Here is a 57,671-nt window from a genome sequence, read left to right as displayed (position 1 = left end):
CATCGGCGCCTGTCCCGTCAAAATCGATGTCCTCGATCGCCTTACCCTCGAGCACGCGTTTACCGTACATGACCTGCGCCAACGCCGGTGGAATCGCGGCGACATCGGTTTTGATCAGATAGCCGCGAGAGCCCAGTTTAAGCGCCGACACAATGTACTCGTCATCCGAGAATGTCGTCAGAAACACCACGCGCGCCGCAAGGTCGCGCTCAAGGATCTCGCGTGCCGCCGAAAGTCCGTCGCGCCCCGGCATCTGAATGTCGAGCAGCGCGATGTCGGGCGTGTGCTCAGCGTAGAGCGCGACCGCGTCGTCGCCATTGGCGCCGGTACCCACCACCTCGATCTGCGGCTGTGCGCCCAGGATAATCTTGAGCGAATCGACCACCAAACGGTCGTCGTCGACAACTATGAGCCTCATCGGGCCTCATCTCCTTGCTGTTTGGGAACGGTGGCAAACACACGCCAGCCGCCGGCGCCGGCGCGCGGGCCGGCGGTGAAGGTGCCGCCAAGCGCCTCGACGCGCTCGCGCATGGAGACGAGCCCCATGCCTTCTGCGACGTTGCTGCTGCTCGCCGGGGTCGCGTCTGCGCCATCATCGGTAACGATGAGCTGGTAAAACGACGGATGCTCCATGCACCGCACGGTAATGGTTTTGGCATGGGCGTGGCGCATGGTGTTGGAGAGCGCTTCGCGCAGGACCGCCGCAAAGCAGTTGGCGACATTTGCGGGCGCATGCTCGGCCATAACTTCAAGCTCAATCTGCGGGCCGCCGTCCGAGCGCACGCCTTCAACAATGCGTTCGAGCTGCACGGAAAGGTCGACGGCGTTGTCGTTGAGCGCATGGACGCTGGCACGTACGAGCTGGAGCGCCTCGTCAACCGTGCGTTTGACGTCGGCGAAATCGGCGGCGACGCCGGGCTCGTCGGCGTGCACGACGCGCAGGGCCTCGGTCTGCAGCGAGGCACGCGTGAGCTGGTGGCCCACGTTATCGTGGATCTCGCGCGCGATGCGGGCGCGTTCGGCGAGCGTCGCGAGCTCGACTTCGTAGTCCTGGCGGTCGGCAAGGTCGCGGTTGCGCGCCTCGAGCGCGAGGGCTCGTTCCTGCAGCTCGTCTCGGGTACGGCGCATGCGCTGCTGCTCGCGCTCTAACTGGGCGGTACGTAGCGATAGCAAGGTGGCGGCAACCGAAAGGATGGCGGTCAGCAGGAGCGTTCGGGCGGTGAGCGCGTCGGTGCGAAGGTCCGCGACGAGCGCAAAGACAAAGACGACGCCAATGCCCAGCGCGATCCAGGCGTGCTCACGGCGCACGCGCCGCGCGATGTCATAGAGGGCGAGAGGCGCAAACGGCACAAACGGCGGCACGAAGACAGCCGCGATGGCGTAAACGTAGCTCGCGGCCTCGCTCGCACGGCGGGCGCGGTTCCCCCGTGCGACCTCGGCCAGCGAGGTGGCAATAACGCCAAGGCAAAACGCCGCGACCAGGTGAGCGTTCACAGTAAGACCCATGGCGGCCGCAATACAGCACGCCAGCACGATCGATTTGTCGAAAAGCCTGTTCATACGGGTATTGTACGCGAAGCCGCGCATGGTGGAGGGGCCGCCTGCGCAACCGTGACATTCCTCCCGCGCGGCAAAGCGGCGTCGATCGCTCGCGCGAGCGGGGGTTTCGCCTCCGCCCCATTACTCGTGACAAAGCTCACTGGTGCGTGCCGCCCGCTCCTGCGATGATGAAATCGTACCGGGCCACGACCAACAGAAGGGCCGCCTCATGACAGACATCGTCCACGTCGAAAACCTCGTCAAGCGCTATGACGATCTTATTGCGCTCGATCACTTTAATCTGAGCATCGCCCCCGGCGAGATCTTTGGCCTGCTGGGCCCCAACGGCTCGGGCAAGACCACGTCCATCAACTGCATTTTGCAGCTGCTCTCCTACGACAAAGGTACCATCGAGCTGTTCGGCGAGCCCATGACGCCCACGCGTTACGACCTCAAGCGCCGCATCGGCGTGGTACCGCAGCAGGTGGCGGTGTTTGACGAGCTCACGGTGCGCGAGAACATCGACTATTTCTGCAGCCTCTACGTTAACGACCGCAAGCGCCGCCGCGCGCTGGTGGACGAGGCGATCGACTTTGTCGGCCTGGGCGACTTTACCAAGTTCCGTCCCGGCAAGCTCTCGGGCGGCCTGGCGCGTCGTCTCAACATTGCCTGCGGCATCGCGCACAAGCCCGAGCTCATCTTTTTTGACGAACCCACGGTGGCGGTCGACCCGCAAAGCCGCAACGCCATCCTGGAGGGCATCTGCCGCCTGCGCGACGAGGGCGCCACGGTGGTGTATACCAGCCATTACATGGAGGAAGTCGAGCAGATCTGCAGCCGCATCATGATCATGGACGGTGGGCGCGTGCTGGCGCAGGGCACTAACGACGAGCTCAAGCGCATGATTCAGATGGGCGAGAAGATTGTAATCGAGGTCGGCGAGGTTCCGAGTGCGGCGCTCGGTGCCGTCGCAAGCCTGCCGCACGTTCTGGACCTTTCGGCAACGGCGGGACAACTCACGTTTTCGTGCGAAGCGAGCCCGCACAACCTGACGGACATTCTCGATGCGCTGCGCTCGCATGACGTGCCGCTCGGCCGCATCTATTCCGAACCGCCGACCCTCAACGACGTATTCCTCGAGATCACCGGCCGCGAGCTGCGCGACTAGGGGGCGGCCATGTTCAACACCATCATCACCACGGTCAAGACGCTGCTGCGCCGGCCGAGCACGTGGGTCTGGGGCGCTCTCTTTCCTATCGCGCTTTCCACGATGTTCATGTTTATGTTTGCGAACCTCAGCTCCGACGGCACGGTCGACCCGGTGCCGGTTGCCGTCGTGGCGGACGAGGCCTGGGATGCCTCGACCTTTAAGGATGTGGCGGCTTCGCTTGCCAAGGAAGGTGACGACCAGCTGCTCGATGTGAGCGAGTACGAAGACTTGGCAGCCGCGCGCAAAGCACTCAAGGCCGGCGAGGTCGCGGGCATCTATACGGTCGACGATGCGGGCGCACCCAGGCTCACGCTGCTTTCGAGCTATGGCAGCTCGCGTGCGTCGACGGTGCTCACCGACCGCAGCATCCTTGAGACGGTGGCAAGCTCGTATACGCAAAATGCCGAGCTCATGTCCCAGATTGCCCAAGACAACCCGGCGGCGCTCGCCGACCCGGAAGCGGTTGCGCGCGCCCTGTCGCTTAAGGGCGGCACCCGTCGCGTAAGCCTGACACGCACCACGCCCGACGGCACGACCATCTACTATTACGCGCTCTTTGGCCTGGTCGCGATGATGTCTGCCGAGTTTGCCGCTTTGAGCGTCGTCGATTTGCAGCCCAATCTGTCCGGCCTCGGCGCGCGCCGCTGCGTGGGCGGTCTTTCCAAGACGGCGTCGCTGGCCGGCATTTTTGTCGGCTCGTGGCTGGTTTCCTTTGCATCGATGGCGGTTGCGATCGGCTACGTGCGCCTGGTCGTGGGCGTCGACTTTGGCGGGCGCGAGGGGTTGTGCCTGCTGGGCGGGGCTGCATCCGCGCTTGCCGCCACGGGCCTGGGGCTTTTTGTGGGCACGCTTCCCGTTAAGGGCGGCAAGGCATCCAAGTCGGGCATCCTCACGGGCTTTGCCACCACGTGCGCCCTGTTCGCCGGCCTCTACGGCGAGCCGGCGATGGCGCTTGCCGACGACGTCGCCCGCGCTTGTCCGGTCGAGTGCTGGCTCAACCCCGTCAAGCTCATCTGCGACATGTTCAATCGCCTGTATTTCTTTGAGGACCTGGGGCCCTTCGCTGTTCGCGCCGGCGCGCTCGTCCTGATGGCCCTGGTGTTTGTCGCCGCCGCTACGCTGATCTTTGGAAGGAGCCGCTATGAGCACCTTTAAGACCGCGCTTCGCATGGCGCTGGCGCACCCGTTCTACCTGCTCATCTATACGGTGTTCATCTCGCTCATGGGCGTATTCATCGCGGCTTCGGTGAGCTGGAACTCGTCGCAGCTTACCGAGTACAAGCCCTACGACACCAACGTGATCGTGGTCGACCGCGACAATAGCGACCTTTCGCGGGCGCTTACCAAGCACCTGGGCTCACGCTTTGACCTGGTCACGGGCATCGGCGACGACGCGTACGACCTTGCCGATGCGCTCTCCAAGAGCAACAGCGCCAAGGGCAGTGCCGATTGCGTGTTCTTTATCCCGGAGGGGTTTGAGGACGATCTTGTTGCAGCCGCCCGTGCGGGGGAGGCCCTGCCCAAGCTCGACGTGACCTACGGTTCCGGCACCATGGCGGCGGCGCTCTCGTCTGCCGAGGCCTCGCGCTGGATCTCGCTCGCGGGCGCCGCGGCGGCGCTTGAACCCGCTGCCTCCAACGGTGACGTCGCAAGGGCCGCCGAGCACGCGGCCGCAAAGCGCGCGGAGGTCCAGATCGAGCAGGTCAAGGTCGACTCGACTGCTGCTACCACGCTCGAGTCGTACTTCAACTTTGGCGCGTACGCGATCATCTCGTCGGTCATCGTGTCGGTGGGACTGGTGTTCTCGGGCATGAACGAGCCCGAGCGCGTGCGCCGCATGCATGCCAGCCCGGTCTCTGAGCGCCAGCGTTCGCTCGCTGTGTTCGCGGCCGCCGCCGTGCTCACCGTCTGCATCTGGCTCGTGTCGAGCATGATGGGCGTCGTGGGCTTTGCCAGCGCGGTTGCCGAGGTCGGCGTGGGTCGCGTGTGCCTGGCGCTGGCGGCAACGTTTGCCCTGGCGTGCACGCCGCTGGCTGTTGGCTTTACGCTGTCGAGCCTGGGCGCGCGCGAGGAGCTGCTCAACGGTGTGGGCAACTTACTCGGCATGCTCATGACGTTTTTGGGTGGCGCCTGGATGCCGCTGTCGCTGATGGGTTCGGCCGTGCAGACGGTGGCGCACTTTGTGCCGACGTATTGGGTGAACGACGCGATCGGCAAGGCGCTTGCCTCGGACCTGACGTCTGCCGTGCTGGGCGACATCGCCTGCGACCTAGGCGTCACGGTGCTCTTCGCCGCCGCCATCGCCGCCGTAGGCCTAGCCCTCGCCCACAACAAATCCCACGCCTAGCCACCTAGTCATTGGGGACGTTCTTAAATGACCAGTCATTGGGGACAGTCTTTGTCGATTCGCCGGGCCGCTGGTCGGGCTGGCAAGGACTGTCCCAATATGTCGGCACTTGGGGACGTTCCTTTCCTGCCGGCACTCATTGGGGACAGACTTAAATGAGCGATTTCACTCATTTAAGTCTGTCCCCAATGAGTAGGTTGGAAAAAAGCCGTGCACGTCGCTTAAAAATAGTTCGCCCGGGTTTACTATTAGCCTAGAAAAGTAGCAGAAGGCTAACAACGGGGGATAGCATGGCGACAAAGCAAGCGTATGTCCAGGTCAGCGGGCTCAGGAAACACTATGGCGACGGTGATGCGCGCCTGACGGTGCTCGACGGCATCGACACGTCCATCAACCGCGGCGAGATCTGCGTCATGCTGGGACCCTCGGGCTCGGGCAAGTCGACCTTTCTCAACCTCATTGGCGGCCTGGAGGATGCCGACGGCGGCTCCATCATGGTGGACGGCTGCGACCTCACCGCGCTCAAGCCTGCCGATCTGGGCGAGTACCGCCGCCGCGAGCTGGGCTTTGTCTTCCAGTTCTACAACCTGGTGCCCGACCTTACCATCAAGGAAAACATCGAGGTCACGGCGCACCTGTCCAAAAACCCGCTCAATGTCGACGACCTGCTGCGTTCGCTGGGCCTCTACGAGCACCGCAACAAGTTCCCACGCCAGGTCTCGGGCGGCCAGCAGCAGCGCTGCGCCATCGGCCGTGCACTCGTCAAAAACCCGGGCCTGCTGCTGTGCGACGAGCCCACGGGCGCGCTTGACTACAAGACGTCCAAGGAAATCTTGCAGCTCATGGAGGATGTCAACCGCACCTACGACTGCACCATCATCATCGTCACCCACAATGCCGCCATCGCGCGCATGGCAAATCGCGTGCTGCGCCTGCGCGACGGGCGCATCGTCGAGGATGAGCTCAACGAGTCACCCGTCGCGGCCGCCGAGCTCGATTGGTAGGCGGCGCCATGACACCTCTCGCAAAACGTCTCCCGCGCGAGCTGCGCCGCAATATCGGCAAGTACCTGGGCATCTTTTTGCTTATGTGCGGAAGCATCGCCCTTACCTCGGGCTTTTTGCTCGCGGCGCATTCCATCGGCTGCCTCATCGACGACATGCGCGACGAGTACACGATCGAGGACGGCCGCGTGACCACCTCCTTCGAGGCTACCAAAGACCAGCTCAAGGCCGCCGAGGATGCAGCCGGCGACGTCGGCGGCGTTACGTTCTACAAGAACTTCTCTATCGACGCCATCATCAAAAAGGCGGCTGGCGACGACGGCACCAAGCGCACCCTGCGCACCTATGCGCATCGCACCAAGGTTGACATTGCGTCCTACTGCGAAGGCAGGCAGCCCAAGACGGACGATGAGGTGGCAATCGACCGTGTCTTCGCCACCAACAACGACCTCGCCGTGGGCGATAAGGTCGAGCTTGAGGGCCGCACCTACACCATCTGCGGCATCATGACCCAGCCCGATAGTCAGGCGTTGTTCCTCGACAATTCGGACTTTACGGTGAACACCATCACGTACGGCGTGGCCGAGGTCACCGACGCCGGCTTTGCCGCGCTTGAGGACGCCGGCGGCGCGCCTGCCTACACCTACTCCTTTACCTTTACCGATCGCGACCTCCCCACCGCGGATCGCATCGATACGGAGCAGGATATGGTCGAGGCGCTGGCCGATGCCGATGCGCGCGTGGACGATCTGATCGATGCCGATTTCAATCAGGGCATTGGCTATGCGCGCGACGACGTCGACGGCGACTCCATGATGTGGATGACGCTGCTCGACATTATCATCGTGATCATGGCGTTTGTCTTTGTGGTCCTTACCGACGCCACCATCGAGGAGGAGAGCGCCATTATCGGCACGCTGCTCGCCAGCGGCTATCGCCGTCGCGAGATCGTGCTGCATTACCTGGCACTTCCCGCCATCGTGGGCGTGCTCGCGGCACTTTTGGGAACCGCACTCGGCGTTGCGTTCTTTACCGAGCCCATGCGCGGTCTCTACTACGGCTCGTACAGCCTGCCGCCCTTCCAGGTGTACTGGAGCTGGGAGATCTTCGTGAAGTGTGCCGTGGTCCCCGCCGCTGCGCTCATCCTCATCACGCTGGTGGGCCTGCTTCGCAAGATGGGCAAGACGCCGTTGCAGTTCCTTCGTCACGAGGCGAGCGGCAAATCGGGCACCAAGCGCGGCCTGCAGCTGCCGGAGTGCATGGGCTTTGTCTCGCGCTTCCGCCTGCGCGTCTTCCTGCGCAACCTGGGCAACTTCGCCACGCTCTTCGTGGGCATTGCATTCGCCTCGCTGCTGCTGCTCTTTGGCCTGGCGATTTTGCCCACGATGACGCACTACGCCGACAACCTCGAGACGAGCCTGGTCGCCGAGCATCAGTACACACTCAAGGCGCCGCTGGAGCTCGAGGGCACTACCGAGGAGCGCGAGCAGTGGTCGGCACTCGAGCGCTTGCAGTCGGTTGACGGCGCGCTGCTTTCTGCCGCCCAGGATGCCGATGACGAGCTTGACGGCGCGGCCGATGCGGCGCAGACGGCAGCCGATGCCGCGACCGCATTTCCGTCTGCCGAGAGCCTGACCGCAGCGCAGGATGCGCTTGCCAAGGTCCAGGACAAGAAGGATGCGCTCTACGCGCGCCTTGACGATCTTGCCGATGCCCTTGGCTGCGACCGCGACGAGGCTATCGACCTGATCGACAAGGCCTCTAAGATCGACACTGACAACGACGATATCCACCCGGTCAATACGACCGACAACGGCGCGGGCGCAATCGCGCAGGCCGAGAAATATGCCGTTTACCAGCTGCAGTACGACCGTGGCGACGGTAATGGCGAGGAGACGATTTCTGTCTACGGCATCTCGTCCGATTCGCGCTACTGGAAGGGCCTCAACATCGGCGATGGCCGCGTCGTCTTTGGCGGCGGTCTGCTCGATAAGTTTGGCTGGAGCGAGGGCCAGAAGGTCACGCTCAGCGACAAGTACGAGGGTGAGCATTATTCCTTTGAGTACGCGGGCAAGGACTGTGCCTGGGGCTCCAAGTCGGACATGAACATCTATATGAGTATCGACGACTTTAACGAGCTGTTCGACAACGACGCCGCCTACTTTAACGGCTATGTGAGCGACGAGAAGCTCGACCTCGACGCGCGCTACTTTGCCGGCGACACCACGCCCGACGACATGCGCGCCGTGGGTGACCAGTTCATCGGCATGATGAGCAAAATGATCGGCATGATGGTCGGGCTCGCGGTGTTTATCTTCCTGCTGTTTATGTACCTGCTGACCAAAGCGGTGATCGACCACAGCGCCCGTTCGATCAGCTACATGAAAGTCTTTGGCTATCGCGATAGTGAGATCTCGCATCTGTACATCCGCTCGATCACGCTGTGCGTGGCGGCGTCGCTCGTGCTGAGCCTGCCGGTCATTATTGGCTCGCTCACGGCCATCTTCCGCTCGATGCTGCTCGCCTACAACGGCAATATCGAGATCTACGTGCCCGCTTGGTCCATGGCTGCATGCGTCGGCATTGGCTTTGCGACCTACCTGGTCGTGGCGCTGCTGCACACGCGCTCTATCAAGCGCGTCAGCCTAGCCGAGGCCCTCAAGGTGCAAGAGTAGTCATCGGGGACGTTCTTAAATGACTGGTCATCGGGGACAGTCTTTGACGATTCGCCGGCTCGCTGGCCGGGCTGGCAAGGACTGTCCCTGGCGGTACTCATTTAAGTCTGTCCCCAATGAGTGCCTAACGACTCGGCGTTGCGCTTGACTTCGACCCTACTTTAACGGGTACCATCCTCTATGTCTGTAACGCCATATAGACCGAGGGGATAGATCTATGACCGCAACTGCACCCGCAGCACCCGCTAAGGTGTACTTCACCAACCTGCGCACGCATGCTCGCGAGAGCCAGCTCGACAAGCTCAAGCGTCTCATCCGTCGCGCCGGTATTGAGCAGATTGACTTCGAGAACAAGTTCGTCGCTATCAAGATTCACTTTGGCGAGCTGGGCAATCTGAGCTTTTTGCGCCCCAACTACGCCCGCGCCGTCGCGGATGTCGTCAAGGAGCTGGGCGGCAAGCCCTTCCTCACCGACTGCAACACGCTTTATGTCGGCAGCCGCAAAAACGCGCTCGAGCACATCGACACCGCCTACCAGAACGGCTTTACCCCGTATGCCACGGGTTGCCAGATCATCATCGCCGACGGCCTCAAGGGTACCGACGAGGCACTCGTCCCGGTCGAGGGTGGTGAGTATGTGCGCGAGGCAAAGATCGGCCAGGCACTCATGGATGCCGACATCGTGATCAGCCTTACGCACTTTAAGGGTCATGAGCAGGCGGGCTTTGGCGGCGCCATGAAGAACCTGGGTATGGGTGGCGGCAGCCGTGCCGGCAAGATGGAGCAGCATGCCGCCGGCAAGCCGAGCGTCGATACCACCAACTGCGTAGGTTGCCGTGCCTGCGAGAAGATTTGCGCGCACGGCGCCATCACGTTTGACGGTACGCATGAGCGCGAGCTTGCCAACGGCAGCACCCGCACGGTTCACGTGGCTGCCATCGACCACGATCGCTGCGTGGGCTGCGGCCGCTGTATCGGCGTGTGCAACCAGGACGCCATCAAGCCCGGCTATGACGCCGCGGCCGACGTGCTCAACTGTAAGATCGCCGAGTACACCAAGGCCGTTGTCGACGGCCGCCCGAGCTTCCATATCTCGCTTGCCATGGATATCAGCCCCAATTGCGATTGCCATGCCGAGAACGACACGCCCATCGTCAACGACATCGGCATGTTTGCGAGCTTCGACCCGGTCGCCATCGACCAGGCCTGCGCCGACGCCGTCCTGGCGTCCGAGCCGCTGCCTAACACCGAGCTTACCGACAGCGCGGCCAAGATGGAGCATAATCACGAGCATCTGGAGGGCGAGCAGGCCAAGGATCCCTTCTGCATCACGCATCCCGACACCGACTGGCGCGCGTGCATCGCGCATGCCGAGAAGATCGGCCTGGGCACGAGCAAGTACGAGCTCATCGAGGTCAAATAGCGCCTAGCTATTGGACATATCAAGCGCTTTTGTAGCGCAACGTTAGTAAAAACCGCCCGTGAGCACAGCGCCCACGGGCGGCTTTTTGGAAGTGCTAGGGGCCAGATAGACCAGTAAACCGTACTATTTGCTTAAAAATTCTTGTCGAGGAAGTCGTCGACCGTGTTCCAGTAGAGCTCGGGGTCAACTTGCGCGCTCTTGGCGTGGGTGGCGCCGTGGATAGTGAGCTTCTGTTTAACCTTGCTGGCACACGCGTCGTAGTTTTGGTCGAGCATGTCGTACGGCACAAAGGTGTCCTGGTCGCCGTGGATAAACAGCATGGGAACCGTCGCGTGTTCGAGTTGGTCCACACTGCTCGCCTTATGAAAGTCGTAGCCTGCGCGCACGTTGCACACTAAGTTTGCTACATCGAGCAAGGGAAAGCTGGGCAGGCCGAACACGTCCTTGAGCTGCAGGGAAAACTCGTCCCAAACGCTTGTATAGCCGCAGTCCTCGATAATGCATTTCACATTTGCGGGCAGAGATTCCCCCGCTACGTTCATGGCAGTCGCCGCGCCCATCGACTCGCCAAAGACCAGGATGCGCGCCTTGGGATCGGCCGCAACGATCCGCCCGATCCACGCGACGACATCGAGTCGCTCGGGCCAGCCCATGCCAATGTAGTCACCGCCGGAGCGCTCGTGGGCGCGGGCGGCAGGTGCGAGCACGTTCATGCCGCGGTCGTGGAATCGCTTGACGTATCGGGCCATACCGATGGGCTCGTTGGTATATCCATGCAGGCAGACGGCGTAATCGTGGGTGTTCTCCGAGGCGGCAAAATACCAAGCGGAGAGCTCGGTTCCGTCATCTGCGGTGAGGCTGCTGCTCTCGCGATTCTTTTTAAACCATGCCCGTGCCTCGGTGTCCTCGGCATCCGGCTGCTCACTTTCTTTGTCGTCCTTGCCGTCCTGCATCATCTTCATGGTGTATGGCGCGCGGGGATTCAGCGCGAAGTCAAACAGAAAGTTGCCGGCAAATCCGAGCAGCACAATGACAACCACCAGTGCAACGATGCCTGCTATCTTGAGCTTTCGATGGGGGTGTGCGTTTTGAGCCATGCGGTATTCTCCTATAAGATGTTAATACATCAACATTTAATGCAAGCACATTATGGATGTTCGCCGTTGATGCGTCAACAAGCAAAGGATGGGTAAACAAAGGGTCACGTAAGGTGCAAATTTCGCACGTACCCAGACGCTTTGATATAGTGTTGAGAACTCTTTACATTGGAGGATGTAACCGGCATGTCCGATTCGAGCGACAGTTCTAAGCCGCGACCCAAGACCGCGGCCGTTCCACACTACACGGTGGGTGAGGAGATCATGAACTCCGTCACCCATGGTGTCGGCTGCCTGCTGGGTATCGCGGGCCTGGTGCTCCTGATCGTATTCGCCGCCCTGCGCGGCGGAGGCTCGGCCCACATGGCCGCGGCAATTGTCTATGGCGTCAGCATTATTCTCGAATACCTAGCCTCCACGCTCTACCACGCGATTCAGCCCGCGCGCGCCAAGCGCGTGTTTCGCATCATCGACCACAGCTGCATCTACCTGCTCATTGCCGGCAGCTATACCCCGTTTTGCCTCATCACGCTCGCAAACGACGGCGGCCCTGCGCTGTTCTTTGCCGTATGGGCCATCGCCATTATCGGCATCGCCCTCGAGTGCTTTATGCGCGAACGTCAACCGCACTGGGTAAGTGGCCTGGTCTACTTGCTGATGGGCTGGCTCGTTGTCTTTAAGCTGCCCGTACTTGTGGCACTGCTCAACCCCGTGGCACTTGCCCTGCTCGCCGTCGGCGGCGTGTGCTACACCGCAGGCGTGCCGTTCTATATCGCCAAAAACGTGCGCTATCTGCACAGTATTTTCCACTTGTGGGTGCTCGCCGGCAGCATCTTCCAGTTCATGGCGGTGATTCTCTTCGTAATCTAGCGACCGCGCCCACGGCCCCGCTCGCACGGGCGACCGGCGCAATTGCCCTATCCGTCACCTACGCTTACTACCCAACGTCCCGAATCTTGGAGGTTCGAGAAACTCCCGATGGACATAACCATCTCCCTTATCACTACCCTCGTTTTGACCCTCATCAACGGCTACTTCTCTATGTCCGAGATGGCGCTCACCACGGCCAAGCGCGCCGTGCTGGAGCATGAGGCCGAGGAAGGCGACAAGCGCGCCGAGCGTGCCATTAAGCTGGCTGCCGACTCCGACCAGCTGCTCGCCACCATCCAGGTCGCCATCACGCTCGTGGGCTTCGCCTCGTCCGCCGTTGCCTCGACGAGCCTGTCCGACCCGCTCGCCACGTGGCTCATGAGCTTTGGCATCGCGCCGCTCTCCGCCATCGCGCGCGGCCTGGCGCCGGTCATCATCACCGTCGCGGTCGCCTTCGTGTCCATCGTGATCGGCGAGCTCGTCCCCAAGCGCATCGGCCTGGCCAATGCCGAGGGCGTGTCCAAGCAGGTCGTGGGACCGTTGTCGTTTTTCCAAAAGATCGCCCGTCCGCTCGTGTGGCTGACTGGCGCTTGCTCCGATGGCCTGGCCCGCATTCTGCGCATCAAGAGTGCCGACGACCGGCAGAACGTCTCGGAAGAAGAGATCAAGTACATGGTCTCGGAGCAGGATGACCTGCTCGACGAGGAAAAGCGTATGATCCACGAGATCTTCGACCTGGGCGACACCGTTGCCCGCGAGGTCATGGTGCCGCGCGTGGACACCACCATGTGCGAGGACGACGAGACGGTCGCCAGCGTGCTATCCACCATGCGCCAGACCGGCTTTAGTCGCATCCCCGTCTATCATGAGGATCCCGACAACGTCGCGGGCATCGCGCACATTAAGGACCTGATTCAGCCCGCGCTCGACGGCAAGGGCGACCAGCCCATCGCCGGCTTTTTGCGCGACGCCACCTTTGTGCCCGACACCAAGGACATCCTGCCGCTGCTGTCCGAGATGCAGACCTCGCACGACCAGATCGTGGTGGTCGTGGACGAGTACGGCGGCACGGCCGGCATCATCACCATCGAGGATATCGTCGAGGAGATCGTCGGTGAGATCGAGGACGAGTTCGACCCCGACAACAAGTATCTCACGCGCCTTTCGCGCCGCGAGTGGCTCGTCGATGGGCGTTTTTCGTGCGATGACGCGATTGAGCTTGGTTGGCCGCTCGAGGAAAGCGATGATTATGAGACCATCGCCGGCTGGATTTTGGAGCTTTGTGACTCGGTGCCCGACATCGGAGAGGTGTTTGAGGTCGCGGGGTACAAGTTTAAAGTGCAGTCGATGCGTGGCCAGCGCATCTCGCTCATTCGCGTGATCGCTCCGGCCGAAACCGATAAGAAGGATTCCGAGTCTTCGGCAGAGAAGCCGGCGGCGTCGGGTGCGGGCTCTGTGGACCCGCACGATGGCGACGAGTAGGGCAAGGAAGAGTAGGGGAGAGTTATGGCAGGCCTGTTCAACATCCTTAAGGTCACCGTCAGCGAGGACAAGATCTGCGCGCATGTGCTGGTGAACCCCGGCATGCCGCTTATGACCTCGGAGGACATCGAGGCCACGGCGCGCGTGTACTATCTGGTGCCCGCGATTGCCAAGCACCTGTGCTTGGGCGATTCCGGCCGCGAGTTCCAGGACTGCATGGGTCAGACCGAGCTCTGCCATCTGCTGGAGCACGTGACGGTCGAGCTCATGAACGAGACCGGTCTTGCCGGTAGCATCTCGTGCGGTCGCACGCGCGTAAGCGAGCACGACGAGCGCGTCTTTGAGGTTGAGCTTTCGTGTCCCGACGACGCGCTGGCCATTGGCGCGCTGTCGTCGGCGACCTTTATGATGGACTGGGCGTACCTGCACGCCGACCAGCCGGCCCCCGACGTGGACGGTACGGTCGCGGGCCTGCGCAACCTGGTGCTGGGCATGCGCGCCGAGGCCGAGGGCAAGGACCCGCACGAGGCCGTCGCCGCTGCGAACGGCGAAGATGCTGCCGAGGACGAGGGCGCTGACGAGGGTGATGTGCCGGTCGACGCCGAGCCCGTTGCCGATGCGACCGCCGAGCCCGTTCCCACCGAGCCCCAGGGCGTCCCCAACTTTGACGACGAGCCCCAGGTGGCGATTGATACCGAGGGCGCGGTTGCCGAAAACCACGAGGCTTCCGCTGCCGTCTTTGGCGGTGCGGCGACGGTTCCGGCGGGACCTGCGCATGAGGGCGGCCTGCCGCTCGTGGACGGCGCCGGCGAGGACCCGGGTGCCACGGTGGCCATGCCGGCTATGCCCCAGGAGTAGGCTTACGCGTTTATCACCATCACGTACCTGCGCCTTTGCCGTACGCAGATGAGCGCGACGGCAAGTGTTGCGCTGCGGGTATAATGGACAGCATTCAAACGGTGGGCATCGAGGTGCCCGCAGGAGAGGAATGATCATGGGAAAGACTTTCAGCTTTGTCTCCGGTGCGCTCTTTGGTGCTGCCGCCGGCGCTATCATCGGCGTTGCTCTGGCCCCGCGTTCGGGTGCCGAGACCCGCGCCATGGCCGCCGATATCGCCAACGATGCCTGGGACAACATGCGTGACACCTACGAGCACGGTGCCGAGGAGGCTCGTGCCGCGGTCAACGACTTTGGTCCGATGGTCGACGCCAAGACCGATGACCTGCGCGCCAAGGTCGACCTGGCCCGCGAGCGCATGGACCAGCTGCGCGAGCAGCTCAATGACGCCATTTCGGGCGGCAACGTGACGCCTGCCGCCGACGTCGTGGTCGAGAACGCCGTCGAGGCTGATGCCGAGGCTGCGGAGCCCTCGACCGAGGCATAATGCGCGCCGGGGATTTTGTCGGCGCCAAGATCTATCGCAAGCCTACCGAGGACAAGCGCACCAAAAAGGACGGCACGCCGCGCAGCCCTAAAAAGCTCGGAAAGATTCACTTTCCGGTCTTTACCCCGGGCGGTACGCGCGTGGTTGGCTTTATGGTCCGCCAGTCCGATATCGCGGGCATGATCGAGCGTCCCGATCGATTCGTAGCGCTCGACGCCATTGGTGTCTACGAGGGCGCCATCGCGGTCGATGACGTCAAGGACACGTACGATGCCGCCGCCGCCAGGCGCCTCGACATCAACCTGGACGATTGCATCATCTGGGTCGGTATGGACGTGCGCACGGAATCGGGCGACGTCGTGGGCTATTGCTCGGACGTTGAGTTCAAGCCACGCTCGGGCATCGTGCAGGCATTCTATGTGACCGCCGGTGCTGCTTCGAGTGTTTTGGTTGGTGACACGCAGGTGCCGCCGACGATGCTGCGCGGCTATGCGGACGGCGCGATGATCGTTTCGGACGAGGTCAAGTCGCTCGGATATTCGGGCGGTGCGGCTGCCAAGGCCGCCGAGGCCAGCGTCGTGGTGGGCGACAAGGTCAAAAAGGGCGCCAAGGTGCTCGATGACAAGGGATCGGTCGCCGTGGACAAGGGCAGCCGCGCACTGGGCAAGCAGCTCGGCAAGACGCGCGGTATGTTCAAGGCCTTTAAGGACGAATACCAAAAGGCGAGCGGAGGCTCGTCAAAAGCTACAAAATAGCGACGTACCAAATGATGGGAGGCAAGCCGGAGACCTGTTGCTCCGGCTTGCTGTGTTTATGGGGGAGGGCACATGCGCCAAAACGGATCCAACTTAAACGGGCACTCGGGTGCGCGTCCGACGGCGCGCCGCGACCTGGGGCAGCTGCCCAGCGGTCAGCGCCGCCGTCACCGTAAGCCCGGCGCGATGTATCTCAACCATAGCCGCGGCTTTAGCGACCGCAGCGCTCGCATCGGCAACGGCCGTACGCCCCGTCGTTCGTCTCGCCTGCCCTATGCGCTCATCGCCGTGGGTTGCGCGCTCGTGCTGTTTATCGCTGCCGTCGTGGGCTACGTCAACCGCAGCGTGGACGTGGAGCTCAACGGCCAGAAGACCGCGGTGCGTGTGGGCTCTACGCTGCAGAATCTCATCGACGACCAGGAGTTGACTGACACCTACGACGCAGGCGACCTGCTGGCCGTCGATGACAGCGTGCTCAAGCGCCATGGGGGCGAAAAGCTGTCGGTGAAGGTCGACGGCAAACGCGTGAAGCAGGGCAAATGGGATAGCCGCGAACTTGAGGGCGGCGAGAAGGTGACGGTCAAGGATGGCCGTAACACCTACGAGAAGCACGAGGTTCAGGCTACGGTTATCGAGCCCAAGCTCAAGGTCGAGGGCACGGGCGCTATCGAGTATGTGCAGACGTGGGGTGTCCAGGGCCGCTCCGAGGTGTGGGTTGGTGAGCAGTCGGGCAAGACGCAAGACCGCGGCGAGGTTGTGCCCGCCACCGATTGCGTCGTTGCGTGCGCCAGCGTGGCGCCCAAGGGCAACAAAAAGTACGTGGCGCTGACGTTTGACGAGGGTCCGAGCGGCGCTACCAAGCAGATCTTGCAGGTGCTCAAGGAAAAGGGCGTCACCGCGACGTTCTTCCTTTCGGGCGATGCAGCCGAGGCCTCGCCTGCCACGGCCAAGGCGATTGTCGATGCCGGGTGCGAGACCGGATCCAACAGCTACAGCGACGATTCGCTCAAGGGTCAGGACCGTGAGGCGGTACGCGAACAGATCACGAAAGGCACCGATGCGATTAAGTCGGCGACCGGCGTGAAGACGATGCTGCTGCGTGCTCCCTACGCTGCCTTTGACGAGCAAAACTGGATTGATGCGATGGACCTGGTCTCCGCCGTGGTCTCGTGGAATATCGATTCGGGTGACTGGCTGCTCAACGGTGCCGACGAGCAGGTCTCGACGGTGCTCGATTCGGTGACGCCGGGCAATATCGTGCTGCTCACCGATAGAGACGAATGCGCCGAGCAGACGCTCGAGGCACTGCCGCAGATTATCGACGGCCTTGTCGCCGACGGCTACAAAATCGTGACGCTCAGCGACCTGGTCAAGACGGACACGGCATTGAGCAAAAAGCTCACCTCGCTGACGAAGGTCGCCATGCCCAAGGACGCTGTGTTCCCCCAACTTGCCGAGGACGACGACACCACAGAGTAGTCATTGGGTAGTCGTTTAAGAATGTCCCCAATGGCTATGTCACGGATACGTCAGCGTTTGGTATGCCTGCAATGTGCAGCGCATAAATTCGATGCCGCAGGGCGATGCTGATGCTATAGTTACTGCGGTTAATGAGGGTCAAGAGAAAGGTTACAGGTGAAATCCAAACCTCGACCATACAGTCGATGACCCCATGCAGGTGCTTTTTGCGCATGCACGGGGTGTAAGCGTCGAGCGGCGTGCCGCCCGCGCATGCGTATACATATCCAGAAGCCCCCGGACGCCGCACGCGCGGCCGCGTCCGGAGGAATAATGATGGGGAGCACCATTGAATTATCTGAGTGAGATGCTCAAATTGCCGGTCTTGGACGTCGACGGCGAAAAGCTCGGCGTGGTCAACGATTTTGGCATTGCAACCGGCGAAGTTTTTCCGCACGTGACGTCGCTCGCGTTCCGCGGCCCCGGCAAGACGCCGTTTATGATCAGCTGGCGCAAATGGGTCGACCGTATCGACGAGACGGGCGTGTATCTCAACACGTCTGCCACCAATATTCGCTTCTCGTACCTGCAGCCGACCGAGCTCCTGCTGGCGCGCGACGTGCTCAATAAGCAGATCGTCGACACGCAGGGCATGAAGGTCGTGCGCGTCAACGACATCAAGTTTTCCATGTCGGGCGAAAACCAGCTGCGCCTGTTGGGTGCCGAGGTCGGTGCCCGCGGTCTGCTGCGCGCGATCAGCCCCGCACTCGAGCACGTCGTCGAGGGCTTTATGAAGCACCTGGGCAAGCCGCTCAGCGAGGACATCATCGCTTGGTCCTACATGGACCTGCTCGACCGCTCGACCAAGAACATTCAACTCTCGGTGTCGCACAAGACGCTCGGCGAGCTGCACCCTGCCGACATCGCCGACATTATCGAGCAGCTCGACCCGCGTCTACGTGCGCAGGTGTTTGCGCAGCTCGATACTGCCCAGGCCGCCGAGGCCATCTCGGAGTTCGATGACGACGAGCTTATGACCGAGATGCTCGAGGGCCTGTCCGATACGGACGCATCGTCGATGCTGGCCATGATGGACCCGGACGATGCAGCCGACCTGATCGACGAGCTTGATTACGAGAAGGCCGAGAAGCTCCTGCGCCTGATGGGCGTCAAGGAGGAGAAGGCGATTCGTAACCTGCTGGGGTATGAGGACAACACCGCCGGCCGCATCATGACCTCGGAGTTTGTCTCCCTGCCCGCCACGGCAACGGTCGGTGACGCCATCGAGGCGATTCGCGAGCTCGACGAGGACTTCGAGAGCGTCTATTACGTCTATACCGAGGATCCGAGCGGCATGCTGACCGGTGTGCTTTCGCTGCGAACGCTGATCGTAGCCGATCGCGACGCCACGCTGGGTCAGCTGGCCTATCGCGACCTGGTCTACGTGTCGCCCGACGAGGACCAGGAAGACGTAACGGACGAGATGACCAAGTATGACCTGGTCGCTATCCCCGTCTGCGACGAGAACCGCCACATCCTGGGTATCGTAACCTTCGACGACGCCATGGACGTTATCGCCGAGGAGCATCAGGAGGACCTGCAGATCGCTGGTGTCGGCTCGGGTGACAGCGCGTCCGACGACTCGACGAACGTGCTCAGCTGGTTCGTGCATCGCCAGTACTGGGTTGTTATATGGGGCATCGCGTCGTGCATCATGGCGACCGTGCTGGGAACGGCGCTCGGCTCCGCGCATCTGGTGGTGTTCCCCATGTGCGCCATGCCGCTCGTGCTGCTGGCGGCCTCGCGCATGGTGTCGTTCGTCAAGAACTACTTCCTGGAGTATGACGGTCACGACGACGAGCCCAAGCCGTATCTGGGGTTCTTCTTCCAGAGCACGGGCATGGGCCTGATTCTGTCACTCGTGACCTATCTGTGCGCCCAGCTGGTGCGCACCGCTGCATTCCCCGATGCGCCCATGTTTGAGGAGCAACTCTTTACCGGGTGCTTTAATATCGCTGCCATCATTTGCCTGGTTGGCAACATGAGTGCCGTGATTTACCTGATGGTGCTGTTCTGGCGTGACGAGCATGACCTCAACACGTCGGGCACCGCCATGAACGTTATTGCCGTCATGATCTCGTGTGTGGCGTATTGCATCGCCGCGGTGCTGCTCGCCATGTCAGTCATGGGTTAGGTGGTCGCGTGCAAAATACCAAGCAAAAGTCGGGCACCAAGCAAAAGCTGACCATCGCGGCCATCTTTGGCGCTATGGGTCCCGGTCTGCTGGCGGCGCTTTCGGGCAATGACGCCGGCGGCATTGCAACGTATTCCAGTGCGGGCGCCAGCTATGGCTACAAGATGCTCTGGATGCTTCCCGTCATGACTGTGCTGCTCATCGTGACGCAGGAGACCGCGGCGCGCTGCGGCTGCGTCACGGGTAAGGGCCTGGCATCGCTCATTCGCGAGCGCTTTGGCGTGCGCAAGAGTGTACTTGCTATGGCGGCGCTGTTGATCGCCAACACGGCTGTGACCATTTCGGAGTTTGCGGGCATCGCCAGCGGTCTTGCTCTCTTTGGCGTGCCGGCGAGCATCTCGGTGCCGTTGGTGGCGCTGCTGGTATGGATGCTTACCATGTCGGGTAGTTTCCAGCGCATCGAGAAGATTCTACTGCTGGTGAGCTGCGTGTTCGTGACCTATATCGTCGCCGCGTTTATGGCTGGCCCCAACTGGGGTGAGGTCGCGGTCGACCTGGTCGTGCCTAACATTCAAAATGACCCCAGCTACGTGTCGCTCGTGGTCGCAACGATCGGTACCACCATCGCGCCGTGGATGATTTTCTTGGCGCAGAACAACGTGGTCGATAAGAACGCGGGCGAGGACGATATCGTGCTGCAGCGCATCGATACCGTGAGCGGCTCGCTTGCTGCCGATGTCATTGCCGGCTTTATTATCATTACGACCGGTACGGTGCTGTTCCCGGCGGGTATTCAGATTAGCGATGCTGCCGATGCTGCCCGCGCGCTGGAGCCTATTGCGGGTCAGTGGTCTACGGTACTGTTTGCCTCGGGCCTGGTCGCGGCGAGTTTCTTGGCTGCCTGCGTGCTGCCGGGCGTTACGTCGAGCGCTATCTGCGAGGCATTTGGCTGGGAGCGCGGTGCCGATCGCAGCTGGGACGAGGCCCCGGTCTATCGCGGCATCATTACGGCCATCATCGGCATCTCTGCCGTGCTGGTGCTTATGCCCGGCGTCGATCTGTTCCAGATTATGATGACCTCGCAGGTCATCAATGGCGTGCTGCTGCCCGTGGTTCTGGTGTTCCAGGTGGTTATTGCCGCTGACCGTCACATTATGGGCACTAACCGCAACGGCCGCGTGTGGAATGTGCTCACTTGGGCGACTATCGGTGTGATTACGGTGCTGACGGTCGTCATGTTTGTGCTGCAGGCGATGGGCTACAGCGCATAGCGCCTCTTTTGGATTCTTAACAGGTCGCCGCCATGGGCTGCGGCCTGTTTTTTGCCCACGGCCTCTCGGAGTCGGCTCAAAAAGAGCAACCTCGGGGTGTTTGCTGCGGGTTACTTGTCGGTGCCTAGCTTGTGCGGTTTGAAGGCGAGGGCGTTAACGAGTGCGTCGGTGGCAGACTTGACGGCCGCCGGCTGAGGATCGTTGACGTGATCCTCGGGATGCACGGGCAGGTCCTTCTTGACTGCATCGTGGATCAAGTTGAGGTACTCAGTCACGCCAGTGGTCGACAGGTGCGTGCCATCGCCATCGAACAGGTCGTTGCGATTGGCACTGTATCCGTACCAGTCGATAACGCGCACGTTCTTGTAGCGCGTAGCGGCGTTGGCGATGGCCTGGTTGGTAGAGCCAACCCACGGCTGCGGGCTGCGCGTGTTCACAAACACCACAATACGCTTATCTCCTGCATCGGCCATGATAGCGTCGATCTGGTCGTCGGTTACCAAGCCGTTGGTGCCCAGGGCAAAGACCACGATCTTGCCGGCAAGGTTCTGCTGGATATAGCCCTCAAATGTCGCGCGGCCCGCATCGAACTGGCGACCCTTTTCGGCATCGATGTGACTGTGGGGGAACACGCCGTCAAAGGAATCGACAGCGCGCAGCGACACGGAGTCGCCGATCATTAACAGGTCGTAGGATCCGTCGGGGAAGCCGTCGTTGTCCTTGTCGGTGTCATCGGCCGCCTGTTGGTCCTGGGGTTTTGCATTTTTGGCTTCCTTGTTTAGGATTTCGGCGCCCTCGCCGCTCAGCGCGGATGTGTCGGGCACAAAGACCAGACCACCCAGCGCCACGACAAGCACGACGCCGCAAACGGCGCACACGGGAATATGCGCGCGCACCCAGCTCGCGGGCGTGGTGGTGCCTTCGCGGAACTCGGAAACGGTGCGTCCAAAGGCGCCCTTCCTAAACGGCGTTTCGATAAAGCGATAGGAGCACTCGGCTACGGCGACCACCACAAGTACCTGCAAGATGTACTGCCACCAGGGCGTATCGCTGATGTTGGCGACCGGGTTCATGAGCAACAGTAGCGGATAGTGCCACAGGTAGATGCTGTACGAGCGCTTGCCAACCCACACGAGCGGCTCGGCGGACAGTGCGCGGGCAACCATTCCCTGGGGCTGCACGCAGGCCGCGATGACCATGAGCGTGAGGATGGAGCATAGCAGCGTGCCGCCGCGATACTGGAACGCGGTGTAGCCGTTGGTGAGCGCGACCATGGCGGCAAGGCCAACCAGACCCACGACGCCCAGCACATCGATGGATGCGGGCGAGGACCAAAAGCGCACGAGGGCGCTCGGCTGTGCCGGGACGGTCTCGGCTGCGTTGTCGGCCTTCTCGCCAGGCTCGCCCTCGGCGTTCTTGCCGTGCTTGGCGGCGCCAGCCAGGCGATTGAGCCCCAAACGATGAGCGAGACGCACCGGCGCCAGGTCGCGATCGGGGATAAAGGCCATCCAGGCGCCCAGCAGCAGCGAGAAGACGCGGGTGTCGGTGCCGTAGTACACGCGGCTGGGGTCGGCGGCAGGGTTGTAGAGCACCATCATGGCAAGGGCGGATACCGTTGCGAGTCCCAGGACCACACGGCGCGTGTTGGGTTTGCTCACATGCATGGACACCATGGCAAACAGCAGCGGTGGCCAAACCAGGTAGAATTGTTCCTCGATGGCGAGCGACCAAAAGTGCGTAAGCGGCGAGGGGTCGCCCAGGACGTTGAAGTACGAGACGTCCTGCATAATCTGCCACCAGTTGTTAAAGAACAGCAGCGACGGCAGAATGTCGGGACGCATCTTGGTGAGCATCACGTGGTTGAAGACGGTGCACAGCGCACAGGTTACAACCACAACGGTCACCACGGCGGGGACCAGGCGACGGATGCGGCGAATCCAGAAGCTCTTAAGGTCGATGCGGCCGGTCTTAGCGACTTCGTTGAGCAGCAAGCGCGTGATCAGATAGCCCGAAAGCACAAAGAAGATCGTGACGCCAAGCAGGCCGCCCTGAGCCCACGTGAGGTTGAGGTGATAGAGCACCACCGCGACGACGGCAAGCGTGCGCAGGCCGTCGAGGGCAGGGATGTAGCGGGACTTGGGGCGAGCAGGCGTCTGCTCCGCGGCGGGAGTGTTGGCGCGGCCCGCGTTGTTGGCAGAAGCGCGATGGGGGCTCGCGGTGCGTCGCGGCTCGTTGGCACGGCGCTCGCCCTTCACGCGTTCGTGCGGCGCCGGCTCGTTGCCCGTGCGGCGTCGACCGCGCGAGCCCGATTGCGAGAATTGTTCCATAAAACATCATCCAATGACGAGAATAATCAGCACGTATTCATTGTAGCTGCCTGCCCCTGTGAATGCTTGCTGCTGGCGCAAGCTCAAGCGCGCGTCCACATCAAAGTGGACTAAAGTTATAGGGGGTGCGAGAGTGCACAATCGTTGGTCGACGGTGGGCGCAAAGCCTGAAGACGAGGAGGTTTCCATGGCGGATCACAGCATCGTTGCGGTGTTCGGCAGCATGAACATGGACCTTTCGGTGGCGTGCGAGCGCATGCCGCGCGCGGGCGAGACGGTCGATGGCAGCGGTTTTATCACCAACGCCGGCGGTAAGGGAGCCAATCAGGCCGTTGCCGCTGCGCGCATGGATGCGCGCACGTGCATGATCGGCGCTGTTGGGCGCGATACCTTTGGCGATGCGCTTGTGGCAGGGCTCCAGGATGCCGGCGTGGGCGTTGAGTTTGTGGCGCGTCGCGATGACGTGGAGACCGGTACCGCGACTATCATTCGCTGCGAGAGCGACAACCGCATCGTGCTGTCGCCGGGCGCCAACCACGCGCTTGCGGGCGAGGACGTTGCCCGCGCACTGAGGCGCTTGGTGGCCGACGAGCTCGACGGCGATGCCAGCGAGTTTGCCCCGGCTGCTGGCGGCGTCTTTATCGCCCAGGGCGAATGTGATCTGATGGCAACGGCCGCGGCGCTTTCTTGCGCTCACGAGCTGGGGTTCTATACGATCTTTAACCCGGCGCCCGCCTGCGACCTGCCGGCAGGAGCGTGGCCTGCGGTCGACCTGGTCTGCCCCAACGAGACCGAGTGCCAGGTGCTGACGGGCATTCTGCCCACAGATGATGCGAGCTGCGTCGCCGCGCTCAATGCGCTGCTCGACAAGGGCGCCGGGGCTGCGGTCATCACGCTGGGCGGCGCCGGCTCGGTTACGCTCGGCGATGGCGGTGAGCCGCTGCGCATGCCGGCGCTTTCGAGCGTGGTGGTCGATACGACGGCCGCGGGCGATACATTTATTGGCGCGCTTGCTGCAGCTCGTCTGGAGGGCCTGCCGCTCTTTGAGTGCATCGCGGCGGGCGCTCGCGCCTCGGCGGTGACGGTGTCGCGCCTGGGCGCTCAGCAATCAATTCCCACGCGTGCGGAAGTCGAGCACAAGTTTGGTTTAGACGGTTTGGATGTAGAGGGAGAAGCGGAGTAGAACAATGGCAACCAAGAAGCTGATCCTTGATCTGGATATGGGTGTGGATGATGCGATGGCGCTCGCCTATGCCATCGCAAGCCCCGAGGTGGAGCTCGTCGGCATCACCACGTGCTTTGGTAACGTGCGCGTCGAGCAGTCGGCGCACAACTGCTTGGCGGTGCTCGACCTGTTGGGTCGTCCCGAGGTGCCGGTGTACCTGGGCGCCGATCGTCCCATGAAGGCGACCGAACCCTACACGCCGCCGGCGTCCACCACGCTTATCCACGGCAAGAACGGTATTGGCGGCGCAAGCGTGCCCGCCTCGCCGTACGAGCCGGTGGGCGCGACGTCGGCCGACGGCAATGCGGCGGTCGATTACCTGATTGATGCCGCGCGTACCTATGGTCCCGATCTGGTCTACGTTGCGACCGGCCCGCTCACCAATCTGGCGCTTGCCCTGGAGCGCGATGCGGCGGCGATGATGTCTATCGGCCGCGTGGTCGTGATGGGCGGCGCCCTTACCGTGCCCGGCAACGTGAGCGCGGGCGCCGAGGCCAACATGGCGGGCGACCCCGAGGCTGCCGACGCTGTGTTGCGCTCGGGCCGCAAGCTCACCATGGTGGGCCTGGATGTGACGCACCGCGTGGTGCTCACACGTCGCGACGTTGCCGGCTGGACGGGCTCGGGCACTATGGCTGGCTGCGCGTTTGCGAGCATGGTCGAGCACTATATCGGTTCGTACGAAATGAACGCGCCCTACCTGGGCGGCTGCGCGCTGCACGATCCGCTGGCGGTTGCCGTGGCGATTGATCCCACGCTCGTGGGTGCGCTCGGCTGTAACCTGCGCGTTGACTTGCTGGGCGAGTATCGCGGCCGCACCATCTGCGACGAGCACCGTCTGTCCGATCCAGATAAGAGCGCGCTCGTGGCGCTGACCGTCGACGCCCCGCGCTTCCTGTCCGAGTTCAAGGCCCGTATGGCTCGTGTCCTGGGCTAAATGATTTTCACGCCCCGTCCCATGTAGTCAATTTGGGACGGGCTTTTTTAGCTACCGAGTAAATACGCCCGTTGGGGGAATAGTCGTGTCGCTTCGCTTGACAACAGGCTAAACTAGCTATTAAACATTTACTATTCTGTTTAGATTGAATTTGCGGTCGTTTAGTTGTCGAGTCACGGGGCGGTCAGGCCACGATGCTCCGCCACGACCGTTGCTAGGGGGAACAATGGCCAAAGCAAGTGTTCGCGAGATCAGCCGCATCACCGGTTTTTCGCCCGCAACCGTGTCCAACGCGCTCAACCGCAAGCGCAGCGTGAGCGAGGAGACCGCCAAAGTCATCCTGGAGTGCGCGCAGTCGCTCGGCTATCAGCAGTCGACGCAGCTCGAGAGCATCCAGTTTGTGCTCGCGCGCAAGACGGGCGCCATCCTGGACGAGAGCACCTTCCACCCCGCGGTCATCGAGGGCGTGGAGCGCCAGGCGCGTCGCCACGGCATGAGCACGAGCTTTGTCTCGCTCGACTTTAGCGACCTAGACGCCGTGCGTCCGCAGGTCGAGGGCCTGATTGCCGATCCGGCCGCCGCTATTGTACTAATGGGTACGGAGTTGGGCGAGGAGGACTACGCCCTGTTCGCTAACGCCGCCGCCCACCTGATTGTGCTCGATGGCTGGAGCGACCGCCAGTACTTTGATGCCGTGGTCATTGCCAATACCGATTCGGTGCTGCGTGCCGTGGACTACCTTATCGAGAAAGGTCACAAGCAAATCGGCTATCTGGCGGGCGACCTTCGTATCCGCAACTTTAAGGACCGCGAGCGCGGCTATCGCCAAGCGCTTGAGGATGCGGACCTCGAGGCCAATCCGGCATGGCGCGTCACGCTGGGCACCACGCTCGAGGGCGCTTATCGCGACATGGGCGCGTGGCTCGACAATGCCTCGCACGACGACCTGCCGACGGCTTTCTTTGCCGAGAACGACGTGCTCGCCGTGGGTGCCATGCGCGCGTTCAACGAGCACGGCATTCGCGTGCCCGAGGATGTCTCGATCATCGGCTTTGACGACCTATCTCTGGGCGCTTTTTCCAACCCGCCGCTCACCACGGTGCATGTTCCCAAGCACGAGGTGGGTGAGATCGCGGTGCGCCGCCTGGTGGGCAACATCCGCAATCCCAAGAGCTATACCTGCAAAACGGCTGTGTCGACCTATTTTGTCGAGCGCCAGAGCGTGCGCGAAATCTAGGCGGAGACGGCATCGCCTGCAGCGTGCCAAAGCTCGCTAGGGCAGTAAACATAGCGCTATTCAAAAGAGGGTCCTTCGGGGTCCTCTTTTTGTTTCCCTTGTATGTTCAGATTGTTTACATACCGTTTAGGCTGATTTCTCTACCGTCTACGGGTATTTCGCGCTAAACTTCTAAACAGAAGAGTAAAACATTTAGTAAACAGAACAAAACGAAACATGCGTCTGTTTACTGAACATGTGACTAGGGGAGGACGTACATGGACAAGATCAAGCTCGGCTTTGTGCCCACGCGCCGCAGCATCTTTAGCGCGCCGGACGCGATCAAGTATCGCGGCCTGACGGCTGATCGCCTGCGCGAGATCGGCGTCGACATCGTGGATATCGACGACATCAATGACGAGGGCCTGCTGTTCGACGACAACCATATCGAGCCTATCGTCAAGAAGTTCCGCGCCGAGGGCGTCGACGGCATCATGCTATGCCACGCCAACTTTGGTACCGAGTACGTCTGCGCTCGCCTTGCCCGCGAACTCGGCCTACCCGTGCTGCTGTGGGGTCCGCGCGACGAGCGCCCCGAGCCCGACGGCACGCGCCTGCGCGACAGCCAGTGCGGCCTGTTCGCTACCGGCAAGGTCCTGCGCCGCTTCCAGGTGCCCTTCACCTACATGACCAACTGCCGCCTGACCGACCCCGAGTTCGAGCGCGGCGTCTGGGACTTCTTGGCCGTGTGCAACGTGGTCAAGACCTTCAAGCACACCCGCATCCTGCAGATGGCCACCCGTCCGTTCGACTTCTGGTCGACCATGTGCAACGAGGGCGAGCTGCTCGAGAAGTTCAACATCCAGCTTTCGCCCATCCCCATGACCGAGCTTGTCCAGGCCGTGCGCGACGCCCAGGCCGACGAGCAGGCCATGGCCGCCATGCTTGCCCACATCAACGACAGCTTTGAGATCTGCATCCCCGAGGACAAGGTTCCCGCGGTCGCCGGTCTTGCCATCGCCATGAAGCGCCTGGTCGAGAAGTACGGCTGCAACGCCGGCGCCATTCAGTGCTGGAACGCTCTGCAGGACGAGTTGGGCATTATGCCCTGCGCCGCCAACGCCATCCTCAACGAGATGGGCATTCCTATCGTATGCGAGACCGATATCCACGGCGCCATCACCGCGCTGATGGTCGAAGCCGCCGACCTGGGCCGTCACCGCGGCATGTTCGCCGACTGGACCGTGCGCCATCCCGATAACGAGAATGGCGAGCTGCTGCAGCACTGCGGCCCCTGGCCCTGCAGCTGCGCGGCCGTCAAACCCAAGCTCACTTACCCGCTGGCTTTCGATCACCCTGGCGCGCTGACGGCCGAGGCCAAGCACGGCGATCTCACCCTTGCCCGCTTTGACGGCGACAACGGCGAGTACTCGCTGCTGCTGGGCAACGCCCGCGGTATCGATGGCCCGGCTGGCATGGGCACCTACCTGTGGGTCGAGGTCGAGAACCTCAAGCGCCTCGAGGCCAAGATTGTCGAGGGTCCCTACATCCACCACTGCGTCGCTATTCACGCCAACGTGGTGCCGGTGCTCTACGAGGCGTGCAAGTACCTCGGCATTGCCCCCGACCTGTACGACCCCATCGAAGAAGACGTTAAAGCCTACCTGCGAGGAGAGTAGAAATGGCAACTATCGAAGAGCTTGAGTCCCTGCGTTGGGACCTTCGCCGCGATTGCGTCGATATCATCATGGCTGGCGCCGGCGGCCACATCGGCGGCGACATGTCGGTGATCGACGCCCTCATGACCCTCTACGCCAACCACCTCAACATTTCGCCCGAGACCGTCGACGATCCCAACCGCGACCGCTTCGTGCTCTCCAAGGGCCACGCCATGGAGGCCTACTACGCGGTGCTGTGCCACGAGGGCTATCTGGACCTCGACGACGTCAAGGCCCGCTTCTCCAAGTTCGGCAGCCCCTACATCGGTCACCCCAACAACAAGCTCAAGGGCATCGAGATGAACTCCGGTTCGCTGGGCCATGGCCTGCCCGTGGCCGTCGGCATGGCACTTGCCGGCAAGATGGACGGCCGCGACTACCGCGTCTACACCATCATGGGCGACGGCGAGCTTGCCGAGGGCTCGGTCTGGGAGGGCGCCATGAGCGGCGGCAATTACCAGCTCGATAACCTGTGCGCGCTCGTGGACCGCAACCGCCTGCAGATCAGCGGCAGCACCGAGGACGTCATGAAGCAGGATTCGCAGGAGGAGCGCTGGGCCGCCTTCGGTTGGAACGTGCTGTCCATTCCGGGCAACGACGTCCAGGCCATCGATGCCGCGCTGACGCTGGCCGCCGAGACCAAGGGTAAGCCCACGGTCATCATCCTCAACACAGTGAAGGGCTACGGCTCGCCGGTTATGGAGGACAAGGCCGCCTGGCATCATCACCTGCCCAACGATGAGGAATATGCCCAGATCATCGCCGATTTCGCTGCCCATAAGGAGGCTATCAATGGCTAACAAGATCGCCAACCGCAAGGCTATCTGCGACACGCTGCTCGAGGCCGCCGCAACCGATAAAGACATCGTCGTCCTGTGCTCCGACTCCCGCGGCTCTGCATCGCTCACGCCGTTCTTTGACCAGTATCCCCAGCAGTCCGTTGAGGTCGGCATTGCCGAGCAGGACCTGGTGAGCATCGCCGCCGGCATGGCCTCGTGCGGCAAGAAGGCCTGGGCCGCCTCGCCGGCGTCCTTTGTGACCACGCGCTCGTATGAGCAGTGCAAGGTCGACGTTTCGTACTCCAACACCAACGTCAAGCTCATCGGCATCTCGGGCGGCGTGTCCTACGGCGCCTTAGGCATGAGCCATCACTCCGCGCAGGATATCGCCGCCATGAGCGCGATTCCCAACATGCGCGTGTATCTGCCGAGCGATCGCTTCCAGACCGCCGAGCTCGTGCGTGCCCTGGTCGCCGACAACAAGCCGGCCTACATCCGCGTGGGCCGCAACCCGGTGGAGGACGTGTACACCGAGGACGAGTGCCCGTTCCAGATGGATCGCGCCACCTGGGTGCGCCGCGGCACCGATGTGACGATCGTCGCTACCGGTGAGATGGTCCGCCACGCCGTGGACGCCGCCGATCTGCTGGCCGAGCAGGGCATCTCGGCAACGGTGCTCGATATGTACTGCGTCAAGCCGCTCGACGCCGAGGCCGTGATCGAGGCCGCCGGTGCCACGCGCGCCGTCGTGACCGTCGAGGAGCACAGTCCCTTCGGTGGCCTGGGTTCCATGGTCGCGCAGGTCGTAGGTGAGCACTGCCCGCGTCCGGTCAAGTGCCTGAGCCTGCCCGATGCGCCGGTCATCACCGGTACGAGCCCCGAGGTCTTTGCGCACTACGGCCTGACGGGCGAGGGAATCGCCAAGACGGTCGTCGAGTTCCTTCCCGCAGAGTAATTGGTGCATCGGGGACAGGTTTGCACCAATCCTTTTAGGTTGAATTTTGAGCAGGCCGGCTGCGCTCTCATGAGCCGGTCGGCCACTCGCTCCTTGTCCGTCGGGTTTTAGTTTTGAATCGACGGGGGAGACAGGAGAGTACATGAGCAAATACATCATCGGAATCGATCAGTCCACACAGGGTACTAAGGCGCTGCTGGTGGACGAGGGCGGCCATCTGATCCATCGCGCCGACCGCTCGCATCGCCAGATTGTCAACGAGGCCGGCTGGGTGAGCCATGATCCAGCCGAGATCGCCGCCAACGTGCTGGCCGTGGCGCGCGCCGTGGTGGAGGAGACCGGGGTCGATCCGGCCGACGTCGCCGGCATCGGCATCTCCAACCAGCGCGAGACTACCGTTGCCTGGAGCCGCAGGACGGGCGAGCCGCTGTGCGATGCCGTGGTGTGGCAGTGCGCCCGCGCCCGCGAGCTGTGCGACGAGCTTGCTGCGCGCGAAGGCGTGGCCGAGCTGGTGCGTGACACGACGGGTCTGGTGCTCTCGCCCTACTATCCGGCGGGCAAGATGGCCTGGATCCTCGCGAACGTTCCCGCGGCTGCCGAGGCCGCGGCGGCGGGCGAGCTGTGCCTGGGCACCATCGATGCCTGGGTGGTCTGGACGCTCACGGGCGGCGCGGAGTTCCGCTGCGACTGGTCCAATGCCAGCCGTACGCAGCTCTTCGACCTGCGCTGTGGCTGCTGGAGCGAGCCGGTGTGCGAGGCCTTTGGTGTCAATCCGGCGTGCCTGCCGCAGGTGACCGATTCCGATGGCCTGTTCGGTACAACGGACCTGGGCGGCTTTTTGTCGGCGCCCGTGCCCATTCACGGCGTGCTCGGCGACAGCCATGCCGCCTTGTTTGCCCAGGGCTGCCATAGCCGCGGCATGGCCAAGGCGACCTATGGCACCGGCAGCTCGGTCATGATGAACGTCGGCGACGAGTTCGTTGCCAGCTCGCACGGGCTTTCGAGCTCGCTTGCGTGGCGTATGGACGGTGTGACCGAGTATGTTCTCGAGGGCAACGTGAGCTACGCCGGCGCCGTCAAGACGTGGCTGCGCGACGACCTGGAACTCATCAACAATCCCGAGGAAGTCACCGACCTGTGCTACGCCGCCAATCCGGCAAGCCGTGTCTACTTTGTGCCGGCGTTCACTGGCCTGGGCGCGCCGCACTGGGCGAGCGATGCCGAGGGCTGCATCTTTGGCATGACGCGCACCACGGGCCGTGCGGAGTTCGTAAAGGCCGCTGACGAGTCGATCGCCTATCAGATCTTCGACGTGATTGATGCGATGGTCGAGGATTCGGGCGCGGCGTTGGCCGAGCTTCGTGTTGACGGCGGTCCCACGCGCGACGCGTACCTGATGCAGTTTGAGAGCGACTTGATTGGCTCGCCCATTCGCATCGCGAGCAACGACGAGATGAGCGGTCTGGGCGCGGCCTGGGCCTGCGGCATTGCACTGGGCATGTACACGCGCGACGTCGTCGACGTCTACGGCGCCCGCGGCATCGTGGAGTCCACCATGTCCGCCGACGAGCGCGCCAAAAAGATCGCCGGCTGGCGCCATGCCGTGAAATCTACAATCGCGTACACCGCCTAGCATGATTATTCTGAGACGGGGATTAAAAACTCATTGATCCCCGTCCCGGGCAGCTCATTTGGGACGGGGCTTTTTTGACTGGTATGATTGGTGCGACCATTCGAACCAGCTAAAAGAGCCCCGTCCCAAATTGACTACCGAGAGGAACTGCCATGGAGCGCATTGCAAGTTTTTCCGTTGACCATCTGCTGCTTGAGCCCGGCGTGTATGTGAGCCGCATCGACCGCGATCCGGCGACCGGCGCCGCCGTCACCACCTTTGACCTGCGCCTGACCACGCCCAACAAGGAGCCAGTCATGAACACGGCCGAGTGCCACACCATTGAGCATCTGGGCGCCACCTTCCTTCGCAACCATGCCGAGTGGTCGAGCCGTATCGTCTACTTTGGGCCCATGGGCTGCCGCACGGGCTTTTACCTCGTCGTTTTTGGTGAGCTGACGAGCGAGGAAATCTTGCCGCTTGTGCGTGAGCTGTTCGAGTTTGTTGCTGGCTTTGAGGGCGATATCCCCGGCGCTGCTCCCGAGGAGTGCGGCAACTACCTGGACCAGAACCTCCCCATGGCCAACTGGCTTGCGCGTCGTTATCTCGACCGCGACCTGGCCGATATCGACGAGAAGCACCTGCACTATCAGCAGGCATAGGGCCGCCCTCTGCCTCCAAACCGTTCACACGGAGATATCGACCGTTTAACTGTTTAGAAGTGTTTATTCGAGGTCATTAGCACTAGCTCGCTTAAACTAGTCCTCAGAGTGATATTCAGGCAAGGCTCCTGAAGCAGCATCTGTCGACATTGATTGTCGGATTCTGCTTCGGGAGCCTTGTTCTGTTTAGGGGGGGACACATGGAAATTGTTAAACGAATTAATACCAGCGCTGTCCTCTGCGTCGATGGAAATGGCAGACAGTTGGTTGCATTCGGCCGTGGTCTGGGGTTTAAGAATGTCGGAGACGAGGTCCCTCTTCCGGAGATTCAACGAACGTTTTATAACGTTAGCTCTCGCTACATCGCTCTCGTTGACGAGGTCCCCGACGAGCTTCTCGAGCTTACCTCGGATGTTATTGATATGTCGACAGGTTTGCTGTCTTATGAGGTGAGCCCTAATTTGCCGTTTATCCTTGCGGACCATATCGCGTATGCGGTTAAGCGCAAAGAGCAAAATATCGTTGTCCGCATGCCTTTATCGTTTGATGTCCGCCAACAATATCCCGTCGAATTTAGAATCGGCGAGTATGCACTTAAGATAATCAGGAAACGTCTTAACGTTAGGCTTCCAGCTCATGAGGCAGTTGGAATTGCCATGGCGTTTATCAATAACATGGCCGATTCGGACTCATGCGAAGTAGTTAAAGAGTTTAGCGCGGATATCTACGATCGTGTTCTGGAGGAGTCAACCGTTGCTGTTGAAAATCGGCTTGGCATTCAAGTTGATCGGGAAGGTTTCGATTACGCAAGGTTCGCAACCCATCTTCAGTACTTATTCAATAGGTTGAACTCTGGCGAAAGCATCGTGAGCGACAACCGCAAGATGTACCTCTCGCTCAAAAAAGAATATCCGGTGGCATCAATGTGCGCCGATGATATTGCTTCTGTTCTCAGCCGACTGACGGGGCGGGAACTTATAGACGAAGAAAGACTCTACCTCATGATGCACATCAATCGAATTGCATCGAAAACAAGGTAATTAGTTGGCAAAGGCGCGCGCTTTGCTGATGGTTACATATAAAACTCAACATGGGAGAAATGGTATTTATGGCAGATACAACCAAGCTCGCTGCCGAGATTCTCGAGATGGTGGGCGGCGCAGACAACGTTACATTTGTAGCTCACTGCATGACTCGTTTAAGGTTCAACCTTAAGGACGAAAGCATCGTAGACGATGCAAAAGTCAAGGCGATTGATGGCGTGATCGACATTCGCCATTCCGCGGGGCAATATCAGGTGATTGTGGGACCTAAGGTCGATAAGGTCTATGAAATCGTTGCCAAGGAAACCGGGATTGATGCCGGAGATTCCGAGGCAAGCGAAGGAGAGACTAAGGGCTTTCTGGGAAAGCTAATGAAGCTCATCAGCGGCATCATGATGCCCGTTCTTCCTGCCTTGATCGCATGCGGAATGATAAACGCCGTCCTTAGTATTCTGACGACGGCGGGTGCTGTTTCCGCCGAGAGCGGAATATACACTCTGCTGTACGGCATGGGAAATGCCTGCATGTATTTTCTGCCCGTTCTTGTCGGATCATCTGCTGCTCAGTTCTTTGGAACCGATCGATATATCGGTGCGGTACTCGGTGCAATCCTGATTTATCCGACTTTCGTTGCTGCGGCCGGAGCGGGCGATGCGCTGGATTTGCTCGGCATGAAGTTCACAATGGTGAGCTATTCCTCCACGGTGTTTCCTGCTATCGTGGCGGCTTGGTTCGCATCCGTTCTTAATAAGTGGCTGCGGGCGGTTCTTCCCGATGTTGTGGCATTTGCGCTCGTCCCGTTCCTGACGGTTGCTGTTGCCGCCCCCGTCTCGCTCCTTGTGATCGGCCCCGTTATTCAGCAGGCGAGCTCTTTGCTTGCGACTGCAGTGCTGGCGGTCTATCAGTTCAGCCCCGTCCTTTGCGGCGTTATTCTCGGGCCGATATTCGGTCTCGTTATGATCCCCCTTGGACTCCATTGGGCCCTGATCGTGCTTTCCATCAACAATATTATGACCGTCGGCTCCGATCCTATCCTTGGACTTCTCTGCTGCAGCATGGGTGTTGTCGGCGCTTGTTTGGCGTTTGCCCTCCGCTCGAAGGACCCGAGTGAAAAGAGTCTTGGGTTCAGCTGTGCCATTACGGGCTTTTTCGGGATTACGGAACCGGCGCTGTACGGCATCATCTTGGAGCACAAGAAGATCATTATCGCTTCCATGGTCGCCGGAGCAATCAGTGCTGTTATCCCGGCGATTTTCAACACCTGTACGTTCGTTATGACGTCGAGCGGCATTTTTAGCTTCCCCGGTTATATGGATCCTTCTGGTGATATGAGCAGCCTCATCGGCGCAATTCTTTGCAATGTCGTCGGTTTAATTCTTAACTTCGTTCTCGTTTACATCCTGTATCGCCCTGATGAAGAGGCAGTAGTGGAGTAGACAATTATTTGGGATGTAAGCTGCCGAAAACCCCGCGGCAGATTGCATGTGGTGGGCTTGCCGTTGATTCACGCGAGCCCACCCTCATTTTTGGAGTGACTAGCTATGACAATTACAGCCGATATGACGTTTGGCGAAATCGCGCTCCTTCCTGAGTTCGCTGGCTTTGGCGAGCACCTTATGCTTTGCCGGCCTTCAACTTGGGAGCGCATGTGGAATAAACCCATCGTGTCTCATATGAATTCTGATGCTAATCCATATGAAACTACTCGCGTTTTGCGTGGATTGAATCGGATTGTCGAGCTCGTGGATGACGGGAGGCAAGTTGCCTACGATATATGGGATGAAGCCGACTGCATCCGTGATCCGACTCGACGCAACACGAAACTGTTCTTCTTTCCCGGGAGACCCGGGGCTCCCTTTATCATTGCGGTTTCGGGCGGAGGTTATCAGAGCGTTTGTCATCAAATGGAAGGCTTTCCCGTTGCCCCCGAGCTCAACGATGCGGGCTATAACGTGTTCGTGCTGTCATACAGGGTGAGGGTCGAGCCTTTGATGCCGCGTCCAATCGACGATTTAAATCGAGCTGTCCGTTTTGTCTTCGAGAATTCAGCGAAATTTAATGTCGCAAAAAGTTATGCAGTTATCGGCTTTTCTGCTGGTGCGCATTTAACTGCCGAGTGGGGGACGGACAACAAGGGATTTGCGTCCTACGGATGCGAGGCACCCAAAGCCTTGGTCCTGTGTTATGCACCGATTGATCTTCGTGGCTTTGAGAACGCATCAGACAATAGATTTCTTGATTCGGTGTGCGGCGGGGCTGGTCGCGACTCGCTCGATGATTTCTGTATTAATCAGCATGTGTGGGAGCAGTATCCTCCGACATATCTTTGGCAATGCGCTGACGATGATATTGTATCGCCCGACAATTATGAAAAGATGGTCGATGCTCTGGATGCAGCTGGAGTACACCATGAGGGAGTCATGTATTCAGAAGGGGGGCACGCATTGATGAAGCCCCATGCGCCGGAGACCGACTACTGGTGTATGAGCGTTATTGAGTTTCTTAAAGATTATCTCGACTAGGAAGCTGCATGTCGCTTTTTGAGCGGGTGATTTCGTCATGCAATGTTTTCGGTATTGATCGTGGTCGTGGATGAATGATGTTCTAGAATGTTCATACTGTCACATAAACGAACAGGAGCGAACATGCATATCTACTCTGTATCAGATCCCGAGTTCAAATCCTATGGTCGCGTGTGGGACGACGTGCCGTCCAACCTGACCGCCCCGCTTGTCGAGGCGCTTGCGGCTACTCCCATTCCCGAGGGCACCAAGTACGTGGCCTCCGCACCCGAGCTCGAGCAGGTTGAGGGTGTCGACACGCTCGGCCTGCTCATGTACGGCGGCCGTCCGTTCCAGCCGGGCTGGTGCAACGGCCACAACACGCGCCTCAACTGTCTGGAGTATCACCGTGCCAGTGAGTTTAATTTGGGTGCGCGCGACTTTATTCTGCTGCTGGCCAAGCGCGAGCAAATTGTCGACGGCAAGCTCGACACCGCTCAGGTCAAGGCCTTTCGCGCGCCCGCCGGCACGCTCGTCGAGGTTTACGCCACCACGCTTCACTACACGCCCTGCATGGTCGACGACGGCGGCTTTCAGGTGATGGTGGCGCTGCCGGCGGGCACCAACGGCCCGCGCCCCGAGGCTGCAGCCGACATGCCTGCCGCCGGTGACAGCTACTGCTACTGGAAGGCCGACAAGTGGGTCCTCTGCCACGCCGACAGCCCCAAGGCGGCCGAGGGCGGTTACGTGGGCCTCATCGGCAAAAACCTCGACATCACCTGCGACTAGGGGCTTCCTGTTTGTCTCGATCTGTAACATCTAGCGGGCTAAATCGTCTCTACCTGTTACAGATTTAGACAAACTGCGGGGGCTGCCCGAAAATCTCGATCTGTAACACCAAGCCCGGTTTTGGCTGCCTACCTGTTACAGATCGAGACAAACCGTCCCCAACCACCACAAAGGTGCCTGTCCCCTTTGTGGTGGTTTGGGGCGGCGGTATCAGAAAGTGTCAGGCAGGGGCGGCTGCCGGACGCCCGTGTGCGAAAAGAAGTGTCGGCCTGCGTCGTTGCCGTTGAGTAGCGCGCTGCTTACGGGGATACTGAAACCACGACAAACAGCGTGTGAAAGGATTGATGCATGGCTTTCCGTAAAGACTTCCTGTGGGGCGGCGCGACGGCTGCCAACCAGTGCGAGGGCGCTTACGACGTGGATGGCCGCGGCCTGGCCAACGTGGACGTGGCGCCGCACGGCCCCGAGCGCTATGCGGTGGTCTCCGGCCAGCGCAAGATGCTCGACTTCGAGGACGGCTATTACTACCCCGCGCAGACCGGCATCGATTTCTACCACCACTACAAGGAGGACATTGCGCTTTTTGCCGAGATGGGCTTTAAGACCTTCCGCATGAGCCTGGCGTGGACCCGCATCTTCCCCAACGGCGACGAGACCGAGCCCAACGAGGCCGGCCTGGCCTTCTACGAGGACGTGTTCCGCGAGTGTCAGGCGCACGGCATTGAGCCGCTCGTGACCATCACGCACTTCGACTGCCCGATTCACCTTATCAAGGAGTACGGCGGCTGGCGCAACCGCAAGCTCATCGACTTCTACAAGAACCTCGCGACCACGATCTTCACCCGCTACAAGGGTCTGGTGAAGTACTGGCTCACCTTCAACGAGATCAATATGATCTTGCACCTGCCGTTTATGGGTGCTGGCTTGGTCTTTGAAGAGGGCGAGAACAAGGAGGCCGTCGAGTACCTGGCCGCCCACAACGAGCTCGTCGCCAGCGCTTGGGCAACCAAGATTGCTCACGAGATCGACCCCGAGGTCAAGATCGGCTGCATGCTCGCCGCGGGTAGCTACTACCCCTACAGCTGTCGTCCAGGCGATGTGCGCCAGGCGCAGCTCGACAATCAGGACAATTACTTCTTCGTCGACGTTCAGAGCCGCGGCTACTACCCGGCCTATGCCGTCAAGAAGCTCGAGCGTTTGGGCATCGATGTGGGCATGACGGATAAGGACCGCGAGATCCTGGCCGCCAACACCGTCGACTTCATCAGCTTTAGCTATTACAGCACCCGTTGCTCCGCCGGTGCCGATAACCCCGATGTCGAGCGCACCCAGGGCAACGCCTTCGCCGGCGCCAAGAACCCCTATCTGCAGGAGAGCCAGTGGGGCTGGGCAATCGATCCGCTGGGCTTCCGCATCACCCTCAACGACCTGTACGACCGCTATCAGAAGCCGCTGTTTGTGGTCGAGAACGGTCTGGGCGCCAAGGATGTTGTCGAGGAGGATGGCTCCATCAACGACGACTACCGTATCGACTACCTGCGCCAGCATATCGCCGCGATGCGCGATGCGGTGACCGAGGACGGCGTTGACCTGCTGGGCTACACCACCTGGGGCCCGATCGACCTGGTGTCTGCCGGCACGGGCGAGATGTCCAAGCGCTACGGCTTTATCTATGTCGACCGCGATGATGCGGGCAACGGCACCCTCAAGCGTTCCAAAAAGAAGAGCTTCGACTGGTACAAACACGTCATCGAGACGAACGGCGAGGACCTGGCCTAAGGCTTCCCAACAACCATAGCCTCCTAACCAAAACGCCCGGCGAGCAGTTAATGCCCGCCGGGCGTTTTGTTAAAAGAAGTGAAAGCACTCATTGGGGACGTACTTAAATGAGTGCCCGCAGAATGAGAGTGGATAATCTCCCGTTTTTAGCCTGTTTGTGGGCTCAAAGTGGGAGATTATCCACTCTCGCCATTTGGGCGTCCAAAAATCCTCGCTCGTTTTGTCTTAGTCATTGGGGACGTTCTTAAACGACTAGTCGCTGGCGACGTCCCTCGCCGTCTGCGGATTTTGGGACATGTGGCCCGCTTTTTGAGCCTGCCTGTCGGTACACTAAAAGCACTATGGGTACCCGCGAGCGACATATCGGCCACGCGGCCGCCCGATCCGCACCCGTGGCGGATCCCAGGGGCGGCAGGCTCTTCGCCATGCCGCGATTGCTTGTTGGCATAACACATCAGGTGTATCGTCACCGCGTCTTTGCTATCGCCGGCGCCATCACCGCGCTGTTCCTCATGCTTTTGGCAGTCTTGCCGGCGCTGTTCGCCTTCGACCCCAAACTTTCTAACGCCGTGCCCGCCTATAGCGAGGTGTCCGAAGAGGTCGTGGATGCGCTCGCCCATTCGAGCTCTCTCCCGCTGCTTGTCGCCGCAATTGCATTTTCGATTTGGGGCGTGCTGGTCTATCTGCGTTGTTTGGACTATGTGTTGCGCCGCCGCCTTGTTGCCATCGCCACCATTTGCGCCCTGTGGATGATCGAGGTCATCCTCAAATATAAGTCGTTCACGCCGTTCTATGCCACCGTGCTGTGGTACCTGTACTACGTGCCCATGACGCTCATTCCGCTGATCTACCAGCTGTGCGGTCTGCGCCTCGCGGGTTTGGAACAGCATCGTATGGGGCGTCGGTACCGCACCATTTTGTGGGTTATGGCTGTCCTGCTTATCGGCTTTGTGCTCACTAACGATGTTCATCAGCAGGTCTTCCACTTCGATCGGTCGAGTGAAACCTGGAGCAACGATTACACATACGGTTGGGGCTACGGTGCCGTTCTGGTGTGGACGGCCTTTAACTTCGTGGCCTTTTTTATCCTGGTGGGCCGGTCCTCGTCCTTCCGCATCCAACGTTTTTCGGGCACGGCAGCGCTCGTGCTGCTGGGCGGCGCATTCTTTGCCATCTCGTATGCGTTGCGCGTGCCCTGGGCATGGAGGCTCAACTTTTCGCTCGTCTATTGCGTCCTGTGCGTGGTGGCGATGGAAATCTGTCTCGATTGCGGTGTCATTCCGTCATATCACGACATCGCCGGCATTTTCGGCACCTTGCCGTTTGACCTCAAAGTTCTAACGCGTGACCTGCAGGAAGTCTATGCCACGCCGGTGTCAAAGCCGATCCCGGAGGGCGTACGCGAGGAGTTGCGGGCCCAGGAGCACGGACACGCCCATGCCTTTGCCGTGGCGTCCGATCCCGATGTAATGTATCGCGCTTTTCCGCTGTTGGGTGGATCGGCACTGCTTGCCCAAGACGTGTCGGAGCTCAACGAGCTCAATCGCGAACTAGCGCATCGTCGCATGGAGCTGCAGCGCCAAAACGAGCTGCTTGCTGCCGACTACGACCTTAAGACGCATTTGGCAGATCAAGAGGCCGAAACCCTGCTGGTCCAAGACGTGGACCAGGCGCTTGCCCGCGCGCTCGAAGAGATGTACGACCTACTGAGCACTCTGCCGCCATTGACCGACGAGGCATCTTCGCACGAGCGTTACTGCATGCTGCAGCGCGCTAAGATGCTCGTCGCCTATTGCAAACGCAAGGGGTCGCTCACGTTGGCGCAGCACGGGGAGAGCGGTTTTGACCGCGACCGCATTCAGCTCATTGCCAACGAGCTCGCAAGCGACCTGCGCACCATCGACGTCGATTGCGCCTCGATTATCGCCATACGGCGCCCGATGCACGCCAGTGCGGTAAGCGCGCTGTACGACTGCGTGTATGACTTTGCGTTTTTTGCCTACACCACTACTCGACCGGCACTTATGTATCACTTGAGCGACCACGACTCGTGCAGCGTGGAATTGCGTGCCACGCTCTTTTCCAATGACGAGAAGGATTTGTCGCAGACGCCCGCCGCGCGTGAGCTCGAGAGCGCGCTGCAAGGGCGTAACGTGGCGTACCGTCTTGAGGGCGAGCCCGGTCAGCTGCGCATGATCGTCTTGATGCCGCAGGCGGGTGAGTGACCATGCAGGTTCCGCTCATCCTTCCTCAGATTGTCGCGCTCGATGTCGTCTTTGCCCTGGCGACATGCCTGCAGACAATTCACGTTCCACTCATCGCGTCTCGTCGCATGTCCTATAACCGCAAGATGATTTGCGCCTACGAGGCGAGCCTTGTGCTTCACCTGATGATTTCGGCGCTCATCTTATTCGCGTCGTCTGGTTCGTATCTGGTGGCGCCGCTTGACGTTTGCGCCAGGGCAATGGGCGGAGTGCTGTGGCTCAATGCCGCGATCTTTGCCTATGGCGTGGTGCTTATGGTGCACTATCGTCGCCCCGTCATGTTGGCCGAGCTGCTGCTTGTTGTCGCCGTTACACCGCCGGTGGTTTTTGCCATGGGCTCGGAGTGGGCCGTTGTCCTTATCGCAGAGGGAGCGTTCTTCCTGTTCCGCTCCATCGCGGCGCTCTTGATGGACGTCCGTAACCGCCAGGAAGATATCACTGCGTTCTCGACGATCGAAACCATCAACATGATTCCCGTGGGCATCCTGTATCTGGACCCGAGGGGCCGTCCGCTGCTCATGAACCGCTGCATGCGCAAAAACCTGGTGGAACTTCATATGCCCACCGATCTAGGCGATATGAGCAGTACATGGAACGACCTGCGCAAACTTAGCATGCAAATGCCCGAAAGCAGCAAGAACCGTGTGCGGATTAATCTGGACCGCTTTGGTGAGGCGCGCGCGGTAGTCGAGGTCTCTCCCGCCGAGATTCGCCTATTTGTCTGCGATCGCGTTATGGTTTCGGGCCGTTCGTTCGAGCGCATTATCGGCCTGGATGTAACAGAGTACGCGCATGCTCATGACCGCTTGGCGCAAGCCAACCACTTGCTTGAGCGTGCTGGCCAAGAGCTCCAGGCCCAGATCGAAGAAGTCAAAAAGGTTGCCGACAATGCGGCCTACCTGCGCATGCGTTCCCGCGTGCACGATGTAATCGGCCAGCGCCTGTCCATCCTCCATCGCTATTTGGAGGAGGGGCGCCTGGACGACGAGTCGCTCGAGCGGATCGACCCGCTGCTGCGCTCAATCGCTGCCGATCTGCGCAGCGGGGGCGACACCGAACCGGCAGAGCAACTGGGCGATATCGTCCATGCCTTTGGTCTGGTGAGCGTGCAGATCGATGTGGAGGGCGAGCTGCCAAGCGACGCACGTGTCGCCGCGGCCTTTCTGCAGATTATCCGCGAAGCCTCGACCAATGCCACCAAGCATGCGCAGGCCCATCAGGTCCATGTGCGCCTGCGGCAGGAGACGTCGGAAGACGGCGCTGTTGCGTGGATGACCGTTTCTAACGACGGCACGCCTGCACCCGTATCGTATCGCGAGGGAACGGGTATCCCTGGTATGAGGCATGTCGCACAGAATCTGGGCGGCAGCCTGGAAGTCCACACCGCCCCGCCCTTTACACTTGCGGTGTCCATCCCGCTCGCCTCCAACGCCACGGTCCAAAGGAGAAGCTCATGATCCGCGTGTTAATCGTCGAAGACCAGGCTATCTTGCGCGAGAGCCTGGCGCGTTCCGTGGGCGACCAGCCCGACATGACCGTTGTCGCCGCGATTGCCGACGCCTCGGATGCCTTGGACGTTGTGCTCAAGGAGCGTCCGGACATGATACTGATGGATGTGTGCACCGAGCACGATTCCAACGGCATCGTGGCGGCGGCGCGCATCAAAGAACGGCTGCCCGAGTGCCGCGTCATTATCATGACCGGCATGCCCGAGATCACCTTTGTGGACCAGGCACGCGAGGCGGGCGTCGACAGCTTTGTGTACAAGAACGTCGGTATCGACGAGCTATTCGCCGTGATGCGCTCCACGCTGGCGGGTTACTGCACGTTTCCCAAGCCGCCCGAGAGCATCTTCTCGGGCACGGCGGCCCTCGACGATGTCGAGCTGTCGATCTTGCGCCTTGCCTGCGAGGGTAAAAGCCGCCGCGAGATTGCGGCCGAGCTGTTTATGAGCGAGGGCACCATCAAGCGCCGCATCTCGGAGATCCTGAGCAAGACCGGCTACGACAACATCATGCGTCTTGCCGTGCATGCGGTGACCGAGGGCAGCATCGTTCCCAACATGGAGCGCTAGCGCTCGTTACGCATCGGCATACAAGCGGCGGGGCCGCAGGATCATCTCCTGCGGCCCCGTCTGGTGTGCGCGGATGTGTCCGCCAATCCGCGGCTGTCGTGGTCTACCGCTACGCGATGGTTGCGCTGTAGGAGGCGACGTCCTCGTAGGAATCGGTCAGGTAGGCGTCGATGCCGATGGTCGTGTTGACTAGGCTGTCGAAGCTGTCAAGCGTGCCCTTCGAGAAGGTGAACTCTTCGGTGGCGTTGGTGCCGGGCATCAGGTGGGCCGAGAACCAGGCTTCCTTCATGGTGCCGTTGACGTTTGTCTTGCCGGTGGGGGCGTAGAAGGTCAGGTCCTTGTCGCTCTTGTTGACGATGTTGACGACAAAGCCGATGTCGCCCCAGTCGTCCTGGAACTTCTCGGTGATGGTGATGGTGCACAGGTCGTCATCGGCGACAGTGACGGCGGGGGAGATTTCGACGCTCTGGACATCGCCGTCTTCGACGGCCTCCTCGACTTCCTCTTCCTTCTCGGCGGCCTCGCGATCCTTCTTCACGGTACCGGATAGGTCCTTATCGGACTTGCTAAAGATGAGCTTGTCCTCGCCGTCCTCAAGGACAAGCTTGCCGTCCTCGAGCTTCACGTCGGTCGTCTCCTTGTCGACGGTGATACTCGCGGTGGTAGCGTCCTTGGCCTCCCACTTTAGGTCGGAAACTTCGGAGAACAAATCGAGGCTGCCCGTGCCGTCTTCGTCCAGGACCAAGATGCAGCTGATGCCCCATTCCTCGAACATATCCATATACTCATCGGTCAGCTCTTCGCCCTCCGTGGTTCCACCCGAGAGTTCCCAGCTGCCGACGAAGTTGGCCTTGGGGTCTTTGCCGCCGCCGCTGCAGCCCGTCAGGGCAAAGGCGAGCGCAAGGACGCATGTCAGAAATGCGAGTACGGACTTTTTGAACGTTGTCTTCATGGTGTCCTCCTTTATCGAACGAAACCCATAGAAGCAAATGCGGGGGTGGCGGATCCCCCGCTAATTACCAGATAGAGGGGCTAGGGCCTGGGCGTTCCGCAGTTGCTGCAGAACTTGCCGCCGTTTTCGCTGCCGCAGTTGGGGCAGAACCACTTGGCCGGTGCCGGGGCGGGTGCGGGACTGCCGCACTCGGAGCAGAACTTGCCGGTGTTGGTGGCGCCGCAGCTGCAGGTCCATGTGCCGGCCGCGGGGGCAGCGGCAGGAGCCGGTGCGGGAGCGGGTGCCGGAGCCGGCTGCGGGGCGGCCTGCTGCTGTGCCTGGCCGGCGGCGAACAGCTGGCTGGCGTTCATGCCGCCCATGCCACCTGCCATGCCCATGCCCATAAAGCCTGCCATCGCGCCGTTGGGATTGGCGGCTGCCGCGCGCATTGCGTCGCTCTGGGCGCTGGCAATGTTGGCTGCCGCCATAGTGGGATCGCGCATGACGGCGGCTTTCTGCAGGTCCTTGATCATCTGCTCGTCTTCTTGCGAGGCTGCGATGGAGTTGACGCCAAAGCTCACGATCTCGACACCACGCAGGTCGCGCCAGTCGGCAGAGAGGACCTCGTTGAGCGCGCGGGCGAGCTCGGTGGTGTGACCGGGGATGGCGCTGTAGCGAATGCCCATCTCCGAGATCTTGGCAAAGGCGGGCTGCAGGGCGGTGAGCAGCTCGGACTTAAGCTGGCTGTCGATCTTGTCGCGCGTGTAGCTATCGGTCACGTTGCCGCACACGTTGGTGTAGAACAGCAGCGGGTTGGTGATGCGGTACGAATACTCGCCGTTGCAACGCACGGAGATGTCGACGTCCAGGCCAATGTTGTTATCGACCACGCGGAAGGGCACAGGCGAGGCGGTACCGTACTTGTTGCCGATGATCTCCTTGGTGTTGATGAAGTAGACACGCTGGTCTTTGCCCGCGTCGCCGCCAAAAGTAAAGCGGCTGCCGATATTGGCGAAGGTCTCCTTGATGGAATCGCCCAGGTTGCCGCTAAAGACGCTCGGCTCGCTGCCGGTATCGAAGACGAACTCACCAGGCTCCAGCGCGACTTCGATGATCTTGCCGTTTTGCACCACGAGCATGCCCTGGCCGTCGTTGACGGCGATGACGGAGCCGTTGGAGATGACGTTGTCCTCGCCGCGCGTGTTGGAGCTGCGGCCACCGGTGCGCTTGCTGCCCTTGCAGGCCAAGACGTCAGCAGGCATCGATTCGCAATAGATAAATTCCTTCCACTGGTCGGCCATGACGCCGCCGGCAGCACCCAATCCAGCTTTCAAGAGTCCCATGGTGATCTTCCTTTCTCGTCAAAGGCCGGGTGGTATTGGTCAGGATGGTTAGTCGTCCTTGTCGTCTTTCATGACAACGGTGGTCTCGGTGTGGCTGAAGGTGTCGTGCTTCTCGGTCAGGTCGAGCTCGCCGCAGTACTCGTCGGCGTGGGTGGCCTCGTTGGCCGTCTTGAGCTGGCCTACCAGTAGCACGTCTCCGATAATCACGATGATCAGCGGCGCGACGATGTTGATGAGGATGCCCTCGATATCAAAGGCGAGGTAATCCAGATCGAAGGCGTTCTCACCCATGAAGAGGATCTGGGAGAGGACAAATCCAATCACAAAGAACAGCACCGAGGCGATCGCGAGCTTGGGCTTGGAACAAGGAAGCTCGCCGACCATGCGACCGGTCTGGCCGTTCATGGCAAACAGGTAGCTCTTGCCGTTCCACGAGGTAGAGAGCATCCACACGGGGAACAGGGCATAATCGCTGTTTTCCCAGGTGTAGTCGAGCTGCTTGCTTTCGACTGTGGCGTCGTCGTACTCGTCAACGACGGTTTCGCGCAGGGCCGAGATCGTGCTCTCCTCCATGCGGCGCTCGGCGCGCGCTTTGCACGTCTCGCAATCCTCATCGTAACGGTTGGCGATGTAGCCGGGCATATAGGCGACCGAGAATGGGCGCAGGGCACCGTAGTCAAACGGCTCAATGGCGTCCATGTGGCCGTCGGGCATCTTGGACGATCCGTCGACGGGCACGCGCTTAAACGAGATATTGCCCTTGCGGTAGGCATCGTAGTGGTCGGTGGTCGTGACGGTGCGGTCGGATTCCTCGGTCACGGTCTCGTTGGTCGCGTCAAAGTACACTTCGCCGTCAACGCGGGCGCCGTAGAGCCAAAACGGCACGTAGACACCTTGGACCTCGTCGATGTGGTTGTCGGTGACAAAGCTCTTGGGCAGCAAGATTTTGCCCTTGTAGTGTTCCTTGAGTGCGGCCGTGACGTCGTCGCGCCCGAGCTTAAACGGAATCACCAGGTCGGGCGAGAAGTCGCCAGAGAGCTGGCCGGGCGCCACGGCGGAGTTGCCGCAGTACGGGCAGGTGGTGACGGCGACGGTGCCGTCGGACACGAGCTCGGCGCCGCACGACGAGCAGATGTAACCGGCGTTTTGGGCGAGCTCCTGCACGGCATCGTCGGCAGCAGGTTTGGGAGCTGCGGCTGCGGCATCGGCTTTGGCATCTGCCTTGTCCTGGCGCTCGCGATAGAGAGCCTCGACTTCTTCGACTTCAAAACGCGAATCGCAGTAGTCGCAGACGAGTTTTTGCTCGGCGCTTGCAAAATGCAGGGGGCCACCGCAGGCAGGGCACTGATAGTTGACGCTCTCGAAGGCCATGATCGGTCCTTTCCGTGCCGGAGGCTATGCGCCGATGGCGCCGCCGCAGTATTCGCAGCGCCCACTGGCATCGGGAATGGTGGTGGCTCCGCAGAAGGGGCAGGTCACCGCGGTCTTGGGGGCCTTGGCGGCCACGACGCTGTCGCGCGTCTCCTGGCGCAGCTGCACCAGCGCGTCGCGGACCTCGGTTGCCTGGCGCTTGGCCTCGCGGTATTCGATGGAGCCGCGCTGATCGATGGTGGAGTCGTTTACGCGCAGGTTGATCTCGGTAAAGTACGGCGTGTTGACGTGAATGGTCAGATTAAAGTCGTAATCCAGGTCGTAGCGCGGCGGGTTGTAGCTCTCGCGCTCGCCGTCCTCGGTCTCGCGATAGATTTCGGTGCGATGCTCGTCGATATCCATATCGCAGCCGAGTACCTGCGAGAACTCGATGATGTCGGGATTGGCGTCGCGCCAGCGGCTCTGCGAGGTGATGATCAGCAGGCCCGCGTCCTCATCGAGCATGATGTTGGTGCGCCCGGCAGAAAGCGTGCGCGTGGGGTTGAACGACGCCAGGCGCTCGGCATTGGCCTCGCGGTAGGCGAGCTGCTCGCGGATATCGTCCGCAGTGCTGGAGCGATAGCCGTGAAAGTAGGGGGAGAGCTTGCCGGCGCACTCTTTGCACAGGTAGCCTTCATTGATTTTTGTCTTACCTAGAAGTCCCAGCTCGGTACCGCAAATCGCGCACTCTTTCTTCTCGAACATCTTGTCAAAGAAGCCCATGGCTGCCTCCCATCAACTGGTAGCGTGTGTCACTTTTGATGATGGGGGAGTGCGCAGCCTTTCACGATACCCAGACGGCTCAACGAGTCTCCACAACTGGGACACATGGCCCATTTTTGACTAGTCATTGGGGACGTACTTAAATGAGTGAAACTACTCATTTAAGTACGTCCCCAATGAGTACCCGCAGAATGAGAGTGGATAATCTCCCATTTTTGGCCTGCTTGTGGGCTCAAAGTGGGAGATTGTCCGCTCTCGTTGTTTGGGTGTCCAAAAATCCCCGCTCGTTTGACGCCTGGGGACACTCTTTGCCGAATGCGGCGGCTGCCGAATGTGGGCGCCGCCCTTGCTATGCCACGGTTACGGCGATTTGGGCGTAGCGGGTGCAGGGGCGCTCGGCGCGCGTCTGGACGGTGAGGGTGAGCACAAGGCGGTCGCCGGGTCGCGCGTCGGCGGGCACGATGAAAGCGGTGTCTACCGTGCATTCTTGCCACATCGACAGATCCTGGACGCCTGCATAGCTCGATGGGTCTACGGCCACATCCCAATGTGCATCGAAGCCCTTGCCGTCGGGGTCGACGATGGTCGCTGTAAGGTTGACGCGCTCGCCGGCTGTGGCGCTGCGGTCGGCAGTGACCTCGACAACATGCGCCGGATGCGAGCAGATGGCCGGATCATGGGCACACCATTGCGCGCGGGCGGCAAAGTCTTCCTGATAGGCACGCAGATAGGGATTGAGATTGTCGTCTGCGGGCGTGCCGATGGAGGCAAAACCGGCGGGCGCGTTCGCATCGGGATGCCCATCAAAAAACATGCGTCCCAGCAGCGTATCGAAGCCGCGGTCGTCGATACCGCGCAGGCCAAACGGCAGCAGCGGAATATAGGTCATGCTGTCGCCTTCGGCCATAAAATCGCCGCGCTCAAACTGCATCGCGGGCATGCCTTCCAGGCCCCAATCCAGACGGGCATGCTTGCCAAACTGAAAGCGCTCAGGCTCGTTTTCGTAGACCTTACCATCGCCATAGAGCATATAGCGTGCCATGAGGGGGCCGTTGCCCTGCGTGAGATTCTGCTCGGGCCAGGGAGCCTTAAACAGCGGCAGCGTATCGGGCTGAGCTGTTTTGGCGTCGAAATAGTTGCCATACATATAGGGCGTACGCCAAAAGATGAGCTCGGGAAAGAGCTCGCGCCCATGGTCGAGCCACGAGTTGTCCTGTCCCACGCCATCGGCAACGCCCATCACGCGCACCTTCTGATAGACCTGCTGCTGCACGGCGGGCCACTCGGGCGTGGCGCGATAGCGCTCGGCAATACTCATGAGGGCGCGAACGATCGTATTCATACCACCCCAGCTGAGCAACCATAACGTACGCGGATCATCATCCAGAATCGCCTGCGCAATTACGCGAGACCCCTCAGTTTCCTCAGTCACATCACCCTCAAAGGCAACATTTCCCACAAAGGTGCGCTCGATCATCTGGGCGGGCGTGGGAAACGGCGGCTCACCGGCAGCGGCCGCATTTGCTTGCAACTGCGGCCAAGCCTGGGCATATTCATTACTCCAGAGACTCTCAATCCAATGCTCGGGAAACGGCCGATACTCACGAAGCTCGCCGGCTAGCGGATCGGGCTCATGAGGCACAACAGCCCACTCATAAGAGCGCCGCCCTTTGGTCCGCCAATGCGAATTCACCTCGCCGAGCGTATGAACCCCATCCCCAAGAAAGTGATACTGCGAAGCCGTATACACCACAGCCTGAACATCAAGCAAGTTGAGATACAGAGCCAAATGAACAAGCGAGTTCATATCATCGACTTCCATATCAGTGGTAACAATCACTCGAGTCAACTTCTGGGACATAGGAACAGCTCCAATCAAAATCAATTCAGCCAGTTACGCGCAAGGCAAGACGGGACCCACGCCCCCATCGCCCGCGACCCGGCGGCCCGCCGGAAGCGGCCGACCAGCGTTTCGAACAACGTTAACTTAGGGGGCTCTGACCTTTAGTTTTGTAAACATTCCGCAGCGCGAGCCCCGCTTATCCGATGCTCCGAAGGAGCAGGATAAGCGGGGCTCATGCGCGAGGACGTTTACAAAACTAAAGGTCAGAGCCCCCGATGGGATGGTTACCTCGAAACCCTGGCCGACCACTCCCAGCAGCCCACCGGCTCGCCGTCGATGAGTACGTTGCCCCCGTCGAAGTCTTGATAACACAGGTCGTTGAATTGGTGGATCCACACGCCGTGGTTGAACGTCTTCTTGGCCGAGCCGTCGGCCTCGCGATACACGCCGGTCAGGTCCTCGACATGGCTAAAGTAGGTGAGGTGCACGTTGGCGCCGGCATCGCGCAGGCGCGCCGTGAGCGGCAGCACGGTCTGTTGCGGTGACACGAGCTCGTCGCCCTTGGAGTGCGTAAACCACAGCGGCGTCTTGGCGAGCGCGGCCACGTCCTCGTCCGTGGCGTTGTACCACGGGGCGCAGCAGGGAAGGCCCGCGGCGAAGAAATCGGGGTAGTCGGCGCACAGGCGCAGGGTCATAAAGCCGCCGTTGGAAAGACCGGCGACCACGATGCGGTCGGTGTCGATGCGGTCGACATGCTCGGCGACAAACTCGTCGATAAGCGCCTTGAGCACGGAGGAGTAGATGCTCTGGTTGGAGCGACCGAGTTGCTCGACGCCGTTGTCCATCCAAAACGTGGGCGACTGCGGCACGAGCACCCAGGCAAAGCCGCCAAAGTAGCGCTGGATCTGCGCCTGACTAATGGCCGTCACGCGGTTGCCGATATAGGCGCGCGTAGCGCCTTCGCCTTGCGTGGCGCCCTTGCCCTCGCCGGCGCCGTGCAGATACACCACGAGCGGTGCCTTTTGGGGTACGACCGTCGCCTCGGGCGCGAAGGGATTGAAGCAGGCCGAGTCCTCTGCCTTAAAGCTGGGCTCAAAGAAGCCGTATTCGAGCGCGATGCCGTCGACGGCGGTCTTTTGCGTGGCGTTGCTCCAGCCTTTGAGCGCGGGGCAGATATCGCCACGGCAGGTGTCGAAGACCAGGCCGCAGGTGGGATCGTCGCCGTCGTTGCCGGGAAGAGCCGCGAGCTGCGTGATGTGCAACTGGTCATCGAGCATGCGCGAGCCCATGACGCCGCCTTCGATCTTTTTGGTCAGGCGCTGCTCGGCGACCTCGAGCGCCACATGGGTGCCCACGGCGAGCTTACGTCCGTTCTCGTCGCACGGATATGCGGCGAGAATGTCGATGTAACCCACGGAGGGCGCGGCATGGTCGGCGCCGCGTTCCTTGCGCATCAGAACATCGCCCGAGCGCTCGTGACGCTCTACATATATATGGAAGGTGTTCGCGTCGATGTCGTTGGCGCGCACGGTGCAGGGCAGGTCGAGTACGACCTTGCTGATCCAGGGGCCAAAGTCGCCCAAGGTGGTGACGGTTGCGTAGGTACACAATTTGAGTTCCATGAGCTGCCTCCCTTGCGCCGCGAATGCCTGGCATCTGCGGCAATACAAACTAAACATGTTTAGTGTAATCTAGAATTGAAGAATAACCAGATGAACTCGGTAAACGGCAAAATTGAACACGTCGTGAACTACTAAACGTATGTTTACTAGCTTCTAGCAGGGATTCTGTTGATGAGTTAACAGATCAGTGAGGTGTTCATCAAAATAAAATCCCACGTAAATGGCTATATATCAATAGAGGGTCAAAGAGACCATCTCCCGCCATGCAAATACGTTCACCCCCGATTTCCTACCGTTCACCGGACTGTAGACGGCAAAATTGCCATAAATTCGGCGCTCCGTGTAAACTAAAGCCCGTAAACGTTCAGTAAACACCTTGTTTACAAAAGCGTATCCAAGGGTCCGGCAACCGTAAGGGGTTATAGTCGCCGGGCCAAAGGCGTGCCTAAGCCCAAGGGGGCTGGCACACGAAGATATGGGGAGGGGTCCCATGGCAGTAGATAACAAGCAGATTGCCACCGATGTCCTCGAGCTCGTGGGCGGTGCGGAGAATGTTTCCGTTGCCACCAACTGCATGACGCGCCTGCGTCTGACGCTCAAGGATAACAGCAAGGCCGACGTGGAGAAGATCAAGAAGGTCAAGGGTGTTCTGGGTTGCCAGTTTGCCGGCAGCCAGCTCCAGGTCATCATCGGCCAGAACGTGCCCAAGGTGCTCGCCGAGTTCGTCGCCATCTCCGGTGTCAAGCAGGGTGAGGCCGTCAACGAGAACCTCGATGCTCCCAAGGAGAAGTTCGAGCTCAAGAACCTGCCCAACATCATCCTCGACTATCTGTCGGGCTCCATGACCCAGCTCATCCCGCTGCTCATGGCCGGCGGTCTGTTCCGCACCATCGCGGCCGTCCTCGGCCCCACCATGCTCGGTGTGCTCTCGGCCGACGACCCGACCTACACGTTCCTCTACACCACCCTGTACGAGGCAACGTTTACCTTTATCCCCATCTACCTGGGCTATGCCGCCGCTAAGAAGCTCGGCGCCAGCCCCGTGCTCGGCATGCTGCTCGGTGGCGCCCTCATGGCTCCTTCCGTGGTGAGCGTCGCCACCCAGGAGGGCGGCGGAATCATCTCCGTCTACGGCATCCAGATCGCCGCTGCCAACTACCAGCAGTCCGTCCTGCCGATCATCCTTTCGGTGCCCGTCCTGTACTTCATCGAGAAGTTCTTTAAGAAGGTTATGCCCGACGTGCTGTCCACGGTCTTCACGCCGTTCTGCACCATGATCGTCACGATCCCCATTGCCTTCATCGTCCTCGCTCCGATCGGCAACGAGATCGGTACGCTGATCGCCAACGCCCTCTTCGGCCTTGCTGACCTTGGCGGCATCGGCATCCTGATCGTCATGGCCATCCTCGGCGCCTTCTGGCAGCTCTTCGTGGTCTGCGGCATGCACATGCCCGTCATCCTGCTCGCCCAGGTTCAGATCATCGCTGCCGGTTACGATCCCTTCGTCTTCGTTTCCACCAACTGCGCTATGGCCGCTGTCTGGGGCTGCGCCTTCGGTGCCTTCCTCAAGATGAAGAACCCCGACGAGAAGTCTCTCGCCATCGGTTACGTCATCTCCGCCATCGCCGGCGGCGTCACCGAGCCCGCGCTCTTCGGCATCCTCATGCGCTTCCGTCGCACCATGTTTGGCATGTTCATCGGCGGTGCTATCGGCGCTGTGTTCTCCGGCCTCATGGGGGTTACCTACTACCTCGCAGGCGGTGCGTCCAACTTCCTGGTCTTCACCAACTACCTGCAGGGTGGCCAGATGAACACCGTCTGGGCTATCGTTGGTATGGCAATCTCCTTTGTCATCGCCGCTGCCGTCGTCTTTGCCTGCGGCTTCTCCAAGGAGGAACTCGCCGAGATGGAGGCCTAAGGCCAAACCGTTCGGTCACATATGACCTCACCTACACGACAGGGCCCCGTCAGGCGTAAGCCCGGCGGGGCCCTTCTTGCAAGGTAGACTGATGGGGCGGACGGGATTCGCCCGCGAGGGTTTGCCAAGCGGCAGGGGCTTTCGCACGGGGTTACCGCGAAAGCCCCCGACGGTTCGCAAATCCTTTATCAAACGAAAGGACATGCAGATGAGTTTGGGAAAGCTGACCGTCAACGGTCGCCAGGACGGCTTTTTGTGCGAGGGCAAACCGTTCTTCTGGTTTGCCGATACGTGCTGGAGCGCATTTACGAGCATTGCCGAGGATGACTGGGACTACTACCTGACCCGCCGTGCCGAGCAGGGCATGAATGTGCTGCAGATCAACACGCTGCCGCAGTGGGACCGCTGCTGCCCCGACCTGGGCATTTGGCCCTATGCCAGCGAGGACGGCGTGCACTTTGATTGGTCCCGTCCCAACCAGGCATATTGGGACCGCGCCGCTGCCATGTGCCGTGCTGCCGTCGAGCACGGCATCCGTCCGGCGCTCGTGCTTATGTGGTGCAACTACGTGCCCGGTACCTGGGGTGCCAAGATCGCCGAGCGTTGCGGCGCCGAGGTTATGCCGCGTGAGGAGGTCCGTGCCCACGTTGCCCGCGTCGTCGAGAACCTGGGCGAGTTCAACCCCGTCTACGTGGTGACGGGCGATACCGACTTTGCCGGCGACGAGGCGATCGCCTATTACGAGGACGCGCTCGACGAGGTCGTCAAGCGCGCGCCCGAGGCGCTGCGCACCATGCATATCAACCGCGCCAATCGCACCATTCCGGCGCAGTATCTGGACCGTCTGGACTTTTATATGTTCCAGCCCGGCCACAACTACGAGGGCCAGCCCGAGGCATGGCGTCTGCCGCAGGACTTTATCGCCAACTACCCTAAAAAGCCGATGGTCAACTCTGAGCCTTGTTACGAGCAGATGGGTGCGTCGCGCAATGTGTACTGGCGCTTCACCGCGCAGGATTGCCGCGCGAGCGTATGGTCGTCGATTCTTGCCGGCGCCAGTGCCGGCGTAACTTACGGCGCACACGGCGTTTGGAACTGGCAGACATCGCGCAGCCAAGGCTCGGTGCTGGGCGAGGGCTTCGACATGCCCTTCCGCTGGCAAGAGTGCCTGCAGTTTGCGGGTGTGTGGGACTTTGGCGCGATCGAGCACGTGCTTGCCGCCCTGGGCGCTACGGCTGCCGACGATGCACTTGCCGTGGTTCCGGCGCAGGAGCTCCTCGACGACGCGCGCGAGTCCATTCGTGTGGCGCGCGTTGGCGATCGCGTCGTCACGTACCTGCCGCGCACCACGGCGCTCAAGTTTAAGCTCGACGGCGCGCGAGGCTGGACGGCGACGGTCCTCGACATGGAGGACAAGCGCATCGCCAAGCTGCCCGTCCGCGATAACGGTGACGGCACCGTGCGCGTGGCTCAGCATCCCTTTGAGCACGACGCTCTGGTGATCCTGGCCCCCGGGCGCTAACGGCTCTTCTCCAACATTTACAACCCAGTCCCTTTCATTAGGCTGCGACGGAATGGTTCCTGCATGACGGCTTTAAGCTGCCAAGGGGAGCCATTCCGCCACGCTCATTGGGGACGTACTTAAATGAGTGGTCTCGTGAGTTTGAGGGCGAGTCGGGCGCTCGATACAAGGTGAGTGTCGTGGACACATGGGGCATGACGGAGGAGGAGCTTCCCGGAACCTTTGAGGGCAAGTTCCGCATCGATCTCCCAAGTAAGCAGTATATGATGCTTCGCCTGACCAAATTAGAGGCGTAAAACAGAGATAATCGGCTCCGGGCGTGACTTGCTGCACGACCATCGCAGGGGGGGTAGCCCCTGTGATGGTCGCGGCGATGCGCGTCCGGGGCTACGCTTGTAAGGAGTGAACATGCAGGAGTTTTTTGGAATCGATGTGGGCGGTACGGCCGTTAAATGGGCTGTGCTGGGCGAGGATTTTTCCATCCGCGAGCGCGGAAGCCTGCCGACGGGCTTTACCACGGCTGAGGAGACGGTCGCGGCGCTGATCTCGCTCGTCGAGCCGTATCGCGAGCGCGTGAGCGCCGTGGGCGTGAGTGCGCCCGGCGGCATCTACGAGGGAGATGTCACAGGAACGATCCATCGCGGTGGTGCGCTCACGTTTATGGATGGCTGTCCGCTCGGAAAGCTTATGCGCGAGGCTCTGGGGGTGCCGATTGCCGTCAATAACGACGGTAAGTGCTGTGCACTCGGTGAGTATGCGGCTGGCGCTCTGCGCGGGACGCGTTTTGGCGTGGTGCTCGCTATCGGCACGGGCATCGGCGGCGGTATCGTCATCGACGGCAAGGTCCTGCGCGGCGCGCACTGCTTTGCAGGCGAGTTTAGCTTCTTGCGCAACGATGTCACGACTGCTGCGAGCATGGAAAACTCCTTTGCGGGTTCGGGCGGTTGGCGTGCGCTCCGCGATGCCGCCGTTGCCGAGAAGGGCCTGCCTGCGGATTCTCCGGTGGACGGCCGCCGCGTCTTTGAGTGGATCGCGGATGGCGACATGGCGGCGCAGCGCGCGCTCGACCGCTACGCTCGCGCCTTTGACGGACAGCTCATCAACCTGCAGGCCGTGCTCGACCCCGAGGTCTTTGTGATCGCAGGCGGCATCTCGTGCCATCCCGAGCTCGTCGATGCCCTGCGTGTGCAGATGCCGCTGGCCCTCGCGAGTTACGAAGGGACCCTTGCCGGCATTCCTGTGCCGCAGATAAAGGCGGCCGAGCTCGGCAACGACGCCAACCTTTACGGTGCCGTCCAGGAGGCCATACGCCTGGTGTAGCGCATTGGACATAATCATTGGGGACGTTCTTGTTTGACTAGTCGTTTAAGAACGTCCCCAATGGCTACCCACAGAATGAGAGTGGATAATCTCCCGTTTTTGGCCTGCATACAGGCTCAAAGTGGGAGATTATCCGCTCTCGTCATTTGATTGGCACTTGCGTCACTTGCACTCATTGGGGACGTACTTAAATGAGTGGCAGTTGGGGACACTCCTTGCCGAGCTGCAAGCCGTGCGCGCCCCTTCTGGGCCTTGCGGCTCAAAATCGGTTTACGCCGTGGGCTGTTGGGGTCAAATTAGCGACATTTTGAGGATAGGTTCGATATTAGGACTGGTTCTCTAATAGAATGAGTTTGCAGGCCATTAAGCGACTGCGGGGGGGGGGGTATTCATGAAAGGTATGGGAGACACAACAGCGTATTTGCGTTGGGGCATTCGGGAGATTATATGCCTGGCGCTGTTCTATTTTACGTTTTTGGCTGGCGAGTACCTCTTCGACATGCGCGTGGCCGAGTTTGTGCCGCCGAGCGAGGTTGCTACCTACGAGACCCTCATCGTCGGTGCGAGCGTAATCGGCTTTTTTGTGCGTCCTATTCTGTACTATCGCCGCCCCCGCGCGATCGATACGACGAGCGACATCACGGGCGTGCTGCTGGTGTCGGCATTGCTGCTGATGATTATGGCGGTTCGGTTTGAGGTGGTAATTGCCGGCGGTTTGATGGCGTGTTGCACGCTGGGCTACTGCGGATCGACCGCTCACGCCAACTTTGCGCGGCGCTTTGCGCGGACGCCGTACTTGGCGCGCGCGGCGGCGCTTTCATATGCTCTGGGCGTCCTGCTTCAGGTGTTCAGCCACATGGTGATACCCGCGGGGATTCCGCAGCAGTTTGTTTTTGTTGCCTGTGCGGTCGCGCAGGTGGCGCTCCTCCACGGCGTCCGCCGTGCCAAGCTGCGCGGCGAATCTGAGTTTGGGCCTGAACCCGATATCTCCGAGCTTTCGGTGGATGCATCGGAGTTTGGCGCCAAATGGCGAAACGATCCCGAGTCAACGGCGGCTTTTCGGCGCGCCGTGGTGCGTCTGACGATTGCAACCGCCTGCCTTACCGGGGTGTTTGCCGCCCTCAATGCGGGGCTCACGATCTCGCACGCCGCCGGGTCCGTTGACTTGGGCGATTGGTCGCGCTTGCTGATGGGCGTGAGCGCTCTGCTCGCCGGCGCCCTATTTGACCTGCGCGGGCGCTCGTGTATGAACATCATCATGACCTGCGCCGCCATGTTGTCCACGCTCTCATTCGCTGTGCTTATCACCGATGCCAACGGCGCCAACATACTTGCCGCCACCGTCATCTTCTATCTGGGTGCGGGCTTCTTCGTGGTGTTTTTCACGGCGAAGTTTGCCGCCATTTCGGTGTATGCGCATTGGTCGTATCTGTGGCCGTGTATGGGCCGCGTCATCAATAACGTTTGCGCGATGCTCGTGACGGCACCGGCGGTGGCGATTGTCTCGAGCCAGAACGTGCTGTTGGCAGTGGGCGTGGGGCTTGTACTGCTTGTGGGCATTGCGATCTCGCTGCTGGGACAGTCTGGGCATCAGGTCTATGACGTTGAAGTGCGCGGCGACCTGGCGTTTGCTGCTAGCGACCTTGGCACGGATCCCGTATCCGCCCAGAGCGAGCCCGCCCCCGCAGAGGTGCCGGAGTCCACACTCGACGAGCGTCTCGATACCTTCGCCGTCGCCTTTGAGCTTACGCAGCGCGAGCGCGATATTTTGGAGGCCTTGGTCGCATCGCGCGAGAGTGTTCAAGACATCGCCGCAACGCTCTTCCTTTCGCGCTCCACGCTTTACCGTCATATCGCCTCGATCAACAAAAAGACCGGCGCCTCCTCACGTGTGGCCCTCATCAACTTTTTCTGGTCCTGGGCGCCCAAGGACTAGCCCATTTGGGACGGGGCTTTTTTAGCTGTTTTGGGCAGCCACTGCCAGCGCGAACCACCACAAAGGGGACAGGCACCTTTGTGGTGGTTTTGACGGGAGCGCCTGTGGAGTTACAGCAGTTCGCCGTGGCGGGCGATGTAGCGGCGCTTGGCCAGCTGGGTGAGTGCGATGTAGGCGGCGACGATGCTGACGAGCAGCGCGAAGAAGCTCGGCGGCAGCGGCATGAGGTCTAGCGCATCGGCGATGGGGCTTGCCGGCAGCCAGGTGACGAGCACCAGGCCCAGCACGGTGAGGAGGCACAGCGCGGGCGCGGCGTGGTCGCGCGGGCGTGGCAGGCGCGGGGAGCGCAGCATGTGGACCACGAGCGTCTGCGACCACATGGACTCGACAAACCAACCGCTCTGGAAGAGCGCCGTAAAGGCCGCCATGCCTGCGACGTCGCCTATAGCGGCAAGCTCTGCCCAGCTTGCGCCCACGGCGGCGGGGCACACCACAAAGAAGAGCGCGGCGAAA

46 protein-coding genes (2 of these 46 only partly in view) are annotated in these 57,671 nt (G+C 60.9%); 35 read left to right on the top strand and 11 right to left on the bottom strand.

The features are described from left to right. A protein-coding gene (locus tag DW211_RS01405) for a response regulator transcription factor (RefSeq protein ID WP_118258774.1) crosses the window boundary here: on the bottom strand, window positions 1-418 show its 5' portion. The gene continues 212 nt to the left of window position 1, outside the view; only the first 418 of its 630 coding nucleotides appear in the window; its start codon is at window positions 416-418; its stop codon lies off the left edge, out of view. Then, window positions 415-1,560: a sensor histidine kinase gene (locus tag DW211_RS01400; protein ID WP_158568461.1), complete on the bottom strand. Its 1,146-nt coding sequence runs from the start codon at window positions 1,558-1,560 to the stop codon at window positions 415-417. Before DW211_RS01400 ends, DW211_RS01405 begins: the two co-directional genes overlap by 4 nt. Before the next feature lie 208 nt (window positions 1,561-1,768). On the opposite strand from DW211_RS01400, the gene DW211_RS01395 reads away from it, so the two are divergent. The 6 genes from DW211_RS01395 to DW211_RS01370 all read left to right on the top strand — a co-directional run bounded on the left by DW211_RS01395 (window position 1,769) and on the right by DW211_RS01370 (window position 10,198). After that, on the top strand, window positions 1,769-2,707 hold the full coding sequence (locus DW211_RS01395) for an ABC transporter ATP-binding protein (protein WP_118258770.1): 939 nt from the start codon (window positions 1,769-1,771) through the stop codon (window positions 2,705-2,707). 9 nt (window positions 2,708-2,716) lie between these two features. After that, complete coding sequence (locus DW211_RS01390) at window positions 2,717-3,904, top strand: ABC transporter permease (protein ID WP_118258768.1); 1,188 nt, start codon at window positions 2,717-2,719, stop codon at window positions 3,902-3,904. Then, window positions 3,891-5,096, top strand: a complete 1,206-nt coding sequence (locus DW211_RS01385) for an ABC transporter permease (protein ID WP_117800078.1) — start codon at window positions 3,891-3,893, stop codon at window positions 5,094-5,096. The genes DW211_RS01390 and DW211_RS01385 overlap by 14 nt, the downstream gene beginning before the upstream one ends. Before the next feature lie 290 nt (window positions 5,097-5,386). Next, complete coding sequence (locus DW211_RS01380) at window positions 5,387-6,100, top strand: ABC transporter ATP-binding protein (protein WP_118258766.1); 714 nt, start codon at window positions 5,387-5,389, stop codon at window positions 6,098-6,100. 8 nt (window positions 6,101-6,108) lie between these two features. After that, window positions 6,109-8,775, top strand: a complete 2,667-nt coding sequence (locus DW211_RS01375; RefSeq protein WP_118258764.1) for an ABC transporter permease — start codon at window positions 6,109-6,111, stop codon at window positions 8,773-8,775. 217 nt (window positions 8,776-8,992) lie between these two features. Further along, window positions 8,993-10,198, top strand: coding sequence for a DUF362 domain-containing protein (locus tag DW211_RS01370; protein ID WP_117634581.1), 1,206 nt, complete (start codon window positions 8,993-8,995; stop codon window positions 10,196-10,198). Between the two features lie 131 nt (window positions 10,199-10,329). On the opposite strand, the gene DW211_RS01365 is transcribed toward DW211_RS01370, so the two are convergent. Continuing rightward, on the bottom strand, window positions 10,330-11,295 hold the full coding sequence (locus tag DW211_RS01365; RefSeq protein ID WP_117634579.1) for an alpha/beta hydrolase: 966 nt from the start codon (window positions 11,293-11,295) through the stop codon (window positions 10,330-10,332). A 186-nt stretch (window positions 11,296-11,481) separates the two neighbouring features. Between DW211_RS01365 and DW211_RS01360 the strand changes: the two genes are divergently transcribed. The 8 genes from DW211_RS01360 (at window position 11,482) to DW211_RS01325 (ending at window position 20,709) form a co-directional block, all read left to right on the top strand. Beyond that, a complete protein-coding gene (locus DW211_RS01360; protein ID WP_187361909.1) occupies window positions 11,482-12,165 on the top strand; it encodes a hemolysin III family protein in 684 nt (227 codons plus the stop codon). Between the two features lie 108 nt (window positions 12,166-12,273). Continuing rightward, a complete protein-coding gene (locus tag DW211_RS01355) occupies window positions 12,274-13,647 on the top strand; it encodes a hemolysin family protein (protein ID WP_118258762.1) in 1,374 nt (457 codons plus the stop codon). Window positions 13,648-13,671: 24 nt separating this feature from the next. Beyond that, entirely contained in the window at window positions 13,672-14,505 is an 834-nt protein-coding gene (locus tag DW211_RS10260) for a hypothetical protein (protein WP_233502267.1), read from the top strand. Window positions 14,506-14,641: 136 nt separating this feature from the next. Next, window positions 14,642-15,031, top strand: coding sequence for a YtxH domain-containing protein (locus tag DW211_RS01345; RefSeq protein WP_118258760.1), 390 nt, complete (start codon window positions 14,642-14,644; stop codon window positions 15,029-15,031). Beyond that, window positions 15,031-15,786 carry a PRC-barrel domain containing protein gene (locus DW211_RS01340; RefSeq protein WP_118258758.1) on the top strand — a complete coding sequence of 252 codons (756 nt, stop codon included), beginning with the start codon at window positions 15,031-15,033 and terminating at the stop codon, window positions 15,784-15,786. The genes DW211_RS01345 and DW211_RS01340 overlap by 1 nt, the downstream gene beginning before the upstream one ends. 72 nt (window positions 15,787-15,858) lie before the next feature. Then, window positions 15,859-17,265: a polysaccharide deacetylase family protein gene (locus tag DW211_RS01335; protein WP_233540913.1), complete on the top strand. Its 1,407-nt coding sequence runs from the start codon at window positions 15,859-15,861 to the stop codon at window positions 17,263-17,265. 328 nt (window positions 17,266-17,593) lie between these two features. Then, a complete protein-coding gene (locus tag DW211_RS01330; protein ID WP_118258756.1) occupies window positions 17,594-19,438 on the top strand; it encodes a magnesium transporter in 1,845 nt (614 codons plus the stop codon). A gap of 74 nt (window positions 19,439-19,512) precedes the next feature. Continuing rightward, window positions 19,513-20,709, top strand: coding sequence for an Nramp family divalent metal transporter (locus tag DW211_RS01325; RefSeq protein WP_117637211.1), 1,197 nt, complete (start codon window positions 19,513-19,515; stop codon window positions 20,707-20,709). A gap of 110 nt (window positions 20,710-20,819) precedes the next feature. Here the strand turns inward: DW211_RS01325 and DW211_RS01320 are convergent, their stop codons facing one another. Beyond that, entirely contained in the window at window positions 20,820-23,036 is a 2,217-nt protein-coding gene (locus DW211_RS01320; protein WP_118258755.1) for an acyltransferase family protein, read from the bottom strand. A 187-nt stretch (window positions 23,037-23,223) separates the two neighbouring features. Between DW211_RS01320 and DW211_RS01315 the strand changes: the two genes are divergently transcribed. The 16 genes from DW211_RS01315 to DW211_RS01240 all read left to right on the top strand — a co-directional run bounded on the left by DW211_RS01315 (window position 23,224) and on the right by DW211_RS01240 (window position 42,590). Continuing rightward, entirely contained in the window at window positions 23,224-24,219 is a 996-nt protein-coding gene (locus DW211_RS01315; RefSeq protein WP_118258753.1) for a ribokinase, read from the top strand. Window positions 24,220-24,223: 4 nt separating this feature from the next. Further along, a complete protein-coding gene (locus DW211_RS01310; protein ID WP_117564514.1) occupies window positions 24,224-25,198 on the top strand; it encodes a nucleoside hydrolase in 975 nt (324 codons plus the stop codon). A 226-nt stretch (window positions 25,199-25,424) separates the two neighbouring features. Continuing rightward, window positions 25,425-26,435 carry a LacI family DNA-binding transcriptional regulator gene (locus tag DW211_RS01305; protein WP_089573543.1) on the top strand — a complete coding sequence of 337 codons (1,011 nt, stop codon included), beginning with the start codon at window positions 25,425-25,427 and terminating at the stop codon, window positions 26,433-26,435. Between the two features lie 257 nt (window positions 26,436-26,692). Beyond that, window positions 26,693-28,093 carry an L-fucose/L-arabinose isomerase family protein gene (locus tag DW211_RS01300; RefSeq protein WP_118258752.1) on the top strand — a complete coding sequence of 467 codons (1,401 nt, stop codon included), beginning with the start codon at window positions 26,693-26,695 and terminating at the stop codon, window positions 28,091-28,093. Between the two features lie 2 nt (window positions 28,094-28,095). Next, window positions 28,096-28,932, top strand: a complete 837-nt coding sequence (locus DW211_RS01295) for a transketolase (protein ID WP_197736868.1) — start codon at window positions 28,096-28,098, stop codon at window positions 28,930-28,932. Beyond that, the gene (locus DW211_RS01290) at window positions 28,925-29,866 is read left to right on the top strand and encodes a transketolase family protein (RefSeq protein WP_118258750.1); all 942 of its coding nucleotides are present in this window, start codon (window positions 28,925-28,927) and stop codon (window positions 29,864-29,866) included. Before DW211_RS01295 ends, DW211_RS01290 begins: the two co-directional genes overlap by 8 nt. Window positions 29,867-30,008: 142 nt before the next feature. Then, window positions 30,009-31,499, top strand: coding sequence for a glycerol kinase GlpK (locus DW211_RS01285; RefSeq protein ID WP_118258749.1), 1,491 nt, complete (start codon window positions 30,009-30,011; stop codon window positions 31,497-31,499). A 152-nt stretch (window positions 31,500-31,651) separates the two neighbouring features. Next, window positions 31,652-32,140 carry an S-ribosylhomocysteine lyase gene (locus DW211_RS01280; protein ID WP_117640520.1) on the top strand — a complete coding sequence of 163 codons (489 nt, stop codon included), beginning with the start codon at window positions 31,652-31,654 and terminating at the stop codon, window positions 32,138-32,140. A gap of 200 nt (window positions 32,141-32,340) precedes the next feature. Beyond that, the gene (locus DW211_RS01275; protein WP_118258747.1) at window positions 32,341-33,180 is read left to right on the top strand and encodes a PRD domain-containing protein; all 840 of its coding nucleotides are present in this window, start codon (window positions 32,341-32,343) and stop codon (window positions 33,178-33,180) included. A 68-nt stretch (window positions 33,181-33,248) separates the two neighbouring features. Beyond that, window positions 33,249-34,619: a PTS transporter subunit EIIC gene (locus tag DW211_RS01270; protein ID WP_158565462.1), complete on the top strand. Its 1,371-nt coding sequence runs from the start codon at window positions 33,249-33,251 to the stop codon at window positions 34,617-34,619. A 105-nt stretch (window positions 34,620-34,724) separates the two neighbouring features. Next, window positions 34,725-35,705, top strand: a complete 981-nt coding sequence (locus DW211_RS01265; protein ID WP_117778711.1) for an alpha/beta hydrolase — start codon at window positions 34,725-34,727, stop codon at window positions 35,703-35,705. Window positions 35,706-35,828: 123 nt separating this feature from the next. Continuing rightward, window positions 35,829-36,473, top strand: a complete 645-nt coding sequence (locus DW211_RS01260; protein WP_117803524.1) for a DUF4867 family protein — start codon at window positions 35,829-35,831, stop codon at window positions 36,471-36,473. Between the two features lie 348 nt (window positions 36,474-36,821). Next, window positions 36,822-38,252 (top strand): 6-phospho-beta-glucosidase, encoded by a 1,431-nt coding sequence (locus tag DW211_RS01255; RefSeq protein WP_118258746.1) that lies wholly within the window; start codon window positions 36,822-36,824, stop codon window positions 38,250-38,252. Window positions 38,253-38,677: 425 nt separating this feature from the next. Continuing rightward, a complete protein-coding gene (locus tag DW211_RS01250; RefSeq protein ID WP_158568460.1) occupies window positions 38,678-40,477 on the top strand; it encodes a histidine kinase N-terminal 7TM domain-containing protein in 1,800 nt (599 codons plus the stop codon). A gap of 2 nt (window positions 40,478-40,479) precedes the next feature. Then, the gene (locus tag DW211_RS01245) at window positions 40,480-41,973 is read left to right on the top strand and encodes a sensor histidine kinase (RefSeq protein ID WP_369832363.1); all 1,494 of its coding nucleotides are present in this window, start codon (window positions 40,480-40,482) and stop codon (window positions 41,971-41,973) included. Continuing rightward, complete coding sequence (locus tag DW211_RS01240) at window positions 41,970-42,590, top strand: response regulator transcription factor (RefSeq protein WP_118258740.1); 621 nt, start codon at window positions 41,970-41,972, stop codon at window positions 42,588-42,590. The genes DW211_RS01245 and DW211_RS01240 overlap by 4 nt, the downstream gene beginning before the upstream one ends. A gap of 109 nt (window positions 42,591-42,699) precedes the next feature. Here DW211_RS01240 and DW211_RS01235 read toward each other — a convergent pair whose 3' ends face one another. The 6 genes from DW211_RS01235 to DW211_RS01210 form a co-directional block, all read right to left on the bottom strand. Next, window positions 42,700-43,542 (bottom strand): hypothetical protein, encoded by an 843-nt coding sequence (locus DW211_RS01235; RefSeq protein ID WP_118258738.1) that lies wholly within the window; start codon window positions 43,540-43,542, stop codon window positions 42,700-42,702. Between the two features lie 80 nt (window positions 43,543-43,622). Continuing rightward, a complete protein-coding gene (locus tag DW211_RS01230) occupies window positions 43,623-44,864 on the bottom strand; it encodes an SPFH domain-containing protein (RefSeq protein WP_089573532.1) in 1,242 nt (413 codons plus the stop codon). Between the two features lie 48 nt (window positions 44,865-44,912). Continuing rightward, window positions 44,913-46,235, bottom strand: coding sequence for a hypothetical protein (locus DW211_RS01225; RefSeq protein WP_118258737.1), 1,323 nt, complete (start codon window positions 46,233-46,235; stop codon window positions 44,913-44,915). 24 nt (window positions 46,236-46,259) lie between these two features. Continuing rightward, a complete protein-coding gene (locus DW211_RS01220) occupies window positions 46,260-46,997 on the bottom strand; it encodes a DUF4428 domain-containing protein (protein ID WP_117758603.1) in 738 nt (245 codons plus the stop codon). A gap of 349 nt (window positions 46,998-47,346) precedes the next feature. Next, window positions 47,347-48,858 carry a nucleoside hydrolase-like domain-containing protein gene (locus DW211_RS01215; RefSeq protein ID WP_117634543.1) on the bottom strand — a complete coding sequence of 504 codons (1,512 nt, stop codon included), beginning with the start codon at window positions 48,856-48,858 and terminating at the stop codon, window positions 47,347-47,349. Window positions 48,859-49,124: 266 nt separating this feature from the next. Next, the gene (locus DW211_RS01210) at window positions 49,125-50,462 is read right to left on the bottom strand and encodes a prolyl oligopeptidase family serine peptidase (RefSeq protein WP_118258735.1); all 1,338 of its coding nucleotides are present in this window, start codon (window positions 50,460-50,462) and stop codon (window positions 49,125-49,127) included. A gap of 490 nt (window positions 50,463-50,952) precedes the next feature. Between DW211_RS01210 and DW211_RS01205 the strand changes: the two genes are divergently transcribed. The 5 genes from DW211_RS01205 to DW211_RS01185 all read left to right on the top strand — a co-directional run bounded on the left by DW211_RS01205 (window position 50,953) and on the right by DW211_RS01185 (window position 57,158). Next, window positions 50,953-52,380: a PTS transporter subunit EIIC gene (locus DW211_RS01205; protein WP_117818312.1), complete on the top strand. Its 1,428-nt coding sequence runs from the start codon at window positions 50,953-50,955 to the stop codon at window positions 52,378-52,380. A gap of 208 nt (window positions 52,381-52,588) precedes the next feature. Continuing rightward, window positions 52,589-53,902, top strand: coding sequence for a DUF4038 domain-containing protein (locus DW211_RS01200; protein WP_118258734.1), 1,314 nt, complete (start codon window positions 52,589-52,591; stop codon window positions 53,900-53,902). A gap of 107 nt (window positions 53,903-54,009) precedes the next feature. Further along, entirely contained in the window at window positions 54,010-54,198 is a 189-nt protein-coding gene (locus DW211_RS10360) for a DUF5605 domain-containing protein (protein WP_117778724.1), read from the top strand. A 112-nt stretch (window positions 54,199-54,310) separates the two neighbouring features. Beyond that, the gene (locus DW211_RS01190) at window positions 54,311-55,222 is read left to right on the top strand and encodes an ROK family protein (protein WP_118258732.1); all 912 of its coding nucleotides are present in this window, start codon (window positions 54,311-54,313) and stop codon (window positions 55,220-55,222) included. Between the two features lie 391 nt (window positions 55,223-55,613). Then, entirely contained in the window at window positions 55,614-57,158 is a 1,545-nt protein-coding gene (locus DW211_RS01185; protein ID WP_118258730.1) for a helix-turn-helix transcriptional regulator, read from the top strand. Window positions 57,159-57,268: 110 nt separating this feature from the next. On the opposite strand, the gene mgtA is transcribed toward DW211_RS01185, so the two are convergent. Beyond that, on the bottom strand, window positions 57,269-57,671 hold the 3' portion of the coding sequence (gene mgtA, locus DW211_RS01180) for a magnesium-translocating P-type ATPase (protein ID WP_118258728.1). The gene runs 2,366 nt beyond the window's last position; 403 of the gene's 2,769 nt are visible here — the last part of the coding sequence; its start codon lies beyond the right edge, outside the window; its stop codon occupies window positions 57,269-57,271.

Source organism: Collinsella sp. AM18-10, assembly GCF_003471585.1.
GTDB lineage: Bacteria > Actinomycetota > Coriobacteriia > Coriobacteriales > Coriobacteriaceae > Collinsella.
Note: the sequence above shows the minus strand (reverse complement) of the source record. Positions and strands in the feature narration are given on the sequence as shown.

Excerpts from the sequence above, each read along its gene's own strand:
- DW211_RS01250 (WP_158568460.1), top strand. The coding sequence starts at position 38,678 with ATGCCGCGATTGCTTGTTGGCATAACACATCAGGTGTATCGTCACCGC.
- DW211_RS01295 (WP_197736868.1), top strand. The coding sequence starts at position 28,096 with ATGGCAACTATCGAAGAGCTTGAGTCCCTGCGTTGGGACCTTCGCCGC.
- DW211_RS01360 (WP_187361909.1), top strand. The coding sequence starts at position 11,482 with ATGTCCGATTCGAGCGACAGTTCTAAGCCGCGACCCAAGACCGCGGCC.
- DW211_RS01205 (WP_117818312.1), top strand. The coding sequence starts at position 50,953 with ATGGCAGTAGATAACAAGCAGATTGCCACCGATGTCCTCGAGCTCGTG.
- DW211_RS01370 (WP_117634581.1), top strand. The coding sequence starts at position 8,993 with ATGACCGCAACTGCACCCGCAGCACCCGCTAAGGTGTACTTCACCAAC.
- DW211_RS01280 (WP_117640520.1), top strand. The coding sequence starts at position 31,652 with ATGGAGCGCATTGCAAGTTTTTCCGTTGACCATCTGCTGCTTGAGCCC.
- DW211_RS01290 (WP_118258750.1), top strand. The coding sequence starts at position 28,925 with ATGGCTAACAAGATCGCCAACCGCAAGGCTATCTGCGACACGCTGCTC.
- DW211_RS01260 (WP_117803524.1), top strand. The coding sequence starts at position 35,829 with ATGCATATCTACTCTGTATCAGATCCCGAGTTCAAATCCTATGGTCGC.
- DW211_RS01185 (WP_118258730.1), top strand. The coding sequence starts at position 55,614 with ATGAAAGGTATGGGAGACACAACAGCGTATTTGCGTTGGGGCATTCGG.
- DW211_RS01265 (WP_117778711.1), top strand. The coding sequence starts at position 34,725 with ATGACAATTACAGCCGATATGACGTTTGGCGAAATCGCGCTCCTTCCT.
- DW211_RS01240 (WP_118258740.1), top strand. The coding sequence starts at position 41,970 with ATGATCCGCGTGTTAATCGTCGAAGACCAGGCTATCTTGCGCGAGAGC.
- DW211_RS01365 (WP_117634579.1), bottom strand. The coding sequence starts at position 11,295 with ATGGCTCAAAACGCACACCCCCATCGAAAGCTCAAGATAGCAGGCATC.
- DW211_RS01220 (WP_117758603.1), bottom strand. The coding sequence starts at position 46,997 with ATGGGCTTCTTTGACAAGATGTTCGAGAAGAAAGAGTGCGCGATTTGC.
- DW211_RS10260 (WP_233502267.1), top strand. The coding sequence starts at position 13,672 with ATGGCAGGCCTGTTCAACATCCTTAAGGTCACCGTCAGCGAGGACAAG.
- DW211_RS01325 (WP_117637211.1), top strand. The coding sequence starts at position 19,513 with ATGGGTCCCGGTCTGCTGGCGGCGCTTTCGGGCAATGACGCCGGCGGC.
- DW211_RS01400 (WP_158568461.1), bottom strand. The coding sequence starts at position 1,560 with ATGAACAGGCTTTTCGACAAATCGATCGTGCTGGCGTGCTGTATTGCG.
- DW211_RS01235 (WP_118258738.1), bottom strand. The coding sequence starts at position 43,542 with ATGAAGACAACGTTCAAAAAGTCCGTACTCGCATTTCTGACATGCGTC.
- DW211_RS01315 (WP_118258753.1), top strand. The coding sequence starts at position 23,224 with ATGGCGGATCACAGCATCGTTGCGGTGTTCGGCAGCATGAACATGGAC.
- DW211_RS01380 (WP_118258766.1), top strand. The coding sequence starts at position 5,387 with ATGGCGACAAAGCAAGCGTATGTCCAGGTCAGCGGGCTCAGGAAACAC.
- DW211_RS01270 (WP_158565462.1), top strand. The coding sequence starts at position 33,249 with ATGGCAGATACAACCAAGCTCGCTGCCGAGATTCTCGAGATGGTGGGC.
- DW211_RS01340 (WP_118258758.1), top strand. The coding sequence starts at position 15,031 with ATGCGCGCCGGGGATTTTGTCGGCGCCAAGATCTATCGCAAGCCTACC.
- DW211_RS01300 (WP_118258752.1), top strand. The coding sequence starts at position 26,693 with ATGGACAAGATCAAGCTCGGCTTTGTGCCCACGCGCCGCAGCATCTTT.
- DW211_RS01305 (WP_089573543.1), top strand. The coding sequence starts at position 25,425 with ATGGCCAAAGCAAGTGTTCGCGAGATCAGCCGCATCACCGGTTTTTCG.
- DW211_RS01200 (WP_118258734.1), top strand. The coding sequence starts at position 52,589 with ATGAGTTTGGGAAAGCTGACCGTCAACGGTCGCCAGGACGGCTTTTTG.
- DW211_RS01390 (WP_118258768.1), top strand. The coding sequence starts at position 2,717 with ATGTTCAACACCATCATCACCACGGTCAAGACGCTGCTGCGCCGGCCG.
- DW211_RS01355 (WP_118258762.1), top strand. The coding sequence starts at position 12,274 with ATGGACATAACCATCTCCCTTATCACTACCCTCGTTTTGACCCTCATC.
- DW211_RS01255 (WP_118258746.1), top strand. The coding sequence starts at position 36,822 with ATGGCTTTCCGTAAAGACTTCCTGTGGGGCGGCGCGACGGCTGCCAAC.
- DW211_RS01345 (WP_118258760.1), top strand. The coding sequence starts at position 14,642 with ATGGGAAAGACTTTCAGCTTTGTCTCCGGTGCGCTCTTTGGTGCTGCC.
- DW211_RS01190 (WP_118258732.1), top strand. The coding sequence starts at position 54,311 with ATGCAGGAGTTTTTTGGAATCGATGTGGGCGGTACGGCCGTTAAATGG.
- DW211_RS01275 (WP_118258747.1), top strand. The coding sequence starts at position 32,341 with ATGGAAATTGTTAAACGAATTAATACCAGCGCTGTCCTCTGCGTCGAT.
- DW211_RS01310 (WP_117564514.1), top strand. The coding sequence starts at position 24,224 with ATGGCAACCAAGAAGCTGATCCTTGATCTGGATATGGGTGTGGATGAT.
- DW211_RS01285 (WP_118258749.1), top strand. The coding sequence starts at position 30,009 with ATGAGCAAATACATCATCGGAATCGATCAGTCCACACAGGGTACTAAG.
- DW211_RS01375 (WP_118258764.1), top strand. The coding sequence starts at position 6,109 with ATGACACCTCTCGCAAAACGTCTCCCGCGCGAGCTGCGCCGCAATATC.
- DW211_RS01245 (WP_369832363.1), top strand. The coding sequence starts at position 40,480 with ATGCAGGTTCCGCTCATCCTTCCTCAGATTGTCGCGCTCGATGTCGTC.
- DW211_RS01385 (WP_117800078.1), top strand. The coding sequence starts at position 3,891 with ATGAGCACCTTTAAGACCGCGCTTCGCATGGCGCTGGCGCACCCGTTC.
- DW211_RS01335 (WP_233540913.1), top strand. The coding sequence starts at position 15,859 with ATGCGCCAAAACGGATCCAACTTAAACGGGCACTCGGGTGCGCGTCCG.
- DW211_RS01230 (WP_089573532.1), bottom strand. The coding sequence starts at position 44,864 with ATGGGACTCTTGAAAGCTGGATTGGGTGCTGCCGGCGGCGTCATGGCC.
- DW211_RS01320 (WP_118258755.1), bottom strand. The coding sequence starts at position 23,036 with ATGGAACAATTCTCGCAATCGGGCTCGCGCGGTCGACGCCGCACGGGC.
- DW211_RS01210 (WP_118258735.1), bottom strand. The coding sequence starts at position 50,462 with ATGGAACTCAAATTGTGTACCTACGCAACCGTCACCACCTTGGGCGAC.
- DW211_RS01395 (WP_118258770.1), top strand. The coding sequence starts at position 1,769 with ATGACAGACATCGTCCACGTCGAAAACCTCGTCAAGCGCTATGACGAT.
- DW211_RS01225 (WP_118258737.1), bottom strand. The coding sequence starts at position 46,235 with ATGGCCTTCGAGAGCGTCAACTATCAGTGCCCTGCCTGCGGTGGCCCC.
- DW211_RS01215 (WP_117634543.1), bottom strand. The coding sequence starts at position 48,858 with ATGTCCCAGAAGTTGACTCGAGTGATTGTTACCACTGATATGGAAGTC.